We start from the raw sequence: 43,047 nt of genomic DNA on the forward strand, positions 1-43,047 counted from the left end.
TCGGTCGGGGGCGCGGGCGGCGCCGGCGGCACGGCTGGGCTGTTCGGCGACGGCGGGGACGGCGGCGCCGGCGGGGAGAGCCTGGGTAAGGCGGTACCCGGCGGCGCCGGCGGGGCCGGCGGCGCCGCCGTGCTGATCGGCAACGGCGGTAACGGCGGTAAGGGCGGACTTGGCGCCCCGCCGGGTACCAGTGGCACCGGCGGCGCCGGGGGGCAGCTGCTCGGCCTGGACGGGTTGACGTAGCCGGCGGGCCGCAGCCGGTCAGCACCTTTCGAGACGTCCGCTCGGCCATGGGTGCAGGCGGGGTCGGCAGTATTCGGTGGCGGGCATTTGGTGAGTCGTGGGCAGGGCGCGCGGCCGTTGGCGCCACCCTGCGGTCGCGGCACTCCGGAACTTCAGGCAGTCGCACGGTTCGGGCCCCATGATCGGGTAGACCGCGTGGCGGGCCAGGCGGCCCTCCAATACGAACCCACGCCCCACCACTGCCGGCTGAGGCGGCCGCCGACTTCGACGGAGTGGCGAGCGTCTCCAGCACGTCTGGGCGCATTGTCGTCGGCAGATACCGCATGGCCTCATGATCGCGGCTGATGCGTTCGACCAGCGCGTCAGCGTCATCAAGGCCAGGTGGGCGCAGCAGGACCCGCGGGCCGGTCATGCGGTCAGGTGGGTAGTTGGCGAATGTGTCCGCCTGCCGCTACAGCCCCAGCGCGCGATAGGTGTGGCGCACGAACTTCGGTTGTGCCGTCCGCAGTTTCGCCAACCCCGGGTTACCCGCGACGGCCGTGGCGGCGTCCACGGACAGGTCGGGACAATGCTGGATCAGATACAGCAGAATCAGGTCGGCGGACGGATCGGCCTGCCACCACGTGCCATACGCGCCGGGCCAGCTGAACGTGCCAAGCCCACCCGGCCCGAACAGCGGCGCCGATTTCGCCGGATCGGTCACTACCGACAGATTCAGCCCGAACCCGCGGCCCACCCAGAACGGCGCTCCCAAGAAGTTGTGGCGCTTGTGCACGTCGGTCAGCCGGTCGGTGCGCATCAGGCGCACGGACTCCGGTGACAGCACCCGGACTCCGTCGACCGTCCCGTCACCCAACAGCATTCTCACGAACCGCAAGTAGTCGTCGGCGGTCGACCACAGTCCGCCGCCGGCGTTGGGAAACGACGGCGGCTTGACCTGCGGCGGCCCCATCACGTCGTGGCGCAACTGGTCGTCCTCGTCGAGCCGGTACATGGTGGCGGCGCGTGGTCGCGCCTCGGCCGAGACGAAGAAGCCGGTGTCGGTCATGCCGGCCGGACCCAGCACTCGCTCGTCGAGAACCTGATGGAACGGCTTGCCATCGATGCGAGACACGATGACGCCCAGCACGTCGATCGCATGGCTGTAGGTCACCCGGTCGCCGGGCTGGTGAACCAGTGGCAGGGCGGCCAGTTCGGCCAGCCAGGTGTCCGAACCCTGGCCGAAGGGCAGTCGCATGTAGGCCCGCGAGATGGGCCCGGAGACCGAGAAACTGTAGGCCAGACCACTGGTATGGGTCAGCAGATCCTCGACCAGGATGGAGCGCCGGGCCGGATACGTCCGGTCCAGCGGGCCATGCGGGTCGTCCAGCACCCGCGGGTCGGCCAGCTCCGGCGCCCAGCGCGCGATGGGGTCCCGCAATGTCAGCTTGCCCTCGTCGACCAGGCTCATGGCCGCGGCAACCGTCACCGGCTTGGTCATCGACGCGATGCGAAACAGCGTGTCTCGTTGCATCGGCAGGCCCGCATCGACGTCGCGGTAGCCGATCTCGTTGACCTGCAACACCTCTCCGCCCTGCCAGACCACGGTCACCGCGCCGGAAAGCAAGCCGGTGTCACAGACTTGGCGAATGGATGCCTGATTGCCGTCGAGCTTCACCGGCCCCAGGTTAGTCGCCGGATATCGGCGGGCGCGGCGGTGGGACCGCCTGTCGGCTCATCGCGATCGACCGTGGGTCGGGGGTCGGCGGGGCCGGTTGTTACTTGTGCGAAAAGCCTTCCGACCTGGCGATAGCGTGTTACTGTCGCGCTCTCCGGCGATGTGATCTGGGGAACAGGCTGTGGGAGCAACGGCATGCGGTTGACAACCGACCCGTTGCGGTGAACCAGGGTGCGGGAAGCAGTCACCGAGACCCGCAACAGTGGACGGGGGCCGGTTCGCTGGCCTCCGTCCATGCCGTATGAAGCTAGCGACCCGCTGCTCTTTACCACCGGTTGGATAACTCAGCAAAGGTTGGCCATGAATGGCTTGATCTCACAGACGCAAACCTCTCACCGACGTGTCACCCATCCACCCTCGATCCCGGTGCCGGCCGCGATGGTGTTCGCGGCAGCACTGATCGCGACGGTCATCAGTGGGTGCGGCCATAAATCGACCACTGCGACCTCCCAGACTTCCGGGGCATCGGGCGCCCCAACATCGGCGACATCCGGGGCGACCGGCGCCCCGTCACCAGAAGCCCAGCAACTCCTGCAGGACAGCTCCAAAGCGACCAAAGCGCTGCACTCGCTTCACGTCAACCTGGCGACAACCAATATCACCACTCTTCCGATGGAAAGCGTTGACGCCGACGTGACCAACCAGCCGGAGGGCAACGCCCAAGCCGTCGGCAACGCCACGGTGCGGATGCAGCCCAAGGCGCCGGTGGTCAGCAAGCAGTTCCTGGTCACCAAGAAGACTATGTACACCAAAGACGATTCCGGAAAGTACACCTCGTTAGGGCCCGCGGAGAAGATCTACGACCCGGGCATCATCATGGACAAGGACAAGGGACTGGGCAACGTCATCGGCAAGGTGGCGAGCGCCCAGATTGCCGGGAAGGAAACGATCGACGGGGTGGCCACCGTGAAGGTGACGGGAACCATCGACGCGGCGGTGATCGACCCGGTGGTCCCCCAATTGGGTAAGGGCGGCGGCACTCTCCCGGTCACCCTGTACATCACCGATGTCAATGCAGCAGGCGCCGGCACCACTGCGACGTCTGGAGCGCCGGCGCCCAGCCCGAACCTGGTGCGGATGGTCATCGACAAGGATCAGGGCCACGTCACCATCACCCTGTCCGCCTGGGGCGCGCCAGTCACCATTCCCAACCCGACGGGATAACCAGCAGGGTGCATTCCGGATTGGGAACCGGCCCGCAACTGCCAGCTGGCGGCTAGGGCTGCCGGCAGTATTCGGGCCGGTTCCCGCCCGCGGTTGGCCCCTTTGGGCGCAACCGATTTGGTGCACCCGCAGCGCAGATTACCCGGCCCGGAATTCCATTGAGAATTCTCCAAGGCCATACCTCCAACATTGGGGCACCGTTGGGGTCACTTCGCCGGAATCGGCAGCTAGCGCCCGATCTCACCCGATCAGACCTGGAGGAATACGAATGACGAACGACCTCCCAGAGGTTCAGGAGCGTGGCCCCGGCCTGCGCCCGGCTCCTCCTCCGGGCGGGCCACCGCTGTCAGACGTGTGGGTCTACAACGGCCGGGCATACGACCTCAGCGACTGGATATCCAAGCACCCCGGCGGCGCCTTCTTCATCGGGCGCACCAAGAACCGCGACATCACCGCGATCATCGCCTCCTACCATCGCGACCCCGCCAAGGTCGAACGAATCTTGGAGCGGCGCTACGCGTTGGGCCGTGACGCAACGCCGCGCGACATTCATCCCAAACACAACGCGCCGCCGTTCCTCTTCAAAGACGACTTCAACAGCTGGCGCGACACGCCGAAATACTGTTTCGACAACCCGAACGACTTGATGCATCGCGTCAAAGCACGCCTGACCGAGCCGGCGCTGGCCGCCCGAATCAACCGGATGGACCGGCTGTTCAACATCGTGGTGGCGTTGCTGGCCGTCGCCTATTTCGCGGTCCAGGGCGTGCGGCTGATCGAACCACGGTGGATGCCGTTGTGGGCCTTCGTGATTGCGATGGCGCTGCTACGCAGTTCGCTGGTCGGGTACGGCCATTACGCGTTGCATCGGGCGCAACGGGGTCCTAATCGGTTCTTGGCCAATGCCTTCGACCTGAACTATGTGGCGTTGTCGTTGGTGGTCGCCGACGGGCACACGCTGCTGCATCACCCGTACACGCAAAGCGACGTCGACATCAAGAAGAACGTCTTCACGATGATGATGGGGTTACCGCGGCTGTATCGGGTTCCGGTGCATACGGTTCACAAGTTCGGCCACCTGCTCACCGGCATGGCCATCCGCATCGCCGACGTATGGAATATGACCCGCAAGGTGGGTGTCGAGGAGGGCTACGGAAGCTGGCGCAACGCGCTGCCGCATTTCCTGGGGTCGTCCGGGGTACGTCTGCTCCTGCTCACCGAGATGGTGGTTTTCGCACTCGCCGGTGACTTCTGGGCCTGGGCACTGCAATTCGTCGTCACGGTGTGGGTCAGCACCTTCTTGGTGGTGGCCAGCCACGAGTTCGAGGACGACGCGGACGACGCGGCCGCAACGGGTGAAGATTGGGGCGTCGATCAAGTGGTGCATGCCAACGACCTGGTTGTGGTCGGGAATCGCTACGTCGACTGCTTCCTGTCGGCGGGCCTGAGTTCTCACCGCGTCCATCATGTATTGCCGTTTCAGCGCAGTGGGTTCGCCAACATCGTCACCGAGGACGTATTACGGGAAGAAGCCGCGAAGTCCGGCGTCGAGTGGGTTCCGGCAAAGAGTTTCGTGATCGATAGGCTGCCGAAGCTCTGCCGGACCTACCTGCTCTCGCCGTCTCGCCAAGCCAGCGAGCACAAGTGGGGTTTCCTGCGGGAACACTGCTCGCCGGCGGCTTGGAAAGCCAGCGCCGGCTACGTGGTCGCCGGCTTCGTCGGAATCGGGTCGGTATGAGCAGCGCAGCCGACGGTGGTGCCCTGCGGCCGGTGGCCGACGCGCCCGGCTACCAACCCCACTATGACCTCGCCGCGTTGCCGCCGGCTCCGCCCACGACGGTAGCGGTCATCGAAGGCATGGCGACCGGTGTGCCGCAACGGGTGGTCCGTCAGTCCGACGCCGCGGCGCAGGTGGCCCAGATGTTTGTCGACCCGCAACAGCGGGAACGGATTTCGCGGGTCTACGAGAAGACACGCATCGACAGCCGCAGGATGGCCGTCGACCCGCTGGACGCCGAGTTCGACGCGTTCCGGCGCGAACCCGCGACCATCCGGGACCGGATGGGCCTGTTCTACCGGCATGCGGTACCGCTGGCGGTCGAGGTGAGCCGGCGTGCGCTCGACGGGCTTTCCTACGGCGCCGACGAGATCGGGCTGTTGGTGTTCGTCACCAGCACCGGATTCGTCGCTCCGGGCGTGGACGTGGCGATCGTTAAGGAACTCGGTCTGTCGTCGGCGATTTCGCGAGTCGTGGTCAATTTCATGGGATGCGCGGCCGCGATGAACGCCATTCGCACCGCCACCAACTACGTCCGCGCCCACCCGGCGATGAAGGCGTTGGTGGTGTGCATCGAATTGTGCTCGGTGAATGCGGTGTTCGCCGACAACGTCAACGATGTGGTGATCCACAGCCTGTTCGGCGATGGCTGCGCAGCGTTGGTGATCGGTGCCAGCCAGGTGCAACAGCAGTTGCCGGCGGGCAGTGTGGTGATCCGCAGCAACTTCAGCCAGCTGCTCGACGACGCCGAAGACGGCATAGTGCTGGGCGTCAATCACGACGGCATCACCTGCGAGCTGTCGGCGAACCTGCCCGACTACATTTACCGCGGCGTCGCGCCGGTAGTCGCAAATATGTTGTACGACAATGGATTACAACAATCCAATATCGATCTGTGGGCGATCCATCCGGGTGGGCCAAAGATCATCGAAGAGTCGGTGCGTTCGTTGGGCATCGACGCCGAATCCGCGGCGCACAGCTGGGACGTGTTGGCCCGCTACGGCAACATGCTCAGCGTCTCGCTGATCTTCGTGCTGGAAATGATGGTGCGCCAAGCAGAGTCGGCAAAACCCTTCTCGACCGGTGTGGCGTTCGCGTTCGCGCCCGGGGTCACCGTTGAAGGCATGTTGTTCGACATCGTGCGACGGTGACTGCGACTGTGATACCGGAAGGGAGGTGGCACATGACCAATGCCCCTGAGCCGCCGTATGCCAATGCGCTGACGGCCGACCGCGTCCTGTACCGCTCGTTGATGACCGACAGTACGCGCTGGGACGCCCTGCAACTGCGCGCGGGCGACATCGTCATCTCGACACCGTCGAAGTGCGGGATGACCTGGACCCAGCGGCTGGTGTCCTTGCTGGTCTTCGACGGACCGGACTTGCCGGGACCATTGTCGACGGTGTCACCGTGGCTCGATCAGACCATCCGGCCCATCGAGGAGGTGGTCGCCGTCCTCGACGCACAGGATCACCGCCGGTTCATCAAGACCCATACGCCGCTGGACGGCCTGGTGCTCGATGATCGGGTCACCTACATCTGCGTGGGCCGCGATCCTCGCGATGCCGCGGTGTCGATGCTGTTCCACGTGGCCAATGTCGACGCCGAGCGGTTGCGGGAGTTGCATGAGGCCACGGTGCCGCCGCAACTGCGACCGGGCCCGCCGGGTCCCGAGCCCGGCCCCGCGGCTGGCGGGCGTGGTCCGGCCGAGGAGTTCCGGCACTGGATGGAGGGTCCGGCGCTGCCACCGCCGGGAGTGGGGTTCGCGCTTCCCAAAGGGATCGGAACGCTGGCCAACGTCCTGCATCACTTCGGCACGGCATGGCAGCGGCGGCACCTGCCGAACGTGGCGCTGTTCCACTACGCCGACTATCAGGTGGACCTGATAGCCGAGCTGATGCGGCTTGCCGCGGTACTCGGTATCGCTTTGAGTCGCGATCGCGGCCGCGAACTGGTTGCGCACGCGTCGCTGGACGCCATGCGATCCCGCGCGGCGGAGATCGCCCCCAACACCACCGACGGCATCTGGCACAGCGAGGAGCAATTCTTCCGCCGTGGCCGCAGCGGCGACTGGCAGCAGTACTTCACCCATCACGAGCACCGCCGCTACAACCACCGCATCAACCAGCTCGCCCCGCCCGATCTGCTGGCCTGGGCGCACGAGGGACGCTGCGGGTGCGACCCCGCCCAGTGACGGTCAGTCCGACATACGGCGTTGGGCTCTTACGTACCAAAACGCCATTTCCGTTTCGGTCCCGTCCATTTCGCGGCGCACCGTGGCGGGCTCCAGGGATTCGACATCCCACCCGGCACCGCCGAGCACGTCGCGCAGCGTCTGCTCGGATACCGCCGGCCGTGGCCATTGCTCATTCGGCGGATTGGCGTCCGAGAAGCAACTGATCAGCAGGGTGGCGCCGGGACGGGAAGCGCGGTGCACGGCGGCGGCATAGCTGCGCTTGCAGTCGTCGTCGAGGCAGTGGAACATGCCGCTGTCGATCACCGTGTCGAATGCGTCGGTGTAGCCGTCGAGCGTGGTGGCGTCTGCTGCCGCGAACTCCACGTCGACTCCGGCGTCGGCGGCGCGGCGTTCGGCGGTGATCAGCGCGGTCGGAGAAATGTCCAAACCGGTCACGCGGTGTCCATGCTGAGCCAGGTAGATCGCGTTGTCGCCGAGGCCGCAGCCGATGTCGAGCACCTCACCGTGGACCCAGCCACCGGTTTGCCAGGCGATCACGTTCTCTTTGGGCGCCTTGGTATCCCACGGCGGAGTAGTCATCGGTGGGATGCCCGGGCCGGGACTTTCCCCGCGATACAGCGCATCGAAATCCATGCGCGGCCGGCCGGATTCGGTTGCGGAAGGGTTGAGATCGGTCACATCCGCCAGGATAGGTGCTGATTGCCGGCGAACATGGGCCACCGTCCGGCTAGCGTCACATTGGTCACAGATGCCACAGCAGTCTCTGGCTGAGCCGGTGCCCGATGCGCCCGCCTGACCGGAAATTCAGGGTGGCCACGAATGCCGCTGGTCAACGATGTCGGCTGCCCAGCCTTGGATGCCGACGCTCGTTTTGGTTCTGTTTTCGGCACGCCGATACGGCTTTCGGGGATGTCTCGCGTGCTCGCCGAAGCGGCTGCCATACCGCCGCATCGAGTGTGCGGCGACGGCTTTGAGTGTGTCCGTAGGGCGGGAATATCCACGATCGGCCGCCCTGATGGCACACTCGACGCCGCCAGCGCACACTCGACGCCGCCAGCGCACGATCGGCGCCGTCGGCGCACACTCGGCGCCGCCAGCGCACACTCAAAGCCGTCGGCGCACACTCGGCGCCGCCAGCGCACACTCGGCGCCGCCAGCCACCAACCCAACCACACCAGCGCGCGATTTCCATCTCCCCACACCGGGTACCGCCCACGACCGACCGCTCAGAGCGACAACTCTGGGCAGTCTGCGCGTTGTCGCTGTGAGCTGGGCACAACGCGAATCCCTTCTCTCCAGAGGCCACTGTGGCGGAAGTGACACGACACGCGACAGCGAAATCCGCCACGCCGCCCGCATCGTCGCCGTACCCATTGCAGGTGCTACGCTCCCGGGCAGCCGACATCCTTTAACGATCCGTCCAGAGAGGCGGAGAAGGAGGTCACCATCTCGCATGGGTACTGCGAGTGATGCCGCGAACGGCCGCGAACTGATGTCCGCCGCCGACGTGGGTCGCACCATTTCCCGCATCGCGCACCAGATCATCGAGAAGACCGCGCTGGATAGCCCCGACTCGCCGCGGGTGGCGCTGTTGGGCATCCCGACTCGCGGCGTGACCCTGGCCCGGCGGCTGGCAACCCATATCCGGGAATACAGCGGTGTCGAGGTTGCCCATGGCGCCCTGGACATCACGCTGTACCGCGATGACCTGATGAGCAAGCCGCCGCGACCGCTGGCGGAGACCTCCATCCCGGCCGGTGGTATCGATGATGCGCTGGTGATTCTGGTCGACGACGTGCTGTACTCCGGGCGCTCGGTGCGCTCTGCCCTGGACGCGCTGCGCGATGTAGGCCGGCCGCGCGCGGTGCAGTTGGCCGTGCTGGTCGACCGCGGCCACCGGGAGCTGCCGGTGCGCGCCGATTACGTTGGCAAGAACGTTCCGACCTCCCGCAGCGAGAGTGTGCACGTCCAGCTCCGCGAACACGACGGGCACGACGGCGTGGTGATCTCGCGATGACGCCCGGTCATGAGTAGGCATCTGCTGGCCGCCGGCGACCTGAGCCGCGACCAGGCCACCGCCATCCTCGACGACGCCGACCGGTTCGCCCAGGCTCTGGTGGGCCGCGAGGTGCGTAAGCTGCCGACCCTGCGCGGGCGCACCATCGTGACGATGTTCTACGAGAACTCGACGCGAACCCGGGTGTCCTTCGAGGTGGCGGGCAAGTGGATGAGCGCCGACGTGATCAACGTCAGCGCGGCCGGATCCTCGGTGGGCAAGGGCGAGTCGCTGCGCGACACCGCGCTGACTCTACGTGCGGCCGGCGCCGATGCCCTGATCATCCGCCACCCGGCCTCGGGTGCGGCGCGTCTGCTGGCCGACTGGACCAGAAACGGCGAGGACGGCCCGTCAGTGATCAACGCCGGTGACGGCACCCACGAGCACCCCACCCAGGCGCTGCTGGATGCGCTGACCATCCGGCAGCGGCTCGGCGGCATCGAGGGCCGCCGCGTCGTGATCGTCGGCGACATCCTGCACAGCCGGGTGGCGCGCTCCAACGTCATGTTGCTGCACACCCTGGGCGCCGAGGTGGTGCTGGTGGCGCCGCCGACATTGCTGCCGGTGGGGGCCGAGGGTTGGCCGGTCACCGTGTCCTACGACTTCGATGCCGAATTACCGGCCGCCGACGCGGTGCTGATGCTGCGGGTGCAGGCCGAGCGGATGAACGGCGGTTTCTTCCCATCCGCGCGTGAGTATTCGGTGCGCTACGGCCTTTCCGACGGGCGCCAGGCGATGCTGCCCGGCCATGCCGTGGTGCTGCATCCCGGGCCGATGCTGCGCGGCATGGAGATCGCCTTTTCGGTTGCTGACTCATCGCAATCGGCTGTGCTGCAACAGGTTTCCAATGGCGTCCATGTGCGGATGGCGGTGTTGTTCCACCTGCTGGTGGGGGCCGAGTCGGCCGGGAAAGAAGGTGCGGCGTGACGGTGTTCATCCGCGGGGTCCGGCCCTACGGCGAGGGGGAGCGGGTCGACGTACTGGTCGATGACGGCCAGATCGCCGACATCGGTGCGGGGCTGGCCATCCCGGACCGGGCCGACGTCTTCGACGCCACCGGCCAGGTGCTGCTGCCCGGCCTGGTCGACCTGCACACCCATCTGCGCGAGCCCGGCCGCGAATACGCCGAAGACATCGAAACCGGCTCGGCCGCAGCGGCTTTGGGCGGCTACACTGCGGTGTTCGCGATGGCCAACACCCATCCGGTGGCCGACAGCCCGGTGGTCACCGACCATGTGTGGCGCCGCGGTCAGGAGGTGGGCCTGGTCGACGTGCACCCGGTCGGCGCGGTGACGGTGGGGCTGAACGGAGCCGAGCTCACCGAGATGGGCATGATGAACGCCGGCGCCGCTCAGGTGCGGATGTTCTCCGACGACGGCCTCTGCGTGCACAACCCGCTGGTGATGCGCCGCGCCCTGGAATATGCCACCGGTCTGGGCGTGCTGATCGCCCAGCACGCCGAGGAGCCCAGGCTGACCGTTGGGGCCGTTGCGCACGAGGGCCCGAACGCCGCGCGGCTGGGGCTGTCGGGATGGCCCAGGGCCGCCGAGGAATCCATCGTTGCCCGAGACGCGCTGCTGGCCCGCGACGCGGGGGCCCGGGTGCACATCTGCCACGCTTCTACTGCGGGTACCGTCGAAATCCTGAAATGGGCTAAGAGCCAAGGCATTGCGATCACCGCCGAGGTCACCCCACACCACTTGCTGCTCGACGACGGCCGACTGGCCGGCTACGACGGGGTGAACCGGGTCAACCCGCCGCTGCGCGAAGCCGCCGACACCAGCGCCCTGCGGCAAGCGCTGGCCGAGGGGATCATCGACTGTGTGGCCACCGACCACGCTCCGCACGCCGAACACGAGAAGTGTGTCGAATTCGGCGCGGCGCGCCCCGGAATGCTCGGCTTGCAGACCGCGCTGTCGGTGGTGGTGCAGACGATGGTGCAGCCGGGCCTGTTGGACTGGCGCGGCGTGGCGCGGGTGATGAGCGAAAATCCGGCGCGGATCGTCGGCCTGCCTGATCATGGGCGCCCATTGCAGGTGGGAGAGCCGGCCAATCTGACCGTGGTGGACCCCGACGCCACCTGGACGGTCACCGGGGCCGAGCTGGCCAGCCGGTCGGCCAACACCCCCTACGAGTCGATGACATTGCCGGCCACCGTGACGATGACCTTGCTGCGCGGGAAGGTCACCGCCCGGGACGGAAAGAGTCCCGCATGAACACCGGCACGCTGGTGGGCTCGGTGATCTTCGCGGCGGTGCTGGTGGTGACGATCGCGGTGGTGATCGCGCTGATGATGCGGGGCTGGCGGCGGCGCTCGCAGCAGCAGGCGGAGCTGATCGGCGAGCTGCCCGACGTGCCTGACGACCTGGGCCCCGCGTCCGTCACCACCCGCGGCATCTATGTCGGCTGCACGCTCTCGCCGGCCTGGAACGACCGGGTCACCGCCGGCGATCTCGGGTACCGCAGCAAGGCGGTGCTGACCCGCCACCGCGACGGAATTCTGCTGGAACGCGTTGGCGCCCAGTCGGTTTGGATTCCACTGCAGTCCATTACCGCGCTGCGTACCGAGCGCGGCATCGCCGGTAAGGTCGCCGCCCGGGACGGGATTTTGGCGATCCGGTGGCAACTGCCGTCGGGCACCGAAATCGACACCGGGTTTCGCGCGGACAACCGCGATGATTACGACGGCTGGCTGGAAGGAGCCGCGTGACCAAGGCCCTGCTGGTACTCGAAGACGGCCGCGTCTTCACCGGAACGCCGTTCGGCGCCATCGGCCAAACCCTCGGCGAAGCCGTGTTCAGCACCGGCATGTCCGGCTACCAGGAGACGCTGACCGACCCCAGCTATCACCGCCAGATCGTGGTGGCCACCGCGCCGCAGATCGGCAACACCGGCTGGAACGGTGAGGACTCCGAGAGCCGCGGCGACAAGATCTGGGTCGCCGGCTACGCGGTGCGGGACCCGTCGCCGCGAGCCTCCAACTGGCGCGCCACCAGCACCCTCGAAGACGAGCTGATCCGCCAGCACATCGTCGGCATCGCCGGCATCGACACCCGCGCCGTGGTGCGTCATCTGCGCAGCCGAGGGTCGATGAAGGCCGGTGTCTTCTCCGGCGAGTCGCTGGCCGAGCCGGCCGAGCTGCTGGAGCGGGTCCGGGCGCAGGAGCCGATGCTGGGCGCCGATCTCGCCGGCGAGGTCAGTACCGATGGCGCTTATGTTGTCGAACCCGAAGGACCGCCGGGACTTCCCAGGTTTACGGTGGCCGCACTGGACCTGGGTATCAAGACCAACACGCCGCGCAACTTCGCCCGGCGCGGGATCCGCAGTCATGTGCTGCCCGCCTCGGCGACGTTCGACCAGATCACCGACCTGAAGCCGCACGGCGTGTTCCTGTCCAACGGTCCCGGTGACCCGGCCACCGCCGACCACGTCGTCGCGCTCACCCGAGAGGTGCTGGGCGCCGGAATCCCGTTGTTCGGCATCTGTTTCGGCAATCAGATCCTGGGCCGGGCGCTGGGCCTGTCGACCTACAAGATGGTCTTCGGCCACCGCGGGATCAACATTCCGGTGATCGACCACGCCACCGGGCGGGTGGCGGTGACCGCGCAAAACCACGGCTTCGCGCTGGAGGGGGAGGCCGGCCAGCGCTTCGACACGCCCTTCGGCCCGGCCGTCGTCAGCCACACCTGCGCCAACGACGGTGTCGTCGAGGGCGTCAAACTCGTACACGGGCGGGCGTTTTCGGTGCAATACCACCCCGAGGCCGCAGCCGGGCCACACGATGCCGAGTACCTGTTCGACAGGTTTGTCGAGCTGATGGCGGAAGGGGATCGCTAGTGCCGCGTCGCTCGGACCTCAACCACGTCCTGGTCATCGGCTCGGGGCCGATCGTCATCGGACAGGCCTGCGAGTTCGACTACTCCGGCACCCAGGCCTGCCGGGTGCTGCGGGCCGAGGGACTGCAGGTCAGCCTGGTCAACTCCAACCCGGCCACCATCATGACCGACCCGGAATACGCCGACCACACCTACGTCGAGCCCATCACCCCGGCCTTCGTCGAGCGGGTGATCGCCCAACAGGCCGAGCGCGGCAACAAGATCGACGCGCTGCTGGCCACGTTGGGGGGCCAGACAGCGCTCAACACCGCGGTCGCGCTGTACGAGAACGGGGTGCTGGAACGCTACGGGGTCGAGCTGATCGGCGCCGACTTCGACGCCATCCAGCGCGGCGAGGACCGGCAGCGGTTCAAGGACATCGTCGCCAAGGTCGGCGGCGAATCGTCCCGCAGCCGAGTGTGTTTCACCATGGACGAGGTCCGCGAGACGGTGGACGAGCTCGGCCTGCCGGTGGTGGTGCGGCCGTCGTTCACCATGGGCGGGCTGGGCTCGGGGATGGCGCATTCGGCCGACGAGGTGGACCGGATGGCCGGTGCCGGGCTGGCCGCCTCACCCAGCGCCAACGTGCTGATCGAGGAATCGATCTACGGCTGGAAGGAATTCGAGCTCGAGCTGATGCGCGACGGCCACGACAACGTGGTGGTGGTGTGCTCGATCGAGAATGTCGACCCGATGGGCGTGCACACCGGCGACTCGGTCACCGTCGCCCCGGCGATGACGCTGACCGACCGCGAATACCAGCGGATGCGTGATCTGGGTATCGCGATCCTGCGCGAGGTCGGTGTGGACACCGGCGGCTGCAACATCCAGTTCGCGGTCAGCCCGCGCGACGGCCGGCTGATCGTGGTCGAGATGAACCCGCGGGTGTCGCGGTCAAGTGCGTTGGCGTCCAAGGCTACCGGGTTCCCGATCGCCAAGATCGCCGCGAAGCTGGCCATCGGATACACCCTCGACGAGATCGTCAACGACATCACCAAGGAAACACCGGCCTGCTTCGAGCCCACCCTGGACTACGTCGTGGTCAAGGCGCCGCGGTTCGCGTTCGAGAAATTCCCCGGCGCCGACCCGACGCTGACCACCACTATGAAGTCCGTCGGCGAGGCAATGTCGTTGGGCCGCAACTTCGTCGAGGCGCTCGGCAAGGTGATGCGGTCGCTGGAAACGACCCGCGCCGGGTTCTGGACGGCCCCGGACCCCGAAGGCGACATCGACCAGGTGCTGACCCGGCTGCAGACCCCCACCGAAGGCCGGCTCTACGACATCGAGCTGGCTCTGCGGCTGGGCGCTTCGATCGAAGAGGTGGCACAGGCGTCCGACATCGACCCGTGGTTCGTCGCCCAGATCGGTGAGCTGGTCACGCTGCGCACCGAACTGGTCGACGCGCCGGTGCTGGACGGCGAGCTGCTGCGCCGGGGCAAGCACAGCGGACTGTCGGATCGCCAGATCGCCGCGCTGCGGCCGGAATTGGCGGGGGAGGCCGGGGTTCGATCACTGCGCGAGCGGCTGGGCATCCACCCGGTGTACAAGACGGTGGACACCTGCGCGGCGGAGTTCGAGGCCAAGACGCCCTACCACTACAGCAGCTACGAGCTGGACCCGGCCGCCGAGACCGAAGTGGCGCCGCAGACCGAGAAACCCAAAGTACTGATCCTGGGATCGGGTCCCAACCGCATCGGGCAGGGCATCGAATTCGACTACAGCTGCGTGCACGCGGCAACCACGTTGAGCCAGGCCGGTTTTGAGACCGTGATGATCAACTGCAACCCGGAGACGGTGTCCACCGACTACGACACCGCCGACCGGCTGTACTTCGAGCCGCTGACCTTCGAAGACGTGCTCGAGGTGTTCCACGCCGAACGGCAGTCGGCTATCGGGGGCCCCGGTGTCGCGGGCGTGATCGTGCAACTCGGCGGCCAGACCCCGCTCGGGCTGGCGCAGCGACTTGCCGACGCCGGCGTCCCGATCGTGGGCACCCCGCCGGAGGCGATCGACCTGGCCGAGGACCGCGGTGCCTTCGGCGACGTGCTGAGCACCGCGGGTTTGCCCGCGCCGAAATACGGCACCGCGACGACGTTCGCGCAGGCCCGCCGGATCGCCGACGAGATCGGCTACCCGGTGCTGGTGCGGCCGTCGTATGTGTTGGGCGGTCGCGGCATGGAGATCGTCTACGACGAGGAGACGCTGAAGGGCTACATCACCCGGGCCACCCAGCTCTCGCCCGAACATCCGGTGCTGGTAGACCGTTTCCTCGAAGACGCGGTCGAGATCGACGTGGATGCGCTGTGCGACGGCGCCGAGGTCTACATCGGCGGAATCATGGAGCACATCGAGGAAGCCGGCGTCCACTCCGGTGATTCGGCCTGCGCGCTGCCGCCGGTGACGTTGGGCCGCAGCGACATCGAGAAGGTGCGTAAGGCCACCGAAGCCATCGCGCATGGGATCGGGGTGGTCGGGCTGCTCAACGTGCAATACGCACTCAAAGACGACGTCCTCTACGTCCTGGAGGCCAACCCGCGCGCCAGCCGTACCGTTCCTTTCGTATCCAAGGCCACGGCCGTCCCGCTCGCCAAGGCGTGCGCGCGGATCATGTTGGGCGCCAGCATCGCCCAACTCCGCGAGGAAGGGATGCTGGTGGCCTCCGGCGACGGCGGAAACGCCGACCCCTACGCTCCCATCGCGGTCAAAGAAGCCGTGTTGCCGTTCCACCGGTTCCGCCGCGCCGACGGGGCCGCCATCGATTCGCTGCTGGGCCCGGAGATGAAATCCACCGGTGAGGTGATGGGCATCGACCGTGATTTCGGCAGCGCATTCGCCAAGAGTCAGACGGCAGCCTACGGCTCGCTGCCGGCGCACGGGACGGTGTTCGTGTCGGTCGCCAACCGCGACAAGCGCTCACTGGTGTTCCCGGTGAAACGACTCGCCGACTTGGGGTTTCGCGTTCTGGCCACCGAGGGTACCGCGGAGATGTTGCGCCGCAACGGGATTCCGTGTGACGAGGTACGCAAGCATTTCGAGTCGCCGCAGCCGGGCCGCCCCGAGATGTCGGCCGTCGACGCCATCCGGGCCGGCGAGGTCGACATGGTCATCAATACTCCCTACGGCAATTCCGGTCCGCGCATCGACGGCTACGAGATCCGCTCGGTCGCGGTGGCCGTCAACATTCCGTGCATCACCACGGTGCAGGGCGCGTCGGCCGCCGTACAGGGCATCGAAGCCGGGATCCGCGGCGACATCGGGGTGCGGTCGCTGCAGGAGCTGCACCGCGCGATCGATTCGCGGAGCGCCGACCGATGACCGGTTTCGGCGCCCGGCTGGCCGAGGCCAAGGCGCGCCGGGGGCCGCTGTGTTTGGGTATCGATCCGCACCCCGAGCTGCTGCGGGCCTGGGATCTGCCGGCCACCGCCGACGGCCTGGCGGCGTTCTGTGATATCTGCGTGCAGGCCTACGCCGGTTTCGCGGTGGTCAAGCCGCAGGTGGCGTTCTTCGAGGCCTACGGCGCCGCGGGATATGCGGTGCTGGAACGCACCATTGCCGCGTTACGAGCCGACGGGGTGCTGGTGCTGGCCGACGCCAAGCGCGGCGACGTCGGCTCCACGATGGCCGCCTACGCCGCGGCCTGGGCCGGCGACTCGCCGTTGGCCGCCGACGCCGTGACCGCCTCGCCGTATCTGGGGTTCGGGTCGCTGCGGCCGCTGCTGGAGGTCGCTGCGGCTCATGGCCGAGGCGTGTTCGTGCTGGCAGCAACTTCCAACCCCGAGGGTGCGACGGTGCAGCGCGCCGACGCCGACGGCCGCACGGTGGCGCAGCTGATCGTCGACGACGTCGCCGCAGCCAACCGGGCGGCCGGACCCGGGCCCGGATCCGTCGGGGTGGTCGTCGGGGCAACCGTCCTGCAGCCCCCCGACCTGAGCGCCCTGAGTGGACCGGTGCTGGTGCCCGGTGTCGGGGTGCAGGGTGGGCGGCCCGAAGCGCTCGGCGGACTGGGCGGGGCGGCGCCGGACCAGCTGTTGCCCGCGGTGTCGCGTGAGGTGCTGCGGGCGGGTCCCGGTGTTGCGGCGATCCGGTCCGCGGCCCAACGATTACTTGAGGCCGTCGCCTACCTGTCGGCGGTGTAGCGGCCCGTCCCGCTCTCTGCCCACGAACTCGGCACCCAGGCCCTGCCTTGCCGTGATTGCCATGGTGGCTGCAATCTCGGGTCCGGTCGCGACCATGGCGGCAATCTGGACGCGACCAAGGCCCGCACCGCAGAAGTCCGGACAAGTCAATGCACCGACGCCCCGCAGTGGCGCGACGTGGTGAAAGTAGTGAGACACGCGCGACTCGCCACTGAAAATGCGTGATCCACGGCACTATGCTTCGTTGAGGCCGGCGCCGGCGAGCCCCGGCTTCCTGACGGTGATGGTTGATCAGCGCATCTGGTACCGAAAACCGCTGCTAGAGGGGGTTATCACAGTGAGAAACCTCAAGATCTGGCCGGTCCTCCAGCCGGGCTCCCGGGTCTGTCCGGCGGACCTGTGAGTCGCCTTGCAAGGCGGGTCCACGCTGGGCATTCGTCGCCGTAACCAGGGGGTCGGGTTAGATTTCGTCAGAGAGCGTGAGTACGGTCGTCTGCGCTGGCTGGAATACCCGGCCAAGACAAGTGAATATCGATTGATATCGATGAGAGACGGAGGAATCGTGGCCCTTCCCCAGTTGACCGACGAGCAGCGCGCGGCCGCGTTGGAGAAGGCTGCTGCCGCACGTCGAGCGCGAGCAGAGCTCAAGGACCGGCTCAAGCGTGGCGGCACCAACCTCACCCAGGTGCTCAAGGACGCCGAAACCGACGAAGTTCTGGGCAAGATGAAGGTGTCCGCGCTGCTTGAGGCGTTGCCGAAGGTGGGCAAGGTCAAGGCGCAGGAAATCATGACCGAGCTGGAGATCGCGCCGACTCGCCGCCTGCGTGGTCTGGGCGACCGTCAGCGCAAGGCGTTGCTGGAAAAATTCGGCTCCGCCTAGCCCAGCCCCCCGCCGACGATGCAGGCCGGAGGGCCTGAGGTGGGTGTTCCGCCCGCGTGCGGGGGCGAGGCGGGCCGCCCGGCCCGACGCCCGGGAATGCAGCTCGAACGGCCTGTACCGGGTGCCGGTCCAGGGGCATCAGCATCAGTGAGTGCCGGCGAGGGGCCGGGCACAGGACGTGTCGTCGTGTTGTCCGGTCCCTCTGCGGTCGGTAAGTCGACCGTGGTCCAGTGCCTGCGTGAGCGCATTCCGAACCTGCACTTCAGCGTCTCGGCCACGACGCGGGTGCCACGCCCGGGTGAGGTCGACGGCGTCGACTACCACTTCGTCAGCCCCGCCCGTTTCCAGCAATTGATCGACGGCGGCGACCTGCTGGAATGGGCCGAGATCCACGGCGGCCTGCACCGGTCGGGCACTCTGGCCAAGCCGGTGCGGCAAGCCGCCGCGTCGGGTGAGCCGGTTCTGATCGAGGTCGACCTCGCCGGCGCCAGGGCGATCAAGAAGGCGATGCCCGAGGCCATCACCGTGTTTCTGGCGCCGCCCAGCTGGGAAGACCTGGAGGCCAGACTGGTCGGCCGGGGCACCGAAACGCCGGAGGTCATCCGTCGCCGCCTGGACACCGCGCGCATCGAATTGGCAGCCCAACATGACTTCGACAAGGTCGTGGTGAACCGTCGATTGGAGTCTGCGTGCGCCGAATTGGTATCCTTGCTGGTTAGTGCTCTGCCCGGCTCTGCATGAGTCCCAGAATCGAGATTTTTGCCGCTTTCGCACCGCTCTACGCCGCCAGGAGAAAGTCTTTCGTGAGTATTCCGCAGTCAGACGCGCCGCTAGCCGGTTCCGCTCCGGATCAGTTCGATCCGGCATCAGCCGGAATTGGGGCCTACGACACCCCGCTCGGCATCACCAACCCGCCCATCGACGAGTTGCTGGACCGCGTCTCGAGCAAATACGCCCTGGTGATTTACGCGGCGAAGCGTGCCCGCCAGATCAACGACTACTACAACCAGCTCGGCGAGGGCATCCTGGAGTACGTGGGTCCGCTGGTCGAGCCCGGGTTGCAGGAAAAGCCGCTATCCATCGCCCTGCGCGAGATCCACGCCGATCTGCTCGAGCACACCGAGGGCGAGTAACAGGGCCGGGCCCCGGATGGACCGAAAGCGGATCCCCAAACAGGTCATAGTCGGCGTCTCCGGTGGTATCGCCGCCTACAAGGCCTGCACAGTCGTTCGTCAGCTCGCCGAGGCCGGGCATCATGTCCGGGTCATCCCCACTGAATCCGCGCTGCGCTTTGTCGGGGCGGCGACCTTCGAGGCGCTCTCCGGTCAGCCGGTGCGCACCGACGTTTTCGACGACGTGCCCGCCGTCCCACACGTTCACCTGGGACAGCAGGCCGACCTCGTCGTCGTCGCACCGGCCACCGCCGACCTGCTGGCCCGGGCGGTGCACGGCCGCGCCGATGACCTGCTGACCGCGACTCTGCTCACGGCGCGATGTCCGGTGCTGTTCGCGCCGGCGATGCACACCGAGATGTGGTTGCACCCGGCCACCGTCGACAACGTCGCCACCCTGCGCCGCCGCGGTGCGGTGGTGCTCGAACCCGCATTCGGGCGCCTCACCGGCAGTGACAGCGGCCCGGGACGATTGCCCGAGGCCGAGGAGATCACCACTTTTGCCCAGCTGCTGCTGGAGCGGCACGACGCCCTGCACTACGACCTTGCCGGCCGCAAACTCCTGGTGACCGCCGGCGGCACCCGTGAGCCGATCGACCCGGTGCGCTTCATCGGCAACCGCAGCTCCGGCAAGCAGGGATATGCCGTCGCGCGGGTCGCCGCCCAGCGCGGCGCCGAGGTCACGCTGATCGCCGGACATACGGCCGGGCTCATCGACCCTGCCGGTGTCAACGTGGTGCGCGTCAGCTCGGCGCAGCAACTCGGCGACGCGGTGTCCAAGCACGCACCTGAGGTCGACGTGCTGGTGATGGCGGCAGCTGTCGCCGACTTCCGGCCCGCGCAGGTATCGGCAGCCAAGATAAAAAAGGGCCCGGACAACCAGGCCGGGCCGCCGACGATTGAGCTCGTCCGCAACGACGATGTGCTGGCCGGCGTGGTGCGCGCCCGCGAGCATGGACAGCTGCCCAATATGCGGGCCATTGTGGGGTTCGCCGCCGAGACCGGTGACGCCAACGGCGATGTGCTGTTCCACGCCCGGGAAAAGCTGCGACGCAAGGGCTGCGATCTGCTGGTCGTCAACGCGGTCGGTGACGGCAGGGCCTTCGAGGTGGACAACAACGATGGCTGGCTGTTGGCTTCCGACGGAACCGAGTCGGCGCTGCAGCACGGTTCCAAGACGCTGATGGCCAGTCGTATCGTTGACGCGATCGTCGCGTTTTTGCATGGCTGTATCGGGTAGCGGATCGGCGGGTGTAGGCCTGTACGGCGGCTGGAGAGGTGCTGGACGATCCCTTGCCCGAGTGGACGAACTGAAATTGTTGCCGGAGGATATAATTCGGCTACCTAATTATTGGAAGGACGCAGAGTGAGCGAAAAGGGTCGGCTGTTTACCAGTGAGTCGGTGACCGAAGGACATCCCGACAAGATCTGTGATGCGATCAGCGACTCGGTCCTCGACGCGCTTCTGGCGGAGGATCCCCGCTCACGCGTCGCGGTCGAGACGCTGGTGACCACCGGGCAGGTGCACGTGGTGGGCGAGGTGACCACCACGGCGAAAGCGGCGTTCGCCGACATCACCAACACAGTGCGCGCCCGAATTTTGGAGATCGGCTACGACTCGTCGGACAAGGGCTTCGACGGGGCATCCTGCGGAGTCAACATCGGCATCGGCGCCCAATCACCCGACATCGCTCAAGGTGTCGACACCGCCCATGAGGCGCGGGTCGAGGGTGCTGCGGACCCGCTGGACGCTCAGGGCGCCGGCGACCAGGGGCTGATGTTCGGCTACGCGATCAACGACACCCCTGAACTAATGCCGCTGCCCATCGCGCTGGCCCACCGGCTGTCGCGGCGGCTGACCGAGGTCCGCAAGAACGGCGTGCTGCCCTACCTGCGCCCGGATGGCAAGACGCAGGTCACCATCGCCTACGAGGACAACGTGCCGGTGCGGCTGGACACCGTGGTGATCTCCACGCAGCACGCCGCCGACGTCGACCTGGAGAAGACGCTGGATCCTGACATCCGCCAGCACGTGCTCACGAGTGTGCTCGACGAATTGGCCCACCAGACGCTGGATGCCTCACAGGTGCGGGTGCTGGTGAACCCGACCGGCAAGTTTGTTCTCGGCGGGCCCATGGGTGACGCCGGCTTGACCGGCCGCAAGATCATCGTCGACACCTACGGCGGCTGGGCCCGTCACGGCGGCGGCGCGTTCTCCGGCAAGGACCCGTCCAAGGTGGACCGGTCGGCGGCGTACGCGATGCGCTGGGTGGCCAAGAACGTCGTCGCAGCCGGGCTGGCAGAGCGGGTGGAGGCGCAGGTGGCCTACGCCATCGGTAAAGCCGCCCCGGTGGGCTTGTTCGTCGAGACGTTCGGCACCGAAACGGTCGACCCGGTCAAGATCGAAAAGGCCATCGGTGAGGTGTTCGACTTGCGGCCCGGGGCGATCATCCGCGACCTGGACCTGCTGCGCCCGATCTATGCGCCGACGGCTGCCTACGGGCACTTCGGCCGCACCGATATCGAACTGCCGTGGGAGCAGCTCAACAAGGTCGACGACCTCAAGCGCGCCATCTAGTTCCCGGCGCGAGCTGACCTGCGCTCATTGCTCGACGCTGGGCGGCAACGGGTGGTCGGGCTCCAACGCGGGCAGGCCGTCGATGCTGCGGCGGGTGCGCTCGACCAGGCGGACGTAGGCTTCCTCGGGTGCCTTGGCGTGGTGGGCGTCGAGCACCGGCCGCTCGTCGACCAGCTCGTAGTAGGGCACCGCGAAGCCGCATGCATCGGCGATCCGCTCGACGTCGACTACAATGGCGGCCCGGGCCCCCGGGTGTAGCGTTCCGAAATGCCTTCGGATGCGGTCGAATTCAGCCTCGTCGGGGCGCACCACTCGTCCGGTGCCGAACAGCCGCAGGATCCGGGAGTTGCGGGTGAACGAGCAGAACATGATGGTGATCCGGCTGTTGTCGCGCAGGTGAGCGATGGTCTCGGCGCCGCTGCCGAACAAGTCGATGTAGGCGACGGTGTGGTCGTCGAGCACCGCGAAGGTGTCGCGGTATCCCTTGGGGGAGAGGTTGACTCGCCCGCCGTCCGACGGCGCGGTGGCAACGAAGAACATGGCCTGCTTGCCGATGAACTCCCTTAACGACTCGTCGATGTGAGAGAACACCTTCGCCATGGTTGTCGAGCCTACGCGAGCGCCGGTGAAGCTAACCGGTGAAGCGGTAGTCGTCGAGATCGAAGCGGCGACTGCGCCAGTAGGCCTGCATGGTCGTGGTCGGGCGCAACGGCACGTCGCCGTTCTTGTCGAAGTAGTAGCTGTTGGCCAGCCGGCAGCTGTCCTGCCAGAAGACCTGGCGGTGCCGGCGGCGCATCACCTCGGCGAAATAGCGGGCGTTGGCTTCCTCGGTCACTTCGACACGGGTCGCGCCGTCTCGTCGGGCTCGCTTGAGGCACCGCAGGATGTGGTGGGTCTGCGCCTCGATGAGCGCGAAATACGACGAGCCGACATAGCCGTAGGGGCCAAACACCGTGAAGAAGTTGGGGTAACCGGGGACGCTGACGCCCTCGTAAGCCTGAGTTCGGTGTTCGTCCCAGAATCGGCTCAAGGATCGGCCGCCGCGCCCCATCACCGGATAGGTGAGCACGTCGTCGGTGTCGAGCACCTTGAAGCCGGTCGCCAGGATCAGCACGTCGATCTCGTGGTCGACGCCGTCGGTGGTGGCCACCGCCGACGGGGTGATCTTGTCTATCGGTTCGGTGACCAACTGGACGTTGTCGCGGTTGAAGGTGGACAAGTAGCTGTTGTGGAAGCCCGGCCGTTTGCAGCCCACCGCGTAGCGCGGCGTGAGTTGGTCGCGTACCACCGCGTCTTCCACCTGCTGGCGCAGATACCGCCGTCCCAGTACCGCGCTCCATCGGGCCAGCGGAAACACCGTGAAGTAGTGCGCCGAGATCGGGAAGGTCACTTCCACGAAGGCCTGGCTGAGCCACCGCTGGACGGCTTTGCCGCCAGGAATGCGCATCGCCCCGCGGGCCGCCGCCGGCAGCGGCACGTCGAATTTCGGGAAGCACCAGATGGGTGTCCGCTGAAAAACGGTGAGGTGTTTGACAATTGGCGCGATCTCGGGGATGACTTGGACCGCCGACGCGCCGGTGCCGATGATCGCGACGCGCTTACCGGTCAGGTCTTGGCTGTGGTCCCATCGCGCGGTGTGCATGGTGATGCCGTCGAACGAGTCCACCCCGTCGATGTCGGGCAGTTTCGGCACGGTCAACACGCCGCTGGCGTTGATCACAAACCTGGCGGTCACCACATCGCCGGGGTCTGTCTGGATCCGCCACAGACGCTGCTCGTCGTCGTATTCGGCGGCCTGCACCTTGGTGTTGAAGCGGATGCGCGACCGGATTCCGTATTTGTCGACGCAGTGCTCGGCGTATGCCCGAAGTTCGCGGCCGGGTGCGTAGGTGCGCGACCAGCGCTCGCTCTGCTCGAACGAGAACTGGTAGGAAAACGACGGAATATCCACGGCGATACCGGGATAGGTGTTCCAGTACCAGGTTCCGCCGACTCCGTCGCCGGCTTCGATCAGCAGATAGTCGTGGAACCCGGCCCGGTCGAGCTTGATCGCCGCACCGATCCCGGAGAATCCGGCGCCGACGATCAGTATCTGGTAGTCGGGCTTCATGAGCGCTCGCTTCCGATGAGGTGCAGCCCGTGCTTGGGTCGCAGGGTCAGCGTCGCCTCGAGTTCGACAGGGTAGTGCGGCGCGAGGTCAAAGACAAAGCGCTGACTCATGATTGCCGCGATCAACACCATTTCCATCAGGGCGAAGCTCTGTCCGATGCAGATACGACGGCCGCCTCCGAACGGCAGATAGGCCGAGCGGGGACGGTCCTTGGCGCCGCTGCCCAAAAACCGGCCGGGATCGAACTTCTCCGGGTCGGGCCACCAGCGCGGGTCGTGGTGAATGTGGTGGATCGGGATGACGACGGTGGTTCCGCGGCGGACGTGGTGCCCGCCGACGACGTCGTCCGTGACGGCCTTGCGGGCCAGCACCCACACCGAGGAGAAGTAGCGCTGCGATTCCTGCAAGCAGGCTGTCGTCCACGGCAGCTTGCCCAGGTCGTCTGCGGTCGGCCGGCTGGTCCCCAGCACGTCGTCGACCTCGGCGAGCATCCGGTCACGGGCCTCGGGGTGCAACGCCATCAGATACCAGAACCACGACATCGCGTTCGCGGTGGTTTCGTGACCGGCGAGCATGAAGGTCAGCGCCTCGTCGCGGACCCGCTGGCGCGGCCAGTTTGCGCCGTCGGCGTGCAGCAGCACGTTCAGCAGGTCTTCGGAGTGCGTCGGATGGGCCAGCCGGTCGTCGATCACCGCGTTGACCGCCGCGTCGAGCGCCAGCGTGATGTCCTGCATCTCCCGTAACGGCGGCGGCAGCCGGACGCCGGAAAAAGTGCACCAGACCAGCGCGTCGTAGACCGGACGCGGCATCAGCCCCCACAACCCCAGACGCTCCAGCTTCTCGGCCCGGCGCAGCCCGCGGGTCGCCAGGTCATTCATGCTGTGCACCAGCGGCCCGAAGTCCTGGCTGAACAGGGCATTGGCGACCACGCGCAGGGTTGCCCGGACCATCGCCTCGTGCATGTCGAACGGCGTGGACGACACGACCGCGGCGGTGACGTCTTGGATCGGGTCGATCATCAAGTCGACGAGGCCGTTGAGGTGCCGCCGGGCAAAAGTCGGGTTCAGCACGCCGCGGTGCGCGGCCCACGAGTCGCCCTCATCGGTGAGCAGGTTGATGCCGGCAGCCGCTCGGATGGGCTCGTATTCGTCGGACTTGACGTATTTCAGCCGCGCCTCGTGTAACACGTGGTCGATATAGCCTGGATGCGTGATGGAAATGAAACGTCTTCCACCGCAACGGAATCGGACGATATCGCTGCCGCGTACCCGGCCTAGGAAGCCGTCGCCGGCATCGAAGCCGACGGTGAGGGCCTCACGCGTCATCGTCCAGGTGCTCAGACGTCTGGCCGGCCGGTTCAAGGGTCGGTCGGCGATCACACTGGCCATGAGCTCACTGTATGGGCGGCGCCGGCCGCGGGTAATGAGACTATGGGACAAAGAGTTGGGAATTTAGGACAGATCATGGAACATGCGCAGGCCGAGGTGAGTCACGGGGTCTATGCGACCCGGGTGCTCTGCGAGGTGGCCAACGAGCACGGGGTGCCCACCAGCGATGTGCTTGCCGGCACCGCGATCGGGCCGGCGGACCTCGATGATCCCGATGCCGTCATCAGCGCCGGCGACGAGATCCTTGCCGTCCGCCGGTTGCTGGCCCGGTTGCCGGACCATGCCGGGATCGGGGTCGACGTGGGAAGCCGGTTCACGCTCACCCATTTGGGACTGTTCGGATTTGCGGTGATGTCTTGTGCCACTTTGCGCGAACTCTTCAACATCGCGATGCGCTACTTTGCGCTGACGATGTTGCACATCGACGTCCGGTTGTTCGAAACGGCCGGCGACTGTTTGCTCGAGCTGGACGCCGGTCACTTGCCGGCCGACGTGCGACGGTTTTTCATCGAACGCGACATCGCCGGAATCCTAGCCACCACAACAAGCTTCGCATTGCCGGTGGCGGCCAAGTATGCCGAGCAGGTGTCGGCGGAAGTGGCGGTCGACGAGCGGTTGTTGCGGCCGCTGCTCGAACTGGTGCCGATTCACCACGTCGCATTCGGCCGGGCCCACAACAGGTTGCACTTCCCGCGTGCCATGTTCGACGAGCCGTTGCCGCAAGCAGATCGCCACACCCTGGAAATGTGTATGGCGCAGTGCGACGTGCTGATGCAGCGCAATGAGCAACGCCAGGGCATCACTGCGCTGGTGCGCACCAAGCTGTTTCGTGATTCCGGACTATTTCCGGCGCTGCCCGACGTCGCGGCCGAGCTCGGCCTGCATCCGCGCACCCTGCGGCGCAGGCTTGCCGAGGAGGGCACGTCTTTTCGCGCCTTGCTGAACGAGGCGCGCTCCACCGTGGCCGTCGACTTGTTGTGCAATGTCGGTCTGACCACCGAAGAGGTGTCCAGGCGGCTGGGCTATACCGAGGTCTCGACGTTCTCGCACGCCTTCAAACGGTGGTACGGCGTGGCACCCAGCGCGTATCCACAGCGAAACTAGGAAGCTACGGCTACCCGTGCAACGCCTCGCGCAACGCCGTCAGCCCGCGATCCATCGCGGCGGTGGCCGCCGGCACCACACCGGCGTAGCCGACGTAGCCGTGCACCATCGTCTCGGCGTTGTGCACCTCGACGGGCACGCCGGCGGCGCTCAGCCGCTCGCCATAGCGGATGCCGTCGTCACGCAGCGGGTCGTATCCGGCGACCCCGATGTAGGCCGGCGGCAGGCCGGCCAGGTTCTCCGCCCGGCCCGGCGCCATCCCCGCCGGCGGGTCGGACAAGTCGATTCCGCCTGCGTACCAACGAGAGAACGCGGCCACCGCCTTGGCGTCCAGGATCTGCGCGGTGGCGTTCTCGGTGAACGACGGCAGCGACTGGTCCCACATCGTGGAGGGATACCACAACAGCTGGAAAGCCAGGTTCGGTCCGGCATTGTCACGAGCTTGCTGGGCCATCACCGCGGCGATGGTGCCGCCCGCCGAATCCCCGGCGACCGCCAGCCGGGTGCTGTCGGCCCCGATGTCGGCAGCCCGTTCGGCGGCCCATAACGTTGCGGCCCAGGCGTCTTCGACGGCGGCGGGATAGGGATGCTCGGGCGCCAGCCGGTAGTCGACCGACACGATCACCGCGCCGGCGCCCACGGCATGGTGACGGCAGGTGCCGTCATGGGTGTCGAGATCGCCCATCACGAAACCGCCGCCGTGGAAGTACAGCACCACCGGCGGGGCACTGCCTTGAACGGAATCTGTTGGCGGCCAATAGATCCGGATGCCGATGCCGCCGGCTGGCCCGTCGATCGACAGGTCTTCGACACGTAGGTCGGGGTGTACTGGTCGGCGCGGCAAATCGCGCATCCGCTGGCGCATGGCGTCGATTCCGTCGTTGGTAGATAGCCGAAAGGGAACCGCATCCAGTACCTTCAGCAGGATGGAGTCGAGAGCGGGTCGTTCGTCGGCGGTCTGGTCCAAGCTGGGCATGCAGGTACCGTACGCATCTCGTCTGGTGACCGGTGCTTGGGTGGTGGCCGGGTGGGCGGGTCTGGCTTACGGCGTGTACTTGACCGTGATCGCGATCAGCCGCCCGCCGGGCACCGAATTGACCGGACACTGGATTCTGCAGCCCCCGTTCAAGGCGTCGATGGCGGTGCTGCTGGCTCTGGCGGCGGTTGCCCACCCGATTGCGCGTGAGCGGCGGTGGCTGGTGCCGGCGCTGCTGTTCTCGGCCGCCGGTGACTGGCTGTTGGCCATCCCGTGGTGGACACAGTCATTCGTCTTCGGACTCGGCTCATTCCTGTTGGCGCACCTGTGTTTTCTGGGCGCAATGCTGCCCCTGGCGCTGGGGCGGGCCCCGTCGCGTGCGCGCCTGGCTCCGGTGGTGCTGATGTGTGTGGGAGCGGTATCCCTGTTGGTCTGGTTCTGGCCGCACCTGGCCCAGGAGAAGCTGACGGTTCCGGTGACCGTCTACCTCCTGGCGCTGACGGCGATGGTGTGCACCGCTTTTTTGGCGCGCCTGCCGACGATCTGGACGGCCGTCGGAGCGCTGAGTTTCGCGGTATCGGATTCGATGATCGCGATCAGCCGATTCATCTTGGGCAACGAAGCGCTGGCGGTCCCAATCTGGTGGTCGTACGCCGCCGCGGAAATCCTGATCACGGCCGGGTTCTTCTTCGGGCGAGAAATCCCGGATAGCACCGCCGCGCCGGCTGACAGCTAAGCGGATTGTCCAGCAACGTATCTCGCGGTTTCGACCGGACGCCCCTCCAGATCGAGCCGATCGCTCGAATCCTTCCCATGCTGTCGGTACCGCACCTGGATCGCGAATTCGACTACTTGGTGTCGGCCGAGCAGTCCGACGACGCCCAGCCGGGGGTGAGGGTACGGGTGCGGTTCCATGGCCGGCTGGTCGACGGGTTCGTGCTGGAGCGCCGCAACGACACCGACCACCAGGGCAAGCTGGGTTGGCTGGATCGGGTGGTGTCGGCCGAACCGGTGCTCACCCCGGAAATCCGCCGGTTGGTCGACGCGGTGGCCGCCCGTTATGCCGGCACCCGGGCCGACGTGTTGCGGCTGGCCATTCCGGCCCGGCACGCGAGGGTGGAACGGGAACCCGAGCTGATCGCCGACCGGCCCGATGTCGACCCGGTCGACCCGTCGGGCTGGCAGCTGTACGGCCGCGGTGGCCAGTTCCTGGCCGCGCTCGCCCAGGCTCGGGCCGCGCGCGCGGTGTGGCAGGCGTTGCCGGGGGAGCGGTGGGCGGATCGCTTCGCCGAGGCCGCCGCGCAGACGGTGCGCGCCGGCCGTGCGGTCCTGGGGATAGTGCCTGATCAACGCGATCTGGACACGTTGTGGCAGGCCGCGACGGCCCGGATCGACGAGTCCAGCGTGGTGGCGCTGTCGGCCGGCCTGGGACCGGCCGCGCGCTACCGCAGGTGGCTGGCCGCGCTGCGGGGCAGCGCGCGGCTGGTGATCGGTACCCGGAGCGCCGTGTTCGCGCCGCTGACGGACCTGGGGCTGGTCATGGTCTGGGCTGACGGCGACGACAGCCTGGCCGAGCCGCGGGCGCCTTACCCTCATGCTCGGGAGGTGGCGATGCTGCGTGCTCATCAGGCCCGGTGCGCGGCCCTGATCGGCGGCTACGCGCGAACCGCCGAAGCCCACGCCTTGGTGCGCAGCGGCTGGGCCCACGACATCGTCGCGGCCCGCCCCGTGGTGCGGGCACGCAGCCCGCGCGTCGTCGCCCTCGACGACAGCGGGTACGCCGAGGAACGCGACCCGGCCGCCCGCACCGCCCGACTGCCGTCCATCGCCCTGCGCGCCGCGCGCGCCGCGCTGCAGGCCGCGGCACCGGTCCTGGTTCAGGTGCCTCGCCGCGGCTATGTGCCGTCGCTGGCCTGCGGTCGTTGCCGGGCGATCGCCCGCTGCCGGCACTGCACCGGTCCGTTGTCGCTGCAGGAGCGCGGCGGGCCGGAGGCGGTGTGCCGCTGGTGCGGTCGCACCGAGCTGGCGCTGCGCTGCGCTCGTTGCGGATCGGATTGGGTGCGTGCCGTCGTGGTCGGGGCCCGGCGGACCGCCGAAGAGCTCGGCCGGGCGTTCCCGGGTACGGCGGTGATCACCTCGTCGGGCGATGCCGTCGTCCCCGAGGTTGCCGCCCGTCCGGCGTTGGTGGTCGCGACCCCCGGAGCCGAACCCCGGGCGTCCGGTGGGTACGGGGCGGCGCTGCTGCTGGACACCTGGGCGCTGCTGGGGCGACAGGACCTGCGCGCCGCCGAGGACGCGCTTTGGCGCTGGATGGCGGCGGCGGCGCTGGTGCGGTCGCGGGCTGACGGCGGCGTGGTGATGGTGGTCGCCGAATCAGCCATCCCGACGGTGCAATCCCTGATTCGCTGGGACCCGGTGGGCCATGCCGAGGCCGAGCTGATGGCCCGCAGCGAAGTGGGGCTGCCGCCGAGCGTGCACATCGCAGCCCTCGACGGCACTGCCGAGGCGGTGAGGGCACTGATTGCTGCGGCCCGGCTGCCCGACCCCGAACGCTTCCAAGCCGAGTTGCTCGGCCCGGTCGATCTGCCGCCCGGCGTGCGCCGACCGGCCGGCATCCCCGCCGGAGCGACCGTCACCAGGATGCTGGTGCGGGTTCGCCGTGAGCACGGCCTGGAACTGGCAGCCTGCCTGCGGCGCGGGGTCTCCGTGCTCAGCGCACGTCAACCCCACGAGCCGGTGCGGGTGCAGATCGACCCGCTGCACATTGGTTAGTTCCGGGGTTAGTTCCGGGGTTAGTTCCGGGGTTAGTTCCGGCCCACTCCATCACGCCGTAGGTGAAGTATTCGCGGCTGAGCTCGCTGAGTTCGGTGTCCAGCCTGGCTGGCGGAGACCAGGATTGGGCCAAGCGGTGCCAACACCTCGGCTGCCATCGCGGGGTAGTCGCCCAGTGCCCACATGTCCCGGTGAGTGGTGGCCGGGGCCTGGCTTTCGCTGACGGGGTGTCATGAGCCATCGGATCTCCTGCCGACAGTGGACAGCTCAGGGGGCGACGGCGTCGTCGGCGGCGGGCTGCAGGTTTCGGCAACCGAATCCGATCATGCCCGGAAGAAAATATATAGCCGGTCAATAGTCTATGTCTACGACTATCGGACGCTGTTAGACTTTACTTTGCTGCAGCCCGTGTAAGGCGACGACGAAAGTTGACGACCCGGTGGACCGGGGAAGGGGGCCATGATGTCCACGGAGAATGTGACGGCAGCTGAGGAATCGGTGGATGCGATCACCGATTCGCTACTGACGGCGTCTCGGTTGCTGGTAGCCATCTCGGCTCATTCCATCGCGCAGATCGATGAGACGATCACCATTCCGCAGTTCCGGACCCTGGTGATTCTGTCCAGTCGAGGTCCGATCAACTTGGCCACCCTGGCGACCCTGCTGGGCGTGCAGCCGTCGGCGACCGGCCGGATGGTCGACCGGCTGGTCGGCGCGGGGATGATCGACCGTCAGCCGCACCCGAACTCCCGGCGTGAATTGCTCGCCGTGCTGACCAAGCGGGGCCGGGATCTGGTCCGCCGGGTCACCGCTCTTCGGCGTGCCGAAATCGCCCGCATCGTCGAGCAAATGCCGCCGGCCGAACGTCATGGTTTGGTGCGTGCCCTGACGGCGTTTACCGCCGCCGGTGGCGAACCCGACGCGCATGTCGACATGGAGTTGTAGCACGCCGCAGTACCGTGTCGGGCCGGTCGCCTGGGCGGCGGATGGCCCGACACGGCGTGAGCCGACTCAGATCTTGACCGCGGTGCCGATCAAGACCTCCCAATCCATGACGCCGCCGGTCAAATACTCCGCCGCCAGCTCGACCAGCTGGGCGTCGAGTTCGGCGGCCAGCACCGCGTTGTCGCCAATGTTGGCGTAGGCCTCGATCGTCGGGCCGTAGTGAGTCTTGAAGTAGTCGTGGACGTCCTGCGCGGTGCTGAAACGCGTGACCTTCAACGGCTCGCGACGCGTCTTGACATCGGTGACTCGATCACCCAGCAGGCCGCGGAAGTAGTTTTCCCGGCCCCACAGGGCCGACGGGGGTAACGCCGCCGACAGGCTCGGGCGGTAGGGCCGGATGGTGGCCAGCATCCGGCCGAAGAATCCTTCCGGCGTCCAGCTGATCACGCCGATGGTTCCGCCCGGCTTGCAGACCCGGACCAACTCGTCGGCCGAGCACTGGTGATCCGGGGCGAACATGACGCCGATCGCCGAGATCACGGCGTCGAACTCGCCCTCGGCGAATGGCAGAGCTTGCGCGTTGGCTTCCTGGTACTCGAGGGTCAGCCCCAACTCCGCGGCGCGTGCCGCAGACCGCTGCAGCAGCTCCGGGGTGAGATCGGTGGAAACGACGGTGGCTCCGGCCTTGGCCGCCGGCAGCGAGATGTTGCCGGAACCGGCCGCGACGTCGAGCACCCGCACGCCCGGCCCGATGCCCGCGGCAGCGACCAGGATCGGGCCGAGTGGGGCCATCACCTGCTCGGCCATCAGGGCGTAGTCGCCGAGGGCCCACATCGCGCGGTGCGTGGCCGCGAGCGTGGCGTCTTCGCGGATCGGTGTGTCGAGAGTCATGGAGAGCTCCTTTGGGAAGGGGAAGGGCTGCGTTACGTCGACATCGTCGTCGCAGGCTCGGTGGGAAACTCGGGAGAGAGATCGTTTCCCTAGGATATAGTATGCATTAGCAAGGTTATAACTGGCTGAGAATTTGGCGGGCCCGGATTGTGGCCCGCGACACGTCGGTGCGGCTGGCGGGCTACCTAGACTGTTGCGGTGCGCATCGTTTTCGCGGGCACGCCCGAACCCGCGCTGCCGGCACTGCGTAGCCTCATCGACTCGCCTCGTCACGATGTGGTCGCGGTGCTGACCCGTCCCGACGCCGCTTCCGGGCGGCGAGGCAGGCCGGAGCCGTCGCCGGTGGCCCGCGAGGCACTCGATCGCGGCATACCGGTGCTAAGGCCGTCGCGGCCCAACTCTGCGGAGTTCGTCGCCGAACTGTCGGAGGTGGCGCCGCAGTGTTGCGCGGTGGTGGCCTACGGGGCGCTGCTGGGCGACGGGCTGCTGGCGATTCCGCCGCGCGGCTGGGTCAACCTGCATTTCTCGCTGCTGCCCGCCTGGCGCGGCGCGGCGCCGGTGCAGGCCGCGATTGCCGCCGGGGACACCATCACCGGCGCCACAACCTTCCAGATCGAGCCCAGTCTGGACTCCGGCCCCGTCTATGGTGTGGTCACCGAAGCCATTCGGCCGACCGACACCGCGGGTGATCTGCTTGAGCGACTTGCCATTTCGGGTGCGGCCTTGCTTTCCGCCACCCTGGACGGCATTGCCGAGCAGCAGCTGACCCCGCGACCACAGCCGGCGGACGGGGTCAGCCTGGCGCCGAAGATCACTGTGGAGCAGGCCCGGGTGCGCTGGGAACTGTCGGCGGCGGTCGTCGAACGTCGCATCCGCGCCGTCACGCCCAACCCGGGCGCCTGGACGATCATTGGCGACTTGCGGGTCAAGGTCGGGCCGGTACGGCTCGACGGTGCAGCAAAACCCCCGGAATCGTTGCCGCCCGGCGCGATTCACGTAGACCGCAAGAGTGTGTGGATCGGCACCGGCTCCGAACCGGTGCGGCTGGGCCAGGTTCAGCCACCGGGCAAGAAGCTCATGGACGCTGCCGACTGGGCGCGTGGCGCCCGCCTGGACCCCGGCGCGCGGGCCTCGTGACCGCTAAGGATCAACGTTCCCGAACCGGTGAACGAGGCCGCCGCCGTCCGCTGGACCCGGCGCGCGCCGCGGCGTTCGATGCGTTGCGTGCGGTAAGCAGCCGGGACGCCTACGCAAACCTGGTGCTGCCCGCCCTGCTCCGGGAACGCGGCATCACCGGCCGCGACGCGGCGTTTGCCACCGAGTTGGCCTACGGGACGTGCCGCGTCAGGGGCCTGCTCGACGCGATCATCGGTGCCGCCGCCGGACGCGCACCGGAGGCGATCAACTCCGTTCTGCTCGACCTGCTGCGGCTGGGCGCCTACCAGCTGCTGCGCACCCGAGTCGGCACCCACGCCGCGGTGTCCACCACGGTCGACCAGGCCGGCATCGAATTCGATTCGGCGCGAGCAGGATTCGTCAATGCTGTACTAAGAGCCATCGCCGGGCGTGATGAGCGGAGCTGGGTGGACGAGCTGGCTCCCGACCCGCGCAGCGACCCAATCGGGTATCTCGCCTTCGTGCACGCCCACCCCCGCTGGATCGCCCAGGCCTTCGCCGACACCCTGGGCGCCGCCGCCGCAGAGCTCGACGCGGTGCTGGCCAGCGACGACGAACGGCCACTGGTGCACCTGGCGGCCTGCCCCGGGGTACTGACAGCCGCCGAGCTCGCTGCTGCGGTGGGCGGCGCCGTCGGTCGGTATTCGCCGTACGCGGTGTACCTGCCCGGCGGCGACCCGGCACAGCTGGCGCCGGTGCGCGACGGACAAGCCCTGGTCCAGGACGAGGGCAGCCAGTTGGTGGCCCGGGCACTGACGCTGGCTCCGGTCGAGGCGGACACTGGCCGGTGGCTGGATTTGTGTGCCGGACCAGGTGGTAAGACGGCCCTGCTAGCCGGCTTGGGTGTGCCATCAGGGGCCCGGGTGACCGCTGTCGAGCCGTCACCGCATCGCGCGGAGCTGGTGGCAGCTCACACCCGCGGGCTGCCGGTCGACGTGGTGCAGGCCGATGGTCGACAGACCGGGCTCGACCCCGGCTTTGACCGGGTGCTGGTCGATGTCCCGTGCACCGGGCTGGGCGCATTGCGCCGCCGTCCGGAGGCACGCTGGCGCCGTCAGCCGGCTGACGTGCCAGCGCTGGCCAAACTGCAACGCGAGCTGCTGGCTGCCGCGATTGCGCTGACTCGGCCGGGCGGTGTGGTGCTCTACGCGACCTGCTCACCGCACCTCGCCGAGACCGTGGGAGTGGTGGCCGACGCCCTGCGCCGGCATCCGGTGGCCGCGCTGGACACCTGGCCGTTGTTCGAACCCGTCACCAAGGGGCTCGGCGACGGACCCTACGTTCAGTTGTGGCCACACCGGCACGGCACCGACGCGATGTTCGCTGCCGCGCTGCAACGGCTCGCGTGACGCGCCGGTGCGCGTCGCACGTCGCGCCGACGGGCTCAGTAGTCTGTCGCTCATGTCTTGCTGCACGGGCGGGCCGATGATTGCGCCGTCGATCCTGGCTGCCGATTTCGCCCGGCTCGCCGACGAAGCAGCCGCAGTGCGCGGTGCCGACTGGTTGCATGTCGACGTGATGGACGGTCACTTCGTGCCGAACCTGACGATCGGCCTGCCGGTGGTGGAAAGCCTGCTGGCGGTAAGCCGCATCCCCATGGATTGTCATCTGATGATCGAGAACCCGGACCGGTGGGCTCCGCCCTACGCCGAAGCCGGCGCCCATAACGTCACGTTTCACGCCGAGGCCGCCGACAATCCGGTCGGGGTGGCCCGCGATATCCGGGCAGCGGGTGCCAAAGCGGGTATCAGCGTGAAGCCGGGGACGCCGCTGGAGCCGTATCTGGAGATCCTGCCGCACTTCGATACCCTGCTCGTCATGTCGGTGGAGCCCGGCTTCGGCGGCCAGAAGTTCATTCCCGAGGTGTTGAGCAAAGTGCGGGCGGTGCGCAAGATGGTCGATTCGGGTGAGTTGAAGATCCTCATCGAGATCGACGGCGGCGTTAACGCGGACACCATCGAGCAGGCGGCCGAGGCGGGTGTCGACTGCTTTGTCGCCGGATCGTCGGTGTATGGGGCAGACGACCCGGCCAGGGCGGTAGAGGCACTTCGGCAACGCGCCAGGGCCGCGTCACACTACCGTGGCCGGTGAGCAGCCGATGACTGTCGAGCAGGTCAAGAGCATCGAGGACGCCATGCGCCTCGCCATCGAGCAGTCCTACCTGGTCAAGGGCTCGACGTATCCGAACCCGCCCGTCGGGGCGGTCATCGTCGACACCGAGGGCCGGGTGGTCGGCGTCGGCGGCACCCAGCCCACCGGCGGCGACCACGCCGAGGTGGTGGCACTTCGCCGGGCCGGCGGCTTGGCCGCCGGCGCCATCGCGGTGGTCACCATGGAACCCTGCAACCACTACGGCAAGACGCCGCCATGCGTGAACGCCCTGATCGAAGCCAGGGTGGGCACGGTGATCTACGGCGTAGCCGACCCCAATGGAATCGCGGGGGGCGGTGCCGGGCGGTTGTCGGCAGCGGGCGTGCAGGTGCGCTCCGGGGTGCTAGCCGACCACGTGGCGGCCGGTCCGCTGCGCGAGTGGCTGCACAAGCAACGCACCGGGCTACCGCACGTGACGTGGAAGTACGCCACCAGTGTGGATGGCCGCAGCGCTGCCGCCGACGGCTCCAGCCAGTGGATTTCCAGCGAGGCCGCGCGCGCCGACCTGCATCGCCGGCGCGCCATCGCCGACGCGATCGTGGTCGGTACCGGCACCGTCCTGGCCGACGACCCGGTCCTGACGGCCCGGCTGCCGGACGGGTCCCTGGCGGCAAAACAGCCGCTGCGGGTGGTGGTGGGCACCCGCGACATACCGCCGGAGGCAAAGGTTCTCAACGACGACGCACGGACCATGGTGCTTCGTACCCACGAGCCCGTGGAGGTGCTCAGGGCGCTGTTGGACTACACCGACGTCATGCTGGAAGGTGGTCCCACGGTCGCCGGCGCCTTTCTGCGGTGCGGGGCGATCAGCCGCATCCTGGCCTATGTCGCGCCGATCCTGCTGGGCGGGCCGGTCACCGCCGTCGACGATGTGGGGGTGTCCAGCATCGCACACGCGCTGCGGTGGCAATTCGACGCCGTCGAAAAAGTGGGACCGGATCTGCTGCTCAGCCTGATACCGCGTTAGCCGCTCATTGCCGGGGTGCGACGGCCTGGTGCCGGGGGAGTTCCGGCTCCTCGGCATGCTCCTTGCGGCCGCTGACCAACAGGCCCAGCAGCGCTCCGAACACACAAATCACCACCGTCACCTTGAAGATGTCTCCGTACATCAAGGCGAACGCTTGCCGGTACAGGGCTCCGATCGCGGCCGCACGCTCGAGCAGCGTGGCGTTGGGCGGGACGGCCGCCGACAGCCCCGCCAATATCTGGTTGAACCGGTACAGCCCCCAGGCGCTCAGCGCGGCCACCCCGATCAACATCCCGGTCATCCGCGCCACCACCACCGCCGCTGAGGCGATGCCATGCTCCGCGGAGGGGACCACCCGCAGGGCCGCCGAGGACAGCGGCCCGATCACCAGACCGAGCCCCAGCCCGGCGACCAGCAGATCGGCGTGCATCGCGGGCACCGTGAACAAGCCGAAAATGCTGTGCCGATAGGCCAACAGGTCCACCGGCCAATAGTGCATCAGCCAGTAACCGCCGGCGGCCACCAGCAGCCCGATGAACGTCATCACCCGGTCGCCGGCCCGCGTGGCGATCCACCCGCCCGCCACCGCCCCGATCGGCAGGGCGATCAAAAACCACAGCAGCATCCCTGCCGCCTGGGCCTGGTCCATATCCAGCACACCCTGGCCGAACAGCTCCACGTTGACCAGCGTGACCATCAACGCCGCGCCGGCGCACACCGATGCGCCCAGCGCGGACAGGAACGGCCGGAAATGCACACCGGCCGGTTCGATCAGCCGGGTGCGGGCCATGCGCTCCCAGACGAAGAACAACACCGCGGCCACGACCGCGCCGATCACCAGCGGCAAACCGTAGCTCGGCAGCACCTGTTTGCCGTCGGGGTTGGGGTTGTAGAGCCCGATCACCGCGAGACCCAGCGCCGTGGCCAGGAGCAGACCACCGACGAGGTCAATCCGTTCCGGCTCGGCACTGCGGTCATGAGAGGGCAGGCTGAAGTGGATCATCACCATCGCGATCGCGGTGAGCGGGACGTTGATCCAGAACACGTCGCGCCAGTCATGGAACAACCAGACGATGAAGATCCCATACAGCGGACCCAGCACGCTGCCGAGTTCCTGCGCGGCGCCGATGCCGCCGAGCACACCGGCGCGGTTGCGCTGCGCCCAGAGATCGGCGCCCAGCGCCAGGGTGATCGGCAGCAGTGCGCCGCTGGCAACCCCCTGGACGGTGCGCCCGGCGATCAGCATGTGGAAATCGCCGAAGTGTCCGGCCAGCGCGGTGATCACCGAACCTGCGGCGAAGCCGGCCAGGCTGACTTGCAGCATGAGCTTGCGGCCGAACCGGTCGGAGGCCCGGCCCAGCAGCGGCATCGCGGCGATGTAGCCCAGCAGGTACATCGTGACGATCCAGGTGATCCGCTGCAGCTGGTTCACCGGGATACCGACGCTGTTCATGATGTCGCGCATGATGGTGACCACGACATAGGTGTCGAGGGCACCCAGCAGCACTGCGAGGCTGCCCGCGCTGATCGCTACCCGGCGTTCCGTCTGCGTAGCCATCAGCTCACCGGCGGCTTCGTGACTTGCACCTGCTCGCCCCAATTCGACAAGGTCATCTGGACGGAATTGCCCGAACCCCGATCCAACTTAACCTGGGCCAGCTGGTGGTCGCCGTTCTCCTGGATCCACACGGTGCCCGGCACCGGATCGGTCGCGCTGAACGGCGGTGCGATCTGATTCACCGCGTCCGCCGTGACTTTCCCGCTGATGCGGATGGTGCTTTGTCCGTTAATGGTGTCGCGCCCTTCGGCTTTGGGGTTGGTGAAGTTCGCCAGCACGTTGGCCAGCCCGGTGTCAGGGTTGAGGATCTGCGAGGGATCGTAGATGTCGGCGGCCGGACCGAAGTCGCTCCATTTGTTGGGTGTGAGGGTGGCGTACAGGATCCCCTCGAAGATGACGAAGTCGGCGTCGACATCAGACCCGGCGAGGGTGAGCTTGACGTTGCCCTTGGCGGCAGTGGGATTGGTGGTGAGATCGCCGGTCAGCGTCTTCATCGACAATCCCGGAATCTTGCCGTTCACCGTCAGGACCAGATGCGCACTTTTGACGGTCTTGGTCTTGTCGGTCGCCTGCTTCACCAATGCCGTCGCGTCGGGTAGTGGTCCGCCGCTGTCCTTCTTGCCCGACGAGCAGCCCGCGACCACGGTGGCGGCGAGGCTGAGGGCGGCGAGAACAGCGAAGAGACGGCGGTGACGTCTGGGGGGTTGCATACCCAGCATCGTAGAGGGTGCCGATGACCGCTCCGGGCAACGCAGGGCCCGCGCTCGGTCGGGGCCACGCGGTCATGCCGGCTAACCCGGGGCCACCCGGGGCCACTAGCCTGGTGCGATGTTCACCGGAATTGTCGAGGAACTCGGTGAGGTGACCGGGCGGGACACCCTTACCGACGCGGCGCGCCTGACCATCCGCGGTCCCGTCGTCACCTCCGATGCCGGCCACGGCGATTCCATCGCCGTCAACGGCGTCTGCCTGACCGTGGTGGAAGTGCTGCCCGACGGCCAGTTCACCGCCGACGTGATGGCCGAGACGCTCAACCGGTCCAGCCTCGGCGATCTGCGAGAGGGCAGCCGGGTCAATCTGGAGCGAGCCGCCGCGCTCAACAGCCGGCTCGGCGGGCACATCGTGCAGGGGCATGTGGACGGGACCGGCGAGATCGTGGCCCGGACACCGTCGCAGCATTGGGAAGTGGTGCGGATCGAGGTTCCCGCGGCGTTGGCTCGCTACATCGTGGAGAAGGGATCGATCACGGTCGACGGCATTTCGCTGACCGTTTCCGGGCTCGGCGCCGAGCCGCGGGACTGGTTCGAGGTCTCGCTGATTCCGACGACTCGGGAGTTGACCACGCTGGGTTCTGCGCCGGTGGGGACTCGGGTGAATCTCGAAGTAGACGTGCTGGCCAAGTATGTTGAACGGCTGCTGCAGGCCAACACCGGAAACGCGGCGGCAACCGAGAACCCCGCTTAGCACGGCGAGCGCGCCCCTCGGTATGCCCCCGTGTTGTGAGCCAGTAGGGCGCGCGATGGCAGTCGATGTCGATGAGGAAAACGGCGACGATTATCGCTCGCCCGTCCGCGCTTGGTCGCGCTTTTCCAACGGCGGCGAAACACCGATAGCGGAATAACTCAATAAAGTCAGCAACATTGCTTCGAAATAGGGCGTCAACCGGCGGACTGATGCCGAGTTCGCCGTACTGAGACCCGACGAATGACGTGACGCCGATCAGAACCGCTGCGGCCGCGAAGGCGGAAGGCGCCGATCCACCCTATGACGAGTCATGAATGAATGCGCACCGGTGAACGGTGGCCCGACGGCATTGCCGACTACCTGATCAGCAAGCACGCGAATGAGCCATCTCACTGAACAAGGCGACATCCGAGGCGGCAGCGTGGTTCATACTGAATGCGACATGCGGGCATTACCGGCCCGGCTCACCGACAGCAAAGGTAACAACGATGACGAGGCTGGATTCCGTCGAGCGGGCGGTTGCCGACATTGCGGCGGGCAAGGCCATCATCGTCATCGATGACGAGGACCGCGAGAACGAGGGCGACCTGATCTTCGCCGCCGAGAAGGCCACTCCGGAGTTGGTCGCCTTCATGGTTCGCTACACCTCCGGCTACCTCTGCGTACCGCTGGACGGCTCGATCTGCGACCGGCTCGGGCTGTTGCCGATGTTCGCGGTCAACCAGGACAAGCACGGCACCGCCTACACCGTCACCGTCGATGCCCGACAAGGCATCGGGACCGGTATTTCGGCGTCCGACCGGGCCACCACCATGCGGTTGCTGGCCGACCCGGCCAGCGTCGCCGACGACTTCACCCGTCCAGGTCACGTCGTTCCGTTGCGGGCCAAGGACGGCGGCGTGTTGCGCCGCCCCGGCCACACCGAGGCGGCCGTCGACCTGGCGCGGCTGGCGGGACTGCAACCCGCGGGCGCCATCTGCGAGATCGTCAGCCAAAAAGACGAAGGGGCGATGGCCCAGACCGACGAGTTGCGGGTGTTCGCCGACGAGCACGGCCTCGCTCTGATCACCATCGCCGATTTGATCGAATGGCGCCGCAAGCACGAGAAACATGTCGAGCGAATCGCCGAAGCCCGGATCCCGACCCGGCATGGGGAATTTCGCGCCATCGGTTACTCCAGCATCTATGAGGACGTCGAACACGTGGCGCTGGTGCGCGGCGAGATCGCTGGCCCGAACGCTGACGGCGACGACGTGCTGGTGCGGGTGCACTCCGAATGCTTGACCGGGGACGTGTTCGGGTCGCGCCGCTGCGACTGCGGACCTCAGCTAGACGCCGCGATGGCGATGGTCGCGCGGGAGGGGCGTGGCGTGGTGCTGTACATGCGCGGCCACGAGGGCCGTGGCATCGGCCTGCTGCACAAATTGCAGGCCTACCAATTGCAGGACGCGGGCGCCGATACCGTGGATGCCAATCTCAAGCTCGGATTGCCTGCCGACGCAAGGGATTACGGGATCGGCGCGCAGATCCTGGTCGACCTCGGGGTCCGGTCGATGCGGCTGCTGACCAACAACCCGGCCAAACGGGTCGGGCTGGACGGATACGGACTGCACATCATCGAGCGGGTGCCGCTGCCGGTGCGCGCCAATGCGGAAAACATCCGCTACCTGATGACCAAGCGCGACCGGATGGGCCACGATCTGGTGGGGTTGGACGAATTCGGTCATTTCCAGGAATCGGTTCCGCTGCCGGGCGAATTCGGTGGTGCTTTGTGAGCGGTGGGGCCGGCGTCCCAGACATCCCGGCGCTTGACGCGTCCGGCGTGCGGCTGGCGATTGTGGCCAGCACCTGGCACAGCCAAATCTGTGACGCGCTGCTTGCCGGCGCGCGCAAGGTGGCTGCCGGGTCCGGCATTGACAACCCGACGGTGGTGCGCGTACTGGGTGCAATCGAGATTCCGGTAGTGGCACAGGAATTGGCCCGCCAGCACGACGCCGTCGTCGCGCTGGGCGTGGTAATCCGTGGTGAGACACCGCATTTCGACTATGTCTGCGATGCGGTAACCCAAGGGCTGACGCGCGTTTCGCTGGACGAGTCGACACCCGTGGCCAACGGGGTGCTGACCACCAACACCGAGGAGCAGGCCCTGGATCGGGCCGGGCTTCCGACGTCGGCGGAGGACAAGGGCGCGCAGGCGACCGCGGCGGCCCTGACCACCGCGCTGACCTTGCGTGGGCTACGCGTTCAGTCGTGACGGCGGACTCCAAGCATGACGACTGGGACGTGGTGTTGCGTCCTTACTGGACGCCGATATTCGCCTGCGTCGCAGCGTTCCTGATTGTGGCGGTGCATGTCGCGGTGGGCATGCTGCTGAAGGTCGGGACCACCGGCGTGGTCCTGCGGACCGCCGACCAGGTGGCGATGGGCGCGCTGGGGCTGATTTTTGCCGGAGCTGCGCTGCTGTTGACCCGACCCCGGCTGCGGGTGGGGCCGGCCGGCCTTTCGGTACGTAATCTCTTGGGCTACAAGCTGCTTGCCTGGCCGGAGGTGGTCGGTGTGTCCTTTCCGGGTGGCAGCCGATGGGCGCGGATCGACTTGCCCGACGACGAGTACATCCCGGTGATGGCGATTCAGGCCGTGGACAAGGAACGAGCCGTGGCCGCCATGGACACCGTGCGAACGCTGCTGGCCAAATACCGGCCGGACTTGCGCTCCGAATAGCCCATGCGGCGCTGGCGTGCGACCGCCGAAGATCGACTGCCTGGCTCACGCAACTGTCCAGGTGATAACCAGGATGTTGCTGCAGTACTTATCGGCGAATCGAGCAGTAGGGACGGTTAGTTGCACGCCCAGTTGACAACCCAGCCACCGCCCAGGCGGTTCATGGCGTCGTCTTCTGCTGCGCGGCGCGTGAGGCCGGCTCCCCCTTGGTAATTCGAGCCGTTATAGGCGACAGCGCCGCATTGCTTGAAGCTGCTGAATACTTCGCAACTCTTGTCGCCGCACTGCTCTAATGCGACTTGCGCTGCTCGTGCCGGGGTGGGCTGATGCCACGCCTTGCCGGACGCGCCGCTTGAAGCATAGGCGATTGCCCCATAGTGGATAGTCGGAGGGATGGGCATCTCAGGGATGTTCGACATCATGATCTCCGACATGGAGCCGTTGTTGAGAACGGCGTCGACCGGCGGAAGCAGGAGAATGCCCACTACGAGAGCTGCGCCCAGGCCGGCGGCCAAGAACGCGATACGGCGCCGAACTTTTGTGGTCATTTTTGGCCCCCTTCTGTGGGCAGTAATCCAGCGGCTTGAGTAGGTATTGAGGGAGGATTTGGGCAGGCGGTGCGCCGACGCTCAACTGGGGTTGTGGCAACCCGACACCGGGTCTGCATCGGGGGCCGTTATAACCGCGGCGTGGTCGGCGCCGTCGCCTCGGGCGGGTGGAGGATCCCTGGCCGTCCCGCAACAATCGTGCGGGAACCGTCATTGGCCGGCCGCGGTTGCCGCGTCTGCCCGGATTTCGGCATTTTCGTCATGGTTTCGGAAAGTACGTCCAAATACCCCACCCTGGTAGGGCATAAAGTCCCTTGGTGGCCCACCAGGGGAAAGGGACACGGGGCTCATGAAGCCGAACGTGCGCCGCACAGCGTGGCCGCCAGGGTCCGCGCCGGCGGGTCCGTGATGCATCAAGTCAAGATGCCCGCGAGATCTGATCCATGCATCAGGTAAGGAATGCCCGCGAAAATGGGTCTCC

General features: G+C 67.3%; 38 protein-coding genes and 3 pseudogenes. 29 read left to right on the forward strand and 12 right to left on the reverse strand.

Features of this window, described 5'->3' with window-relative positions; translation table 11 throughout:
* Positions 1 to 243, forward strand: a pseudogene (locus AWC07_RS08790) (PE family protein); the annotation flags it as partial.
* A 147-nt stretch (positions 244 to 390) separates the two neighbouring features.
* Here the strand turns inward: AWC07_RS08790 and AWC07_RS28580 are convergent.
* Positions 391 to 655, reverse strand: a pseudogene (locus AWC07_RS28580) (hypothetical protein); the annotation flags it as partial.
* Positions 656 to 694: 39 nt separating this feature from the next.
* Entirely contained in the window at positions 695 to 1,900 is a 1,206-nt protein-coding gene (locus AWC07_RS08800; RefSeq protein ID WP_036411823.1) for a serine hydrolase domain-containing protein, read from the reverse strand.
* A gap of 360 nt (positions 1,901 to 2,260) precedes the next feature.
* Between AWC07_RS08800 and AWC07_RS08805 the strand changes: the two genes are divergently transcribed.
* From AWC07_RS08805 to AWC07_RS08820, 4 genes are all read left to right on the forward strand, one after another.
* Positions 2,261 to 3,124 (forward strand): LppX_LprAFG lipoprotein, encoded by an 864-nt coding sequence (locus AWC07_RS08805; protein WP_036411825.1) that lies wholly within the window; start codon positions 2,261 to 2,263, stop codon positions 3,122 to 3,124.
* Between the two features lie 268 nt (positions 3,125 to 3,392).
* On the forward strand, positions 3,393 to 4,862 hold the full coding sequence (locus AWC07_RS08810; protein ID WP_139829609.1) for a fatty acid desaturase: 1,470 nt from the start codon (positions 3,393 to 3,395) through the stop codon (positions 4,860 to 4,862).
* Positions 4,859 to 6,052 carry a type III polyketide synthase gene (locus tag AWC07_RS08815; RefSeq protein ID WP_036411827.1) on the forward strand — a complete coding sequence of 398 codons (1,194 nt, stop codon included), beginning with the start codon at positions 4,859 to 4,861 and terminating at the stop codon, positions 6,050 to 6,052. Before AWC07_RS08810 ends, AWC07_RS08815 begins: the two co-directional genes overlap by 4 nt.
* A gap of 32 nt (positions 6,053 to 6,084) precedes the next feature.
* A complete protein-coding gene (locus tag AWC07_RS08820) occupies positions 6,085 to 7,095 on the forward strand; it encodes a sulfotransferase domain-containing protein (RefSeq protein WP_208622383.1) in 1,011 nt (336 codons plus the stop codon).
* A gap of 3 nt (positions 7,096 to 7,098) precedes the next feature.
* Here AWC07_RS08820 and AWC07_RS08825 read toward each other — a convergent pair whose 3' ends face one another.
* On the reverse strand, positions 7,099 to 7,731 hold the full coding sequence (locus AWC07_RS08825) for a class I SAM-dependent methyltransferase (RefSeq protein ID WP_036411842.1): 633 nt from the start codon (positions 7,729 to 7,731) through the stop codon (positions 7,099 to 7,101).
* 820 nt (positions 7,732 to 8,551) lie between these two features.
* Here AWC07_RS08825 and pyrR point away from each other — a divergent pair.
* The 12 genes from pyrR (at position 8,552) to metK (ending at position 21,795) form a co-directional block, all read left to right on the forward strand.
* Positions 8,552 to 9,115: a bifunctional pyr operon transcriptional regulator/uracil phosphoribosyltransferase PyrR gene (pyrR, locus tag AWC07_RS08835; RefSeq protein ID WP_036413158.1), complete on the forward strand. Its 564-nt coding sequence runs from the start codon at positions 8,552 to 8,554 to the stop codon at positions 9,113 to 9,115.
* Between the two features lie 9 nt (positions 9,116 to 9,124).
* The gene (locus tag AWC07_RS08840) at positions 9,125 to 10,081 is read left to right on the forward strand and encodes an aspartate carbamoyltransferase catalytic subunit (protein ID WP_036413156.1); all 957 of its coding nucleotides are present in this window, start codon (positions 9,125 to 9,127) and stop codon (positions 10,079 to 10,081) included.
* Positions 10,078 to 11,370: a dihydroorotase gene (locus AWC07_RS08845; RefSeq protein ID WP_036413155.1), complete on the forward strand. Its 1,293-nt coding sequence runs from the start codon at positions 10,078 to 10,080 to the stop codon at positions 11,368 to 11,370. The genes AWC07_RS08840 and AWC07_RS08845 overlap by 4 nt, the downstream gene beginning before the upstream one ends.
* Complete coding sequence (locus AWC07_RS08850; RefSeq protein WP_036412565.1) at positions 11,367 to 11,864, forward strand: PH-like domain-containing protein; 498 nt, start codon at positions 11,367 to 11,369, stop codon at positions 11,862 to 11,864. The genes AWC07_RS08845 and AWC07_RS08850 overlap by 4 nt, the downstream gene beginning before the upstream one ends.
* On the forward strand, positions 11,861 to 12,991 hold the full coding sequence (gene carA / locus AWC07_RS08855; protein ID WP_036412567.1) for a glutamine-hydrolyzing carbamoyl-phosphate synthase small subunit: 1,131 nt from the start codon (positions 11,861 to 11,863) through the stop codon (positions 12,989 to 12,991). Before AWC07_RS08850 ends, carA begins: the two co-directional genes overlap by 4 nt.
* Positions 12,991 to 16,344 (forward strand): carbamoyl-phosphate synthase large subunit, encoded by a 3,354-nt coding sequence (carB, locus tag AWC07_RS08860; protein WP_085105035.1) that lies wholly within the window; start codon positions 12,991 to 12,993, stop codon positions 16,342 to 16,344. Before carA ends, carB begins: the two co-directional genes overlap by 1 nt.
* A complete protein-coding gene (pyrF, locus tag AWC07_RS08865) occupies positions 16,341 to 17,165 on the forward strand; it encodes an orotidine-5'-phosphate decarboxylase (protein ID WP_036415769.1) in 825 nt (274 codons plus the stop codon). Before carB ends, pyrF begins: the two co-directional genes overlap by 4 nt.
* Before the next feature lie 562 nt (positions 17,166 to 17,727).
* Positions 17,728 to 18,045: an integration host factor, actinobacterial type gene (mihF, locus tag AWC07_RS08870; protein ID WP_015355818.1), complete on the forward strand. Its 318-nt coding sequence runs from the start codon at positions 17,728 to 17,730 to the stop codon at positions 18,043 to 18,045.
* Positions 18,046 to 18,192: 147 nt separating this feature from the next.
* The gene (gene gmk / locus AWC07_RS08875) at positions 18,193 to 18,786 is read left to right on the forward strand and encodes a guanylate kinase (RefSeq protein WP_036415766.1); all 594 of its coding nucleotides are present in this window, start codon (positions 18,193 to 18,195) and stop codon (positions 18,784 to 18,786) included.
* A gap of 62 nt (positions 18,787 to 18,848) precedes the next feature.
* The gene (gene rpoZ, locus AWC07_RS08880) at positions 18,849 to 19,178 is read left to right on the forward strand and encodes a DNA-directed RNA polymerase subunit omega (RefSeq protein WP_036415772.1); all 330 of its coding nucleotides are present in this window, start codon (positions 18,849 to 18,851) and stop codon (positions 19,176 to 19,178) included.
* A gap of 16 nt (positions 19,179 to 19,194) precedes the next feature.
* A complete protein-coding gene (gene coaBC / locus AWC07_RS08885; RefSeq protein ID WP_036415763.1) occupies positions 19,195 to 20,457 on the forward strand; it encodes a bifunctional phosphopantothenoylcysteine decarboxylase/phosphopantothenate--cysteine ligase CoaBC in 1,263 nt (420 codons plus the stop codon).
* A 126-nt stretch (positions 20,458 to 20,583) separates the two neighbouring features.
* A complete protein-coding gene (gene metK / locus AWC07_RS08890) occupies positions 20,584 to 21,795 on the forward strand; it encodes a methionine adenosyltransferase (RefSeq protein ID WP_036415760.1) in 1,212 nt (403 codons plus the stop codon).
* A gap of 24 nt (positions 21,796 to 21,819) precedes the next feature.
* On the opposite strand, the gene AWC07_RS08895 is transcribed toward metK, so the two are convergent.
* From AWC07_RS08895 to AWC07_RS08905, 3 genes are read right to left on the reverse strand one after another with little or no spacing between them, the layout of a single operon-like run.
* Positions 21,820 to 22,395, reverse strand: coding sequence for a pyridoxamine 5'-phosphate oxidase family protein (locus AWC07_RS08895; protein ID WP_036415757.1), 576 nt, complete (start codon positions 22,393 to 22,395; stop codon positions 21,820 to 21,822).
* A 31-nt stretch (positions 22,396 to 22,426) separates the two neighbouring features.
* Positions 22,427 to 23,905, reverse strand: a complete 1,479-nt coding sequence (locus AWC07_RS08900) for a flavin-containing monooxygenase (protein ID WP_036415754.1) — start codon at positions 23,903 to 23,905, stop codon at positions 22,427 to 22,429.
* Complete coding sequence (locus tag AWC07_RS08905; RefSeq protein WP_036415753.1) at positions 23,902 to 25,293, reverse strand: cytochrome P450; 1,392 nt, start codon at positions 25,291 to 25,293, stop codon at positions 23,902 to 23,904. The genes AWC07_RS08900 and AWC07_RS08905 overlap by 4 nt, the downstream gene beginning before the upstream one ends.
* 75 nt (positions 25,294 to 25,368) lie before the next feature.
* Here AWC07_RS08905 and AWC07_RS08910 point away from each other — a divergent pair, with 75 nt between their 5' ends.
* Positions 25,369 to 26,397 (forward strand): AraC family transcriptional regulator, encoded by a 1,029-nt coding sequence (locus AWC07_RS08910; RefSeq protein ID WP_036420139.1) that lies wholly within the window; start codon positions 25,369 to 25,371, stop codon positions 26,395 to 26,397.
* Positions 26,398 to 26,407: 10 nt separating this feature from the next.
* On the opposite strand, the gene AWC07_RS08915 is transcribed toward AWC07_RS08910, so the two are convergent.
* Entirely contained in the window at positions 26,408 to 27,373 is a 966-nt protein-coding gene (locus AWC07_RS08915) for an alpha/beta hydrolase (RefSeq protein WP_085105036.1), read from the reverse strand.
* Between AWC07_RS08915 and AWC07_RS08920 the strand changes: the two genes are divergently transcribed.
* The gene (locus AWC07_RS08920) at positions 27,372 to 28,109 is read left to right on the forward strand and encodes a lysoplasmalogenase (RefSeq protein ID WP_036414064.1); all 738 of its coding nucleotides are present in this window, start codon (positions 27,372 to 27,374) and stop codon (positions 28,107 to 28,109) included. The genes AWC07_RS08915 and AWC07_RS08920 overlap by 2 nt on opposite strands.
* A 77-nt stretch (positions 28,110 to 28,186) precedes the next feature.
* A complete protein-coding gene (locus AWC07_RS08925) occupies positions 28,187 to 30,145 on the forward strand; it encodes a primosomal protein N' (RefSeq protein WP_036414062.1) in 1,959 nt (652 codons plus the stop codon).
* 107 nt (positions 30,146 to 30,252) lie between these two features.
* On the opposite strand, the pseudogene AWC07_RS29750 reads toward AWC07_RS08925, so the two are convergent.
* Positions 30,253 to 30,330: pseudogene (locus AWC07_RS29750) on the reverse strand (hypothetical protein); the annotation flags it as partial.
* Positions 30,331 to 30,604: 274 nt separating this feature from the next.
* Between AWC07_RS29750 and AWC07_RS08935 the strand changes: the two are divergent.
* Positions 30,605 to 31,090, forward strand: coding sequence for a MarR family winged helix-turn-helix transcriptional regulator (locus tag AWC07_RS08935; RefSeq protein WP_425271235.1), 486 nt, complete (start codon positions 30,605 to 30,607; stop codon positions 31,088 to 31,090).
* Between the two features lie 66 nt (positions 31,091 to 31,156).
* Here AWC07_RS08935 and AWC07_RS08940 read toward each other — a convergent pair whose 3' ends face one another.
* Positions 31,157 to 31,981: a class I SAM-dependent methyltransferase gene (locus tag AWC07_RS08940; RefSeq protein WP_036414055.1), complete on the reverse strand. Its 825-nt coding sequence runs from the start codon at positions 31,979 to 31,981 to the stop codon at positions 31,157 to 31,159.
* Positions 31,982 to 32,179: 198 nt separating this feature from the next.
* On the opposite strand from AWC07_RS08940, the gene fmt reads away from it, so the two are divergent.
* Genes fmt through ribD form a run of 4 tightly spaced genes read left to right on the forward strand, consistent with a single transcriptional unit; the run spans position 32,180 to position 36,275 of the window.
* Positions 32,180 to 33,118: a methionyl-tRNA formyltransferase gene (gene fmt / locus AWC07_RS08945; protein ID WP_036414052.1), complete on the forward strand. Its 939-nt coding sequence runs from the start codon at positions 32,180 to 32,182 to the stop codon at positions 33,116 to 33,118.
* Complete coding sequence (locus AWC07_RS08950) at positions 33,115 to 34,506, forward strand: RsmB/NOP family class I SAM-dependent RNA methyltransferase (protein ID WP_051508013.1); 1,392 nt, start codon at positions 33,115 to 33,117, stop codon at positions 34,504 to 34,506. Before fmt ends, AWC07_RS08950 begins: the two co-directional genes overlap by 4 nt.
* Positions 34,507 to 34,549: 43 nt before the next feature.
* Complete coding sequence (rpe, locus tag AWC07_RS08955) at positions 34,550 to 35,248, forward strand: ribulose-phosphate 3-epimerase (RefSeq protein ID WP_139829611.1); 699 nt, start codon at positions 34,550 to 34,552, stop codon at positions 35,246 to 35,248.
* Between the two features lie 7 nt (positions 35,249 to 35,255).
* Positions 35,256 to 36,275: a bifunctional diaminohydroxyphosphoribosylaminopyrimidine deaminase/5-amino-6-(5-phosphoribosylamino)uracil reductase RibD gene (gene ribD, locus AWC07_RS08960; protein ID WP_036414073.1), complete on the forward strand. Its 1,020-nt coding sequence runs from the start codon at positions 35,256 to 35,258 to the stop codon at positions 36,273 to 36,275.
* Between the two features lie 4 nt (positions 36,276 to 36,279).
* On the opposite strand, the gene AWC07_RS08965 is transcribed toward ribD, so the two are convergent.
* Positions 36,280 to 37,833, reverse strand: coding sequence for an MFS transporter (locus tag AWC07_RS08965; RefSeq protein ID WP_036414046.1), 1,554 nt, complete (start codon positions 37,831 to 37,833; stop codon positions 36,280 to 36,282).
* Positions 37,833 to 38,543 carry an LppX_LprAFG lipoprotein gene (locus tag AWC07_RS08970; protein ID WP_036414070.1) on the reverse strand — a complete coding sequence of 237 codons (711 nt, stop codon included), beginning with the start codon at positions 38,541 to 38,543 and terminating at the stop codon, positions 37,833 to 37,835. The genes AWC07_RS08965 and AWC07_RS08970 overlap by 1 nt, the downstream gene beginning before the upstream one ends.
* 118 nt (positions 38,544 to 38,661) lie before the next feature.
* On the opposite strand from AWC07_RS08970, the gene AWC07_RS08975 reads away from it, so the two are divergent.
* From AWC07_RS08975 to AWC07_RS08990, 4 genes are all read left to right on the forward strand, one after another.
* A complete protein-coding gene (locus tag AWC07_RS08975) occupies positions 38,662 to 39,297 on the forward strand; it encodes a riboflavin synthase (RefSeq protein WP_036414043.1) in 636 nt (211 codons plus the stop codon).
* 488 nt (positions 39,298 to 39,785) lie between these two features.
* A complete protein-coding gene (locus tag AWC07_RS08980) occupies positions 39,786 to 41,072 on the forward strand; it encodes a bifunctional 3,4-dihydroxy-2-butanone-4-phosphate synthase/GTP cyclohydrolase II (protein ID WP_036414040.1) in 1,287 nt (428 codons plus the stop codon).
* The gene (gene ribH / locus AWC07_RS08985; protein ID WP_036414037.1) at positions 41,069 to 41,551 is read left to right on the forward strand and encodes a 6,7-dimethyl-8-ribityllumazine synthase; all 483 of its coding nucleotides are present in this window, start codon (positions 41,069 to 41,071) and stop codon (positions 41,549 to 41,551) included. The genes AWC07_RS08980 and ribH overlap by 4 nt, the downstream gene beginning before the upstream one ends.
* The gene (locus AWC07_RS08990) at positions 41,548 to 42,018 is read left to right on the forward strand and encodes a PH domain-containing protein (protein WP_036414034.1); all 471 of its coding nucleotides are present in this window, start codon (positions 41,548 to 41,550) and stop codon (positions 42,016 to 42,018) included. The genes ribH and AWC07_RS08990 overlap by 4 nt, the downstream gene beginning before the upstream one ends.
* 116 nt (positions 42,019 to 42,134) lie before the next feature.
* Here AWC07_RS08990 and AWC07_RS08995 read toward each other — a convergent pair whose 3' ends face one another.
* Complete coding sequence (locus tag AWC07_RS08995; protein WP_036414031.1) at positions 42,135 to 42,566, reverse strand: DUF4189 domain-containing protein; 432 nt, start codon at positions 42,564 to 42,566, stop codon at positions 42,135 to 42,137.
* Positions 42,567 to 43,047: the final 481 nt, after the last annotated feature.

The sequence above is a fragment of the Mycobacterium gastri genome (assembly GCF_002102175.1).
GTDB lineage: Bacteria > Actinomycetota > Actinomycetes > Mycobacteriales > Mycobacteriaceae > Mycobacterium > Mycobacterium gastri.

What these genes read in the sequence shown, in the direction of transcription:
- AWC07_RS08980 (WP_036414040.1), top strand. Translation starts at nt 39,786, where the DNA reads ATGACGAGGCTGGATTCCGTCGAGCGGGCGGTTGCCGACATTGCGGCG.
- AWC07_RS08810 (WP_139829609.1), top strand. Translation starts at nt 3,393, where the DNA reads ATGACGAACGACCTCCCAGAGGTTCAGGAGCGTGGCCCCGGCCTGCGC.
- ribD (WP_036414073.1), top strand. Translation starts at nt 35,256, where the DNA reads ATGACTGTCGAGCAGGTCAAGAGCATCGAGGACGCCATGCGCCTCGCC.
- AWC07_RS08805 (WP_036411825.1), top strand. Translation starts at nt 2,261, where the DNA reads ATGAATGGCTTGATCTCACAGACGCAAACCTCTCACCGACGTGTCACC.
- AWC07_RS08900 (WP_036415754.1), bottom strand. Translation starts at nt 23,905, where the DNA reads ATGAAGCCCGACTACCAGATACTGATCGTCGGCGCCGGATTCTCCGGG.
- AWC07_RS08850 (WP_036412565.1), top strand. Translation starts at nt 11,367, where the DNA reads ATGAACACCGGCACGCTGGTGGGCTCGGTGATCTTCGCGGCGGTGCTG.
- AWC07_RS08995 (WP_036414031.1), bottom strand. Translation starts at nt 42,566, where the DNA reads ATGACCACAAAAGTTCGGCGCCGTATCGCGTTCTTGGCCGCCGGCCTG.
- coaBC (WP_036415763.1), top strand. Translation starts at nt 19,195, where the DNA reads ATGGACCGAAAGCGGATCCCCAAACAGGTCATAGTCGGCGTCTCCGGT.
- AWC07_RS08975 (WP_036414043.1), top strand. Translation starts at nt 38,662, where the DNA reads ATGTTCACCGGAATTGTCGAGGAACTCGGTGAGGTGACCGGGCGGGAC.
- AWC07_RS08935 (WP_425271235.1), top strand. Translation starts at nt 30,605, where the DNA reads ATGATGTCCACGGAGAATGTGACGGCAGCTGAGGAATCGGTGGATGCG.
- AWC07_RS08915 (WP_085105036.1), bottom strand. Translation starts at nt 27,373, where the DNA reads ATGCCCAGCTTGGACCAGACCGCCGACGAACGACCCGCTCTCGACTCC.
- AWC07_RS08815 (WP_036411827.1), top strand. Translation starts at nt 4,859, where the DNA reads ATGAGCAGCGCAGCCGACGGTGGTGCCCTGCGGCCGGTGGCCGACGCG.
- AWC07_RS08910 (WP_036420139.1), top strand. Translation starts at nt 25,369, where the DNA reads ATGGAACATGCGCAGGCCGAGGTGAGTCACGGGGTCTATGCGACCCGG.
- AWC07_RS08940 (WP_036414055.1), bottom strand. Translation starts at nt 31,981, where the DNA reads ATGACTCTCGACACACCGATCCGCGAAGACGCCACGCTCGCGGCCACG.
- pyrR (WP_036413158.1), top strand. Translation starts at nt 8,552, where the DNA reads ATGGGTACTGCGAGTGATGCCGCGAACGGCCGCGAACTGATGTCCGCC.
- AWC07_RS08925 (WP_036414062.1), top strand. Translation starts at nt 28,187, where the DNA reads ATGCTGTCGGTACCGCACCTGGATCGCGAATTCGACTACTTGGTGTCG.
- AWC07_RS08970 (WP_036414070.1), bottom strand. Translation starts at nt 38,543, where the DNA reads ATGCAACCCCCCAGACGTCACCGCCGTCTCTTCGCTGTTCTCGCCGCC.
- pyrF (WP_036415769.1), top strand. Translation starts at nt 16,341, where the DNA reads ATGACCGGTTTCGGCGCCCGGCTGGCCGAGGCCAAGGCGCGCCGGGGG.
- AWC07_RS08820 (WP_208622383.1), top strand. Translation starts at nt 6,085, where the DNA reads ATGACCAATGCCCCTGAGCCGCCGTATGCCAATGCGCTGACGGCCGAC.
- AWC07_RS08920 (WP_036414064.1), top strand. Translation starts at nt 27,372, where the DNA reads ATGCAGGTACCGTACGCATCTCGTCTGGTGACCGGTGCTTGGGTGGTG.
- AWC07_RS08840 (WP_036413156.1), top strand. Translation starts at nt 9,125, where the DNA reads ATGAGTAGGCATCTGCTGGCCGCCGGCGACCTGAGCCGCGACCAGGCC.
- AWC07_RS08965 (WP_036414046.1), bottom strand. Translation starts at nt 37,833, where the DNA reads ATGGCTACGCAGACGGAACGCCGGGTAGCGATCAGCGCGGGCAGCCTC.
- AWC07_RS08905 (WP_036415753.1), bottom strand. Translation starts at nt 25,293, where the DNA reads ATGGCCAGTGTGATCGCCGACCGACCCTTGAACCGGCCGGCCAGACGT.
- AWC07_RS08825 (WP_036411842.1), bottom strand. Translation starts at nt 7,731, where the DNA reads ATGGATTTCGATGCGCTGTATCGCGGGGAAAGTCCCGGCCCGGGCATC.
- AWC07_RS08895 (WP_036415757.1), bottom strand. Translation starts at nt 22,395, where the DNA reads ATGGCGAAGGTGTTCTCTCACATCGACGAGTCGTTAAGGGAGTTCATC.